The 57,671-nt window shown below is 65.6% G+C and carries 51 protein-coding genes, 1 other RNA gene and 1 pseudogene (1 of these 53 running past the window's edge); 12 read left to right on the top strand and 41 right to left on the bottom strand.

The window, feature by feature from the left end; translation table 11 throughout:
* A partial coding sequence (locus Q8P46_17270; protein MDP2621899.1) for a hypothetical protein occupies positions 1–187 on the top strand: 187 nt, incomplete at its 5' end.
* 4 nt (positions 188–191) lie between these two features.
* On the opposite strand, the gene Q8P46_17275 is transcribed toward Q8P46_17270, so the two are convergent.
* The 3 genes from Q8P46_17275 to dksA form a co-directional block, all read right to left on the bottom strand.
* Positions 192–584 carry a DUF6468 domain-containing protein gene (locus tag Q8P46_17275; protein ID MDP2621900.1) on the bottom strand — a complete coding sequence of 131 codons (393 nt, stop codon included), beginning with the start codon at positions 582–584 and terminating at the stop codon, positions 192–194.
* Positions 585–687: 103 nt separating this feature from the next.
* On the bottom strand, positions 688–1,578 hold the full coding sequence (locus Q8P46_17280) for a class I SAM-dependent methyltransferase (GenBank protein ID MDP2621901.1): 891 nt from the start codon (positions 1,576–1,578) through the stop codon (positions 688–690).
* A 641-nt stretch (positions 1,579–2,219) separates the two neighbouring features.
* Positions 2,220–2,633 carry an RNA polymerase-binding protein DksA gene (gene dksA / locus Q8P46_17285; GenBank protein MDP2621902.1) on the bottom strand — a complete coding sequence of 138 codons (414 nt, stop codon included), beginning with the start codon at positions 2,631–2,633 and terminating at the stop codon, positions 2,220–2,222.
* Positions 2,634–2,848: 215 nt separating this feature from the next.
* On the opposite strand from dksA, the gene Q8P46_17290 reads away from it, so the two are divergent.
* Positions 2,849–3,694, top strand: coding sequence for a MoxR family ATPase (locus Q8P46_17290; GenBank protein MDP2621903.1), 846 nt, complete (start codon positions 2,849–2,851; stop codon positions 3,692–3,694).
* 164 nt (positions 3,695–3,858) lie between these two features.
* On the opposite strand, the gene Q8P46_17295 is transcribed toward Q8P46_17290, so the two are convergent.
* Positions 3,859–5,490 (bottom strand): EAL domain-containing protein, encoded by a 1,632-nt coding sequence (locus tag Q8P46_17295; protein MDP2621904.1) that lies wholly within the window; start codon positions 5,488–5,490, stop codon positions 3,859–3,861.
* Between the two features lie 240 nt (positions 5,491–5,730).
* Positions 5,731–7,053, bottom strand: coding sequence for an FAD-binding oxidoreductase (locus Q8P46_17300; protein MDP2621905.1), 1,323 nt, complete (start codon positions 7,051–7,053; stop codon positions 5,731–5,733).
* Positions 7,054–7,122: 69 nt separating this feature from the next.
* On the opposite strand from Q8P46_17300, the gene Q8P46_17305 reads away from it, so the two are divergent.
* The 7 genes from Q8P46_17305 to Q8P46_17335 all read left to right on the top strand — a co-directional run bounded on the left by Q8P46_17305 (position 7,123) and on the right by Q8P46_17335 (position 13,264).
* Entirely contained in the window at positions 7,123–7,647 is a 525-nt protein-coding gene (locus Q8P46_17305; GenBank protein MDP2621906.1) for a histidine phosphatase family protein, read from the top strand.
* A 59-nt stretch (positions 7,648–7,706) separates the two neighbouring features.
* Positions 7,707–9,173, top strand: a complete 1,467-nt coding sequence (locus Q8P46_17310; protein MDP2621907.1) for a YcjX family protein — start codon at positions 7,707–7,709, stop codon at positions 9,171–9,173.
* 13 nt (positions 9,174–9,186) lie between these two features.
* On the top strand, positions 9,187–10,194 hold the full coding sequence (locus Q8P46_17315; protein ID MDP2621908.1) for a TIGR01620 family protein: 1,008 nt from the start codon (positions 9,187–9,189) through the stop codon (positions 10,192–10,194).
* Positions 10,195–10,388: 194 nt separating this feature from the next.
* On the top strand, positions 10,389–10,523 hold the full coding sequence (locus Q8P46_17320) for a hypothetical protein (GenBank protein ID MDP2621909.1): 135 nt from the start codon (positions 10,389–10,391) through the stop codon (positions 10,521–10,523).
* A 170-nt stretch (positions 10,524–10,693) separates the two neighbouring features.
* Entirely contained in the window at positions 10,694–11,869 is a 1,176-nt protein-coding gene (locus Q8P46_17325) for a VWA domain-containing protein (GenBank protein ID MDP2621910.1), read from the top strand.
* A gap of 270 nt (positions 11,870–12,139) precedes the next feature.
* Positions 12,140–12,286 (top strand): leucine zipper domain-containing protein, encoded by a 147-nt coding sequence (locus Q8P46_17330; GenBank protein ID MDP2621911.1) that lies wholly within the window; start codon positions 12,140–12,142, stop codon positions 12,284–12,286.
* Positions 12,287–12,355: 69 nt separating this feature from the next.
* Positions 12,356–13,264, top strand: coding sequence for a 50S ribosomal protein L11 methyltransferase (locus Q8P46_17335; GenBank protein ID MDP2621912.1), 909 nt, complete (start codon positions 12,356–12,358; stop codon positions 13,262–13,264).
* Here Q8P46_17335 and Q8P46_17340 read toward each other — a convergent pair.
* Positions 13,261–13,485 (bottom strand): hypothetical protein, encoded by a 225-nt coding sequence (locus Q8P46_17340; protein MDP2621913.1) that lies wholly within the window; start codon positions 13,483–13,485, stop codon positions 13,261–13,263. The genes Q8P46_17335 and Q8P46_17340 overlap by 4 nt on opposite strands.
* A 224-nt stretch (positions 13,486–13,709) precedes the next feature.
* Between Q8P46_17340 and Q8P46_17345 the strand changes: the two genes are divergently transcribed.
* Positions 13,710–15,536, top strand: coding sequence for an aminopeptidase P family protein (locus Q8P46_17345; GenBank protein MDP2621914.1), 1,827 nt, complete (start codon positions 13,710–13,712; stop codon positions 15,534–15,536).
* A 6-nt stretch (positions 15,537–15,542) separates the two neighbouring features.
* Here the strand turns inward: Q8P46_17345 and Q8P46_17350 are convergent, their stop codons facing one another.
* From Q8P46_17350 to Q8P46_17495, 30 genes and pseudogenes are all read right to left on the bottom strand, one after another.
* Positions 15,543–15,842 carry an AzlD domain-containing protein gene (locus Q8P46_17350; protein ID MDP2621915.1) on the bottom strand — a complete coding sequence of 100 codons (300 nt, stop codon included), beginning with the start codon at positions 15,840–15,842 and terminating at the stop codon, positions 15,543–15,545.
* A complete protein-coding gene (locus tag Q8P46_17355; protein MDP2621916.1) occupies positions 15,839–16,549 on the bottom strand; it encodes an AzlC family ABC transporter permease in 711 nt (236 codons plus the stop codon). Before Q8P46_17355 ends, Q8P46_17350 begins: the two co-directional genes overlap by 4 nt.
* Positions 16,546–18,669 carry an NAD-dependent DNA ligase LigA gene (ligA, locus tag Q8P46_17360; GenBank protein ID MDP2621917.1) on the bottom strand — a complete coding sequence of 708 codons (2,124 nt, stop codon included), beginning with the start codon at positions 18,667–18,669 and terminating at the stop codon, positions 16,546–16,548. Before ligA ends, Q8P46_17355 begins: the two co-directional genes overlap by 4 nt.
* A 24-nt stretch (positions 18,670–18,693) precedes the next feature.
* Positions 18,694–20,367, bottom strand: coding sequence for a DNA repair protein RecN (gene recN / locus Q8P46_17365; GenBank protein ID MDP2621918.1), 1,674 nt, complete (start codon positions 20,365–20,367; stop codon positions 18,694–18,696).
* Positions 20,368–20,557: 190 nt separating this feature from the next.
* Positions 20,558–21,331, bottom strand: coding sequence for an outer membrane protein assembly factor BamD (locus Q8P46_17370; GenBank protein ID MDP2621919.1), 774 nt, complete (start codon positions 21,329–21,331; stop codon positions 20,558–20,560).
* Between the two features lie 286 nt (positions 21,332–21,617).
* Positions 21,618–22,553, bottom strand: a complete 936-nt coding sequence (gene lpxC / locus Q8P46_17375; protein ID MDP2621920.1) for a UDP-3-O-acyl-N-acetylglucosamine deacetylase — start codon at positions 22,551–22,553, stop codon at positions 21,618–21,620.
* 359 nt (positions 22,554–22,912) lie between these two features.
* Positions 22,913–24,580 carry a cell division protein FtsZ gene (gene ftsZ, locus Q8P46_17380; GenBank protein MDP2621921.1) on the bottom strand — a complete coding sequence of 556 codons (1,668 nt, stop codon included), beginning with the start codon at positions 24,578–24,580 and terminating at the stop codon, positions 22,913–22,915.
* A 118-nt stretch (positions 24,581–24,698) separates the two neighbouring features.
* Positions 24,699–26,015, bottom strand: a complete 1,317-nt coding sequence (gene ftsA, locus Q8P46_17385; protein MDP2621922.1) for a cell division protein FtsA — start codon at positions 26,013–26,015, stop codon at positions 24,699–24,701.
* A gap of 5 nt (positions 26,016–26,020) precedes the next feature.
* On the bottom strand, positions 26,021–26,959 hold the full coding sequence (locus Q8P46_17390) for a cell division protein FtsQ/DivIB (protein ID MDP2621923.1): 939 nt from the start codon (positions 26,957–26,959) through the stop codon (positions 26,021–26,023).
* 11 nt (positions 26,960–26,970) lie between these two features.
* Positions 26,971–27,900, bottom strand: coding sequence for a D-alanine--D-alanine ligase (locus Q8P46_17395; GenBank protein ID MDP2621924.1), 930 nt, complete (start codon positions 27,898–27,900; stop codon positions 26,971–26,973).
* The gene (gene murB, locus Q8P46_17400; GenBank protein MDP2621925.1) at positions 27,897–28,856 is read right to left on the bottom strand and encodes a UDP-N-acetylmuramate dehydrogenase; all 960 of its coding nucleotides are present in this window, start codon (positions 28,854–28,856) and stop codon (positions 27,897–27,899) included. The genes Q8P46_17395 and murB overlap by 4 nt, the downstream gene beginning before the upstream one ends.
* Positions 28,853–30,268, bottom strand: a complete 1,416-nt coding sequence (gene murC, locus Q8P46_17405; protein ID MDP2621926.1) for a UDP-N-acetylmuramate--L-alanine ligase — start codon at positions 30,266–30,268, stop codon at positions 28,853–28,855. The genes murB and murC overlap by 4 nt, the downstream gene beginning before the upstream one ends.
* Complete coding sequence (gene murG / locus Q8P46_17410; GenBank protein ID MDP2621927.1) at positions 30,265–31,419, bottom strand: undecaprenyldiphospho-muramoylpentapeptide beta-N-acetylglucosaminyltransferase; 1,155 nt, start codon at positions 31,417–31,419, stop codon at positions 30,265–30,267. The genes murC and murG overlap by 4 nt, the downstream gene beginning before the upstream one ends.
* A complete protein-coding gene (gene ftsW, locus Q8P46_17415) occupies positions 31,416–32,579 on the bottom strand; it encodes a putative lipid II flippase FtsW (GenBank protein MDP2621928.1) in 1,164 nt (387 codons plus the stop codon). The genes murG and ftsW overlap by 4 nt, the downstream gene beginning before the upstream one ends.
* On the bottom strand, positions 32,573–33,988 hold the full coding sequence (gene murD, locus Q8P46_17420) for a UDP-N-acetylmuramoyl-L-alanine--D-glutamate ligase (protein ID MDP2621929.1): 1,416 nt from the start codon (positions 33,986–33,988) through the stop codon (positions 32,573–32,575). The genes ftsW and murD overlap by 7 nt, the downstream gene beginning before the upstream one ends.
* A 4-nt stretch (positions 33,989–33,992) precedes the next feature.
* Positions 33,993–35,078, bottom strand: a complete 1,086-nt coding sequence (gene mraY / locus Q8P46_17425; protein ID MDP2621930.1) for a phospho-N-acetylmuramoyl-pentapeptide-transferase — start codon at positions 35,076–35,078, stop codon at positions 33,993–33,995.
* Positions 35,079–35,085: 7 nt separating this feature from the next.
* Positions 35,086–36,543 carry a UDP-N-acetylmuramoylalanyl-D-glutamyl-2,6-diaminopimelate--D-alanyl-D-alanine ligase gene (locus tag Q8P46_17430; GenBank protein ID MDP2621931.1) on the bottom strand — a complete coding sequence of 486 codons (1,458 nt, stop codon included), beginning with the start codon at positions 36,541–36,543 and terminating at the stop codon, positions 35,086–35,088.
* On the bottom strand, positions 36,530–37,996 hold the full coding sequence (locus Q8P46_17435) for a UDP-N-acetylmuramoyl-L-alanyl-D-glutamate--2,6-diaminopimelate ligase (GenBank protein MDP2621932.1): 1,467 nt from the start codon (positions 37,994–37,996) through the stop codon (positions 36,530–36,532). The genes Q8P46_17430 and Q8P46_17435 overlap by 14 nt, the downstream gene beginning before the upstream one ends.
* 70 nt (positions 37,997–38,066) lie before the next feature.
* Positions 38,067–39,785, bottom strand: a complete 1,719-nt coding sequence (locus Q8P46_17440) for a penicillin-binding protein 2 (protein MDP2621933.1) — start codon at positions 39,783–39,785, stop codon at positions 38,067–38,069.
* An 18-nt stretch (positions 39,786–39,803) separates the two neighbouring features.
* Complete coding sequence (locus Q8P46_17445; protein MDP2621934.1) at positions 39,804–40,154, bottom strand: hypothetical protein; 351 nt, start codon at positions 40,152–40,154, stop codon at positions 39,804–39,806.
* On the bottom strand, positions 40,151–41,203 hold the full coding sequence (gene rsmH, locus Q8P46_17450) for a 16S rRNA (cytosine(1402)-N(4))-methyltransferase RsmH (protein ID MDP2621935.1): 1,053 nt from the start codon (positions 41,201–41,203) through the stop codon (positions 40,151–40,153). The genes Q8P46_17445 and rsmH overlap by 4 nt, the downstream gene beginning before the upstream one ends.
* Positions 41,200–41,682: a division/cell wall cluster transcriptional repressor MraZ gene (gene mraZ, locus Q8P46_17455; GenBank protein ID MDP2621936.1), complete on the bottom strand. Its 483-nt coding sequence runs from the start codon at positions 41,680–41,682 to the stop codon at positions 41,200–41,202. Before mraZ ends, rsmH begins: the two co-directional genes overlap by 4 nt.
* A gap of 329 nt (positions 41,683–42,011) precedes the next feature.
* Positions 42,012–42,411: RNase P RNA component class A (gene rnpB / locus Q8P46_17460), an RNA gene on the bottom strand.
* 61 nt (positions 42,412–42,472) lie between these two features.
* A pseudogene (locus Q8P46_17465) lies at positions 42,473–42,850 on the bottom strand (transglycosylase SLT domain-containing protein).
* 401 nt (positions 42,851–43,251) lie between these two features.
* The gene (locus tag Q8P46_17470) at positions 43,252–43,962 is read right to left on the bottom strand and encodes an N-acetylmuramoyl-L-alanine amidase (protein ID MDP2621937.1); all 711 of its coding nucleotides are present in this window, start codon (positions 43,960–43,962) and stop codon (positions 43,252–43,254) included.
* 56 nt (positions 43,963–44,018) lie between these two features.
* Positions 44,019–44,726 (bottom strand): DnaJ family molecular chaperone, encoded by a 708-nt coding sequence (locus tag Q8P46_17475; GenBank protein ID MDP2621938.1) that lies wholly within the window; start codon positions 44,724–44,726, stop codon positions 44,019–44,021.
* A 67-nt stretch (positions 44,727–44,793) separates the two neighbouring features.
* The gene (locus tag Q8P46_17480) at positions 44,794–45,348 is read right to left on the bottom strand and encodes a winged helix DNA-binding protein (protein MDP2621939.1); all 555 of its coding nucleotides are present in this window, start codon (positions 45,346–45,348) and stop codon (positions 44,794–44,796) included.
* A gap of 36 nt (positions 45,349–45,384) precedes the next feature.
* A complete protein-coding gene (locus Q8P46_17485) occupies positions 45,385–46,689 on the bottom strand; it encodes a TRAP transporter large permease subunit (protein MDP2621940.1) in 1,305 nt (434 codons plus the stop codon).
* 5 nt (positions 46,690–46,694) lie between these two features.
* Complete coding sequence (locus tag Q8P46_17490) at positions 46,695–47,252, bottom strand: TRAP transporter small permease (GenBank protein ID MDP2621941.1); 558 nt, start codon at positions 47,250–47,252, stop codon at positions 46,695–46,697.
* A gap of 78 nt (positions 47,253–47,330) precedes the next feature.
* Complete coding sequence (locus tag Q8P46_17495; protein ID MDP2621942.1) at positions 47,331–48,308, bottom strand: TRAP transporter substrate-binding protein; 978 nt, start codon at positions 48,306–48,308, stop codon at positions 47,331–47,333.
* Between the two features lie 211 nt (positions 48,309–48,519).
* Between Q8P46_17495 and Q8P46_17500 the strand changes: the two genes are divergently transcribed.
* Positions 48,520–52,278 (top strand): hydantoinase B/oxoprolinase family protein, encoded by a 3,759-nt coding sequence (locus Q8P46_17500; GenBank protein ID MDP2621943.1) that lies wholly within the window; start codon positions 48,520–48,522, stop codon positions 52,276–52,278.
* Between the two features lie 70 nt (positions 52,279–52,348).
* On the opposite strand, the gene Q8P46_17505 is transcribed toward Q8P46_17500, so the two are convergent.
* The 5 genes from Q8P46_17505 to Q8P46_17525 all read right to left on the bottom strand — a co-directional run bounded on the left by Q8P46_17505 (position 52,349) and on the right by Q8P46_17525 (position 56,249).
* Positions 52,349–52,972, bottom strand: a complete 624-nt coding sequence (locus Q8P46_17505) for a DUF922 domain-containing protein (protein ID MDP2621944.1) — start codon at positions 52,970–52,972, stop codon at positions 52,349–52,351.
* 282 nt (positions 52,973–53,254) lie between these two features.
* On the bottom strand, positions 53,255–54,034 hold the full coding sequence (locus Q8P46_17510; protein ID MDP2621945.1) for a DUF1194 domain-containing protein: 780 nt from the start codon (positions 54,032–54,034) through the stop codon (positions 53,255–53,257).
* 102 nt (positions 54,035–54,136) lie between these two features.
* Positions 54,137–54,928: a DUF1194 domain-containing protein gene (locus Q8P46_17515; protein ID MDP2621946.1), complete on the bottom strand. Its 792-nt coding sequence runs from the start codon at positions 54,926–54,928 to the stop codon at positions 54,137–54,139.
* A 77-nt stretch (positions 54,929–55,005) separates the two neighbouring features.
* Positions 55,006–55,569, bottom strand: coding sequence for an extensin family protein (locus Q8P46_17520; protein ID MDP2621947.1), 564 nt, complete (start codon positions 55,567–55,569; stop codon positions 55,006–55,008).
* 161 nt (positions 55,570–55,730) lie between these two features.
* Positions 55,731–56,249, bottom strand: a complete 519-nt coding sequence (locus Q8P46_17525; protein ID MDP2621948.1) for a hypothetical protein — start codon at positions 56,247–56,249, stop codon at positions 55,731–55,733.
* A 654-nt stretch (positions 56,250–56,903) separates the two neighbouring features.
* On the opposite strand from Q8P46_17525, the gene Q8P46_17530 reads away from it, so the two are divergent.
* Positions 56,904–57,671 carry the 5' portion of a 2-dehydropantoate 2-reductase gene (locus tag Q8P46_17530; protein MDP2621949.1) on the top strand. 237 nt of this gene lie beyond the right edge of the window, so only the first 768 of its 1,005 coding nucleotides appear in the window; the start codon lies at positions 56,904–56,906; the stop codon falls past the right edge of the window.

Below are 57,671 nucleotides of genomic sequence, written 5' to 3' on the forward strand. Positions count from 1 at the left end.
GCTCGCCGAAATAGCCGACCGGCTGAAGGCGGCGCTGCGCGAGCCGGCCAACGCCGGGGCGCCACCGCAAGGCGAGCGCAAGCCCACCGCCGGCGCCGCGGCCGGGCCGCCCGAGCGGCCGCAGCGGCCTGCTAGGCCCGAGAAGGAAGCCGCCGTGCCGGTCGGCACGGCGCCGAAATCCGATTGAAGCCTTAGGCCGCCTCCTCCTTGCCCGCAGGCTCCCGGCGCGGCACTGCCGAGCGGGGCGCGTCCGGCCTGACCGCGCGCGAAATCGCGACGATGCGGGTGAGCACCGCCTTGGCTGCCGCCGTGCGATGGTGGAGTTCGCCGATCAGCTGGCCGGCGTCATCGGAGCGGGCCTCGAACGCGTCCTCGGTCTCGTCCGCCAGGCTACGCAGGCCGGCGATCGCAGCTTCCGCGCGCCGGCTTGCCGCGGCGAGATCGGCGATCGTCGCCCGCAGCCTGTGCTCCTCCAGGCGCAGCATGCCGAGGCGCCGATAAAGCGCAACGCAGAAGCTGATGGTGACGAGCAACAGCGCGGCGATCAGACCGTCGACCAGAATGGCTATGGGAATTGCGTTCACGAGACCTCCGCGGCGGATACGATGCGCCGAGGGACCACGCGCACCGCCGCCCATAAGAAAAGTCTTTGGTTAATGAAGGGTTGCGCCCGGCTTTGAACGTGGCTCAGCCGTGCCCGAGGATCTCCGCCAGCGGCATGCGCCGGGCCTCCTCCGCCGGGCGCGACAGAAAGAACTCGGCATAGAGCCAGCCCTCGGCTTCGCGGCCCGCGGCGTCTACGCCGCGCTCCTCGAGCCGCCCCAGCACCTCCGCCTGCTCGACCCCCGAGGCAAAGCGGCGCTGGCGGAACAGCCGCCCCTGCGCCTTCTCGGTGAGGTAGCCGCGCGCCTTGAACAGGTTGCACAGCGGCTCGAACGAGAACATGCGCAGCACGAAATGGGCGAGCCACGGCCGGGTCGCGCGGTTCGCATCGAGAATGCGGGCGAATGTGGGCGCGCCGACATAGCCGATACAGCCGGTCGATATGACGAGGTCGGCGTCGGACAAGGCGTCGCGTTCGCCCGCCTCCGGCTCGTTGGCCTCCAGATCGGCCGCCACGCCGTCGTCGAGGATCCCCGTCTCCACCGCGTAGGCGACGGCCCGTTCCGCCGAATCGAGTCCGACCACGTCCAGCGCCGATGCGCCGGCGTCCGCGGCGAAGAGACGCCGGTCCCGCGCCATCAGCCTGTCGCGCGTCAGCTCCGCGGCGGACCGGTCCGCATAGAGATCATAAAGTTGCGCCAGGTCCATGCGATGCTTCAGCAAGGCCGCGTTGACCCCGTAGGAGCAGCCGACATCGACAAGCTTCGGACGTTTCTTGTTGCGCATGCGCCGGAAGGCGGCAATGACCTCGTCGAACACCGGCTTGGCCAATTGAGGAATCATGTATTGCAGCGGCTTTAATGCGGTAAAATAGCCCCTTGGATCGGGTCTATTGTAGATATCGTCGAGTACGACTTTGCCCGTTTCATCCAGATTTGTAACGTCAACAAGCACGTTCTTCTCAATTCTTGTCAACGAACGTCCCCGAGGCGCGGATGAGAAATCTGCGCCCCAAACGTCCAATTCCTGTGCTGAGCTTGAATGTCATACCAGGAGGCCGCGCTATAATCAACCTTCCCACCCGCCATGCCGCAAGACGCTTGAACCGGCTATCCGGGGATTGCCGCTTCGTCGGCCTCGATAGGGCGCGCCAACGGGCCTAACATTTGTCGATCGGGTTGGGTGCCAAATTTCGGGAGGGGGAAATATGGCTAAGGATTGCGAGCGCGAGCCGCCGCAGGCCGCCGGCAAGGATCTCAAAACCTACGCGAAGCCGACACTGACGAAGGGTCCCATGCTCGGTGACGTGGCGGCGATTGCCGTGTCGCCCGGCCCATCCGACATCCGCCTGAAGCGGGACATCCGTCCCATCGGCCGCACGGAGAGCGGGCTCACGCTTTACCGGTTCCGCTATCTGTGGAGCGACGTCGAGATGGTCGGGGTGATGGCCCAGGAAGTTCTGGAGGTCGCGCCCGAGGCAGTTATCGTCGCGCCGGATGGCTTCTACCGGGTCGACAATGCGCGGCTCGGCCTGCGCTGTACGACCTATGCTGAGTGGGGCGGCACCCGTCGCCGTCGCGGCTTAGGCTCGGCTTCGGTCAGGGCACTCAGGGCACTCAGTCGTCGCGATAGACGCGCTCGCGGCGCTCGTGGCGCTCCTGCGCCTCGATCGACAGGGTCGCGATCGGCCGCGCGTCGAGCCGCTTGAGGCTGATCGGTTCGCCGGTCTCCTCGCAAAAGCCATAGGTTCCCTCGTCGATGCGCTTGAGCGCGGCGTCGATCTTGGCGATCAGCTTGCGCTGGCGGTCGCGCGCCCTGAGCTCGATCGCCCGGTCGGTCTCCGAGGAGGCACGGTCGGCGAGGTCGGGATGGTTCTGGTTCTCGTCCTGGAGGTTCTGCAGCGTCTCGCGCGCCTCGCGCAAGATCTCCTCTCTCCACGCTAACAGCTTGCTGCGAAAATAATCCCGGTGCCGCTCGTTCATGAACGGCTCGTCCTCTGAAGGCTTGTAGTCGTTCAAAACCGTGTTCATTCCTATAGCCATATTCCACGGGCCTCGGCGATTCGGGCGGGAGTATATAGCCGCGTGTTGACGATCTGACAACGCCCTCGCGAATTTGTGACAGCGCTGTGCCGCGGCCCCCCGGAAACGCTGGCCCGCGCCGATTCGACCGGTTGCGGAAACGCCGCAGGACGAATAGTTTGCGCCCGCGGCCGGCAACTGGCGGATGAAGAGATCCAGTGATGATGCGTTTTGAAGGTACGAGCGAGTATGTGGCGAGCGAGGATCTGCGCGTCGCCGTCAACGCGGCCATTGCGCTCGAGCGGCCGCTCTTGGTCAAGGGCGAGCCCGGCACCGGCAAGACGGTGCTGGCCCAGGAGGTGGCCAAGGCGGTCGGCTGCGACCTCATCACCTGGCACATCAAATCGACCACCAAGGCGCAGCAAGGGCTTTACGAATATGACGCGGTCACCCGTCTGCGCGACTCCCAGCTCGGCGAGGAGCGGGTCAAGGACGTGCGCAACTATCTGCGCAAGGGCAAGCTATGGGATGCCTTCGAGGCGAGGCAGAAGGTGGTGCTGCTGATCGACGAAATCGACAAGGCGGACATCGAGTTCCCCAACGATCTTCTGCTCGAGCTCGACCGCATGGAGTTCTTCGTCTACGAGACCGGCGAGACCATCCACGCTCGCCTCCGGCCGATCGTCATCATCACCTCCAACAATGAGAAGGAGCTGCCGGACGCGTTTCTGCGCCGCTGCTTCTTCCACTACATCAAGTTTCCCGATCCCGACACCATGCGCGACATCGTCGAGGTGCATTTCCCGGGCCTCAAGGGGCGGCTGGTCGCCGACGCGCTCAACGTCTTCTACGACGTGCGCGAGGTGCCGGGCATCCGCAAGAAGCCTTCGACCTCCGAGCTGCTCGACTGGATCAAGCTGTTGCTCAATGAGGATGTCGACCCGTCGGTGCTGCGCGAGCGCGACCCGAAAAAGCTGATCCCGCCGCTGCACGGCGCGTTGCTCAAGAACGAGCAGGACGTGCACCTGTTCGAGCGGCTCGCCTTCATGACCAGGCGCGAGCGGCGGTAGAGCATGTTCCGCAAAAGTGCGATCCGGTTTTGCGACAAGAACACGCTCAACCAAATAGATCGGACCGAAATCCGATTCAGATGAGGTGGATTTCGGTCTGGAACGGTTTCCATCCGCCGTCGCGCCGGCAAAGGCTGGAATGATGAATCCGTTGGTCTGACGGCTTAAGCGAACTTGGCCGAGTGCGCCTTGGCCTTCTCCACGCCGGTGTCCTGGGCGGCTACCGCTCTGGCGTCCTCGGCGGTGTCCAGATTGGCTTCCGCGCCGGTGTCCTGGACGGCCTTCTGGATGGTCGCCTCCAGGCCGGGCTTGCAATAGCGCGCATAGGCCACGTCCGCGGTCAACGGCACGGAATAGAGATAGCCCTGGCCGTAGGCGCAGCCGAGATCGGTCAGGATGCGCGCCACCTCCTCGGACTCGACTCCTTCCGCCACCGTCGGCAGGCCGAGGCTCGTCACCAGGCCGAGGATCGCCGAGACGATCTTGGCGCTGCCGATGTCAGTTCTCAGCGAGGTGATGAAGGAGCGGTCGATCTTGATCTTGTCGAGCGGCAGGTCGCGCAGATGGATCAGGCTCGAATAGCCGATTCCGAAATCGTCGAGCGAGATGCGCATGCCGAGATTCTTCAGCGAGTAGAGAATGGCGCGGGCATCGTCGATGTCCTCGACCAGGGAATTCTCGGTAATCTCGACCTCGATCCGCGTCGCCGGAAAGCCGGTTTCGGTGAGCAGCGCCAGCATGCGCTCGGGCAGCCACTGGTCGCGCAGCTGGCTTTGCGAGAAGTTGAAGGTGAGAAACAGCCTGCGGTCCCATTTGAGCGCCTCGATGCAGGCTGCGCGCATGATCTGGAAGGTCACGTCGCCGACGATATGCAGCGCTTCGGCAACGGAAATGAACTCGACCGGCTCCATGATCCCGTGCACGGGATGCTGCCAGCGGGCGAGCGCTTCCATGCCGACGACCCGGCCCGAGCGCAGATCGACGATCGGCTGGAAATAGGGAATGAACTCGTTCCCGCGTAGGCCCCGCCTGATGTCGAAGGCCAGCGAATCGACATTGCGCACGCTGTCTTCCATCTCCTCCGCATAGAGACAGAAGCGGTTGCGGCCTTGCCGCTTGGCGTTGTAGAGCGCCACGTCCGCATGACGGAACAGCGCTTCCGCATCTTCGCCGGCGGACGGATAGAAGGCGATGCCGATGCTGGCGCCCAGGCGCACCGGCTTGCCGCCGAGATCGATCGGCTGCTCGAATTCGCCCAGGATCTTTTCGGCCAGCCCGCTCGCCTCTTCCCGCCCGGATCCCCGCGGCAACAGGATGGCGAACTCGTCGCCGCCGATGCGCGCCACGCAGGATCCATCCATGGCGATGTTGGAAATGCGCTCGCCGACCCGCCTGAGGACCTCGTCTCCGGCGGCATGGCCCAACAGGTCGTTGACCGGCTTGAACCGGTCGAGGTCGAGCAGAAACAGGGCGAAGCCTTCGGCATTGGCGTTGGCGGCCATGATCTCTTCGGCCAGCGTCTCATTGAGGTGGCGCCGGTTGTGCAGGCCGGTCAGCGTATCGCGGCGGGCAAGCGCGCGGGCCCGCCGCTCGCCCTCTCTCTGGCGCACGATCTGGCGGTTGACGTCGCGAAACCGCCGCAACAGGAACATGAACAGGAACACCGCGACGATCGTGAGGCCGACCAGCAGATTGCCGAGATTCTTCGGCGCGTACCGGCCGACCAGGCCGTCGACCCAGCCGAGCGTGTCGTACTGGCTGGCCATGATGCCGAGGGTCGGGGCAAGGATGACCATTTGCAGGGCATCCTCGATGGCGCGGCGCGTTAGCCACGGTTGCCTTTCGTAAGCTGCCTGCAACTTCCTATACGCCTCCATATTGGTCCCCTGCTGGCCACGGACGCTGGAATGCGCAAATAGTCGTCGTGACGGCGAGAGAATTCGCCCCCGATAAGCGTTTGCGGGATATGAAAGCGTCAAACAATCTAAACTGGCGTTAATTGCCTAGTTAATTGCGCCGCTGACATTTTTCTTGGTTTACGCATCGTAACCGGCTTTGGGCGCCTCGCGGCGGCCGGTTCCGCGCCGTGAACGCGCCTCCTCGATACGGTCCGCAAGGCGCAACTTCCAATAGACGAGCTGGGTCGCCGCACGGCCGAGCGCGCCGCCGCCCCAGCGCGCGGTATAGAGGGTAAACAGCCGCCAGCGGTCGTCGCCTTCCGCGATCGCCGCGGCGACAAGCCGGCCGGCCATGGCGCTGGTCGAGAGCCCGTGGCCGCCGAAGGCGGTCGCCGCCCACAGCCCTTCCTCCATCTCGCCGATCAGCGGCATGCGGTGCACCGCATAGCCCATCAGCCCCGACCAGGCGAAGTCGATGCGCACATCCCTGAGCGCCGGATAGACGGCGGCGATTCGGGCCTTCATCCGGCCGGCAAGGCGCCACGGCACAGCGCGCCGCGTGGTGATGCCGCCGCCCCACATCAGCCTTCCGTCGGCGAAGACGCGGTAATAGTCGCTCGCCCGGCGGGTATCGCCGATGGCGGCGTCGGTGCGGATCGTCGCCTCGCGCAAGGGCCCGAGCGGCTCGCTCACCACTACATGGGTTGCGACCGGCAATACGGCGCGGGAAAGCCGCCGGTAGAGCCGGCGCATATAGGCGCTGCCGGCAAGCACCACATGCTGCGCTTCGACCGTGCCGCGGCCGGCGGCAATGCGCCAGCCGCCGTGTGCGCGCGACAGCGCCTCTGCCAGCGAATGCTCGAACAGCCTGGCGCCGGCCGCCTCCGCGAGGCCGGCCAGGCCGAGCGCATAGTTGAGCGGGTGGATATGGAAGGCGTCTGCGTCGTAGAGCGCTTGGTAATAGACAGGCGTGCGCAGCACCTCGCGCACCCGCTCGGTCGGCCAATAATCGACGGCGCGGCCGAAATCCCGCCGCCATCGCTCCGCCCGCCTTTGCGTGCCCTCCGCATCGTCGTAGCGCACCACCTTGATCCAGCCGGGCACCGGGTCGGCACCGGGCAGATCGGTGGCAAGGCCGCGTACCCAGTCGCCAGCCTCGCGCGACATCCCGACCAGCTCGCGCGCGCGGTCGAGCCCGAGCCTAGCCGTGATTCCCTCCAGGCTCTCGGCAAAGCCCGGCGAGACGAAGCCGCCGTTGCGCCCCGAGGCGCCGTAGCCGATCGTTTCCGCCTCCAGCAGCACCACCGACCGGCCGAGGCGCGCCGCCTCGTAAGCCGCCATTAGCCCGGCCAGGCCGCCGCCGACGACGCAGACCTGCGCCTCGATGTGCCCCTCCAGCGCCGGGCGTGGGGGTGCCGCGACCGCGGTTGCGCGGTAATAGATGTCGGATGCCTCGTTCATGGCCGGCGCTCATTGCCTCGCGTGCGGCAATCGGCGACACTTGGCGGCAGATCCTCGGAAGCTTCGCCCATGCTCAACCTCTATCTGCTGCGTCACGCCAAGTCGAGTTGGAGCGGGCTTTTTGTCGCCGATTTCGACCGTCCGCTGAGCGGGCGCGGCCGCCGCGCCGCCCGCCTGATGGCCGATCATATGGCCGAAAAAGGCATTTCCCCCGACCTCGTCCTGTGCTCGCCGGCCCGGCGCACCCGCCAGACCCTGGACGCCCTGTCGAAGGGCCTACCGCAAGGCGCGCGAACCCTGTTCGAGACCGACCTTTATGGCGGCGGGGCGGGCGACTATCTGGCGCTGATCAAGCAGCACGGCGGATCCGCCGGCGCGATTCTGCTGATCGGCCACAACCCGGCCATCGAACAGCTCGCAATGCTGCTCGTCGGCGGCGGCGGCGAGGCGGCCCACGGGCCTTTGGCGACCGCCATGGCCGAGAAATTCCCCACCGCGGCGCTGGCCCACATCGTTTTCGAAGGCGCCGACTGGTCCGATTTGGCGCCGGGTTCGGGCCGCCTGGTTTCCTTCATCAAGCCGCGCGACCTGTAATGAAAGATACCGGACTGCCTCATTGACGCGGGCAGCGCCGATAGAGTGAACTGCGCCCCGTGAATCTGACCCACATCTGGGACCGGACCCGACTGGCGCTCGGCGATGTCGCCGCCGCCGCCGGCGATCTGGTCGAGCCGACGCTCAGGCTCGGCGTCACCGGCCTTTCCGGCGCCGGCAAGACGGTGTTCATCACCGCGCTCATCCGCAATCTGACCGCCGGCGGGCGAATGCCACTGTTCGACCCCGTCGCCGAGGGCCGCCTGACGAACGCCTATCTGCGCCCGCAGCCCGACGACCGGGTGCCGCGCTTCGACTATGAGCGGCACCTTGCCTCGCTCCTCGAGGAACCGCGCGCATGGCCGGATAGCACCAAGAAAATCAGCCAGTTACGGATATGTCTCGAATATGAGCCTGAAGGCTTCTGGGGGCGCCGGCTGCGCCGCGGACGGCTCAATATCGACATCGTCGACTACCCCGGCGAGTGGCTCCTCGATCTGCCGCTCATCGGCTGGAGCTATGCCGACTGGTCGGCGCGCACCATCGCCGCAAGCCGTGCCGGCCCGCGGGCGGAGCTTGCCGCCGACTGGCACAGGCTTCTCGCCGCCCTCGATGCGACGGGGGCGGAGGACGAGGCCGCCGCGCGGCGCGCGGCCGATGCCTTCAGGGCCTATCTTTTGGCCTGCCGCGGCGCGCGCTTCTCCTTGAGCGCCCTTCCCCCCGGCCGTTTCCTGATGCCGGGGGAGCTCGAGGGCTCGCCGGCCTTGACCTTCGCGCCGCTCGACCTGCCGGCGGCAAGGAGCGCGCCGCGCGGTTCGCTGTGGGCGATGATGGCGCGCCGCTACGAGAGCTACAAATCGGCCGTCGTGAAGCCCTTCTTCCGCGATCATTTCGCAAGGCTTGACCGCCAGATCGTGCTCGTCGACGCGCTTGCCGCGCTCAATGCCGGCCCGACCGCCCTTGCCGACCTCGAAACCGCGCTCACCGACATTCTCGCCTGCTTCCGCCCCGGCGCCGGCTCCTGGCTCACCTCGATTCTGTCGCGGCGCATCGACCGCATCCTGTTTGCCGCCACCAAGGCCGACCACCTGCACCGCGAAAGCCATGAGCGGCTGGAGGCGATCCTCGGCCGCCTCGCCCAGCACGCGATTGCCCGCGCCGAATTCGCCGGCGCCCATGTCGAGGTCGCCGCCATCGCCGCCATCCGTGCCACCCGGGAGGCCACCGCCCAGCGCGGCGGCGAGACCCTGCCCTGCATCGTCGGCACGCCGATGGCCGGCGAGCGCCTCGCCGGGCGAAGGTTCGACGGCGAGGAGGAAATCGCGGTCTTTCCCGGCGAACTGCCCGAAGACCCCGACGCGGCGCTCGCCCACGGCCGCGACGCCCCCGACCCGGACGAGGCCGATTGGCGCTTCATCCGCTTCCGCCCGCCGCTGCCGGCGCGCGGCGCCGGCGGCGAGCCGGTGTTTCCGCATATTCGCCTCGACCGGGCGCTCAGTCTGCTCGTCGGCGACAAGCTTTCCTGAGACGGGACCCGCAATGGCCAAGACCAGACCTCACAAGCCCGCGATCTTCTCGCCCGACGATCCGGCACTCAGCATCGAGACCCCGCCGCCGCGGGAGACGCCGGAGGAGGCGGCTTCCGAGGCGGGCCTGCCGGTCCCCATGCCGGCGACCGCGCCCGCACGCTGGCGGCGGGTCATGGGATGGGGCTCGATCCTGGTTTCGACCCTCGCCGCGCTGGTCGCCATCGGCGCCGGCCTTGCCGCCGCTCGGCTCGTCGAAGACCTGTTCGCCCGCTCCGACTGGCTTGGCTGGCTGGCGCTGGGGCTTGCCGGGCTTGCCGGTCTGGCGCTTCTCATGATCGTGCTGCGGGAGATCGCCGGCCTCATCCGGCTCACCCGCATCACCCATCTGCGCCGCGAGGCCGAGCGCGCCCACCGCAACGGGGACATGGACGAGGCGCGGGCCGTCTCCGCCGGCCTGCGGCGGCTTTATGCCGGAAGGCGCGATCTCGACTGGGCGCGCGCCCGGCTTGCCGAGCACGAGCCTCAGATATTCGACGCCGACGATCTGATGCGCCTGATCGAGCGCGAATATCTCAAGAGCCTCGATTCCCGGGCCGCGGCGGAAGTCGCGCGCGCCGCCCGCAGGGTCTCCATCGTCACCGCGGTGAGCCCGGCGGCGATCGTCGACATGGGCTTCGTGCTGATCGCCAATCTCGGCCTGATGCGCCGTCTGGCAAGCCTTTACGGCGGCAGGCCGGGCACGCTTGGCCTGTTGCGGCTGGCGCGCAGCGTCATCGCCCATCTGACGGTCACCGGCGGGCTGGCCCTTTCCGACAGCCTGTTGCAGCAGTTTCTGGGCCACGGCCTGGCGGCACGTCTTTCCGCCCGCCTCGGCGAGGGGGTGCTGAACGGCCTGTTCACCGCCCGCATCGGCCTTGCGGCCATCGCGGTGTGCCGCCCCCTGCCCTTCCTGGCGCTCGAGCCGCCGGCCATCAAGCAGGTGATGAGCGAGGCGATCCAGTCCTCCGGAAAGGACTGACCGGCCTCGATCACGCGCCGCCCGGCCGCATATCACGGCCGATCACGGATTTCTCACTCGCTGTCACATCGCCGCGATTAGCCCTTTCTTTTCAGGCACTTCACCCCATCTTGGCGGACATGCGCAGCACGCTGCTGCACGTGCCGAACCGCCCCACGGGGCATTTGTGACAACGCACAGACTGGAGAAGACCCATGACCAAGATCCTGACCGCACTGACCTTCGCGCTCGCCCTCGGCCTGTCGATGGCTTCCGCTTCCGCCGAGAGCATCGGCGGCACCGTCGCCCAGCAGGACGCGGCGCTCCCGGTTGTCAGCCAGGGCAACTGACCGGGCTTGCCCCCGCGGCCGCCAAGGCCGCGCGAAAAACCTCGAAACGATCCTCCGCGCCCGCGGCCCCCGGCTCCGGGCGCGGAGTTTTTTCGTCCGCGCCGCCCGCACAAGCCCGGTTGACCGCCGCGCCGCGGGGCGTCATCTTCCCTGCCGGCGAGGGTCCGCTCATGTTCGTCACCTTCTTCCACGAGTTGAAAAGCGCCAACGTGCCAGTGACGCTGCGCGAATATCTGACCTTGATGGAGAGCCTCACGCTCGACCTCGCCGGCAAGCGGGTTGAGGATTTCTACTATCTCGCCCGCGCCGCGCTGGTGAAGGACGAGCGCAACCTCGACCGGTTCGACCGCGTCTTCGGCCATGTCTTCAAGGGGCTGGAGCTGATGAGCGAGGCGTTCGACGCGGAGATTCCCGAGGAATGGCTGCGCAAGCTCGCCGAGCGCCACCTCACCGAGGAGGAAAAGCGCCGGATCGAGGCGCTCGGCGGCTGGGACAAGCTGATGGAGACTCTGAAACAGCGCCTTGCCGAGCAGAAGGGCCGCCACCACGGCGGCTCGAAATGGATCGGCACCGCCGGCACCTCGCCCTTCGGCGCTTATGGCTACAACCCCGAAGGGGTTCGTATCAGCCAGGAGGGCAACCGCAACTTTCGCGCCGTCAAGGTGTGGGACAAGCGCGAATATCGGGACCTCGACGACGCGCTTGAGCTCGGCACCCGCAACATCAAGATCGCGCTGCGCCGCCTGCGCAAGTTCGCCCGCGAGGGCGCGGCCGAAGAGCTCGACCTCGACACCACCATCCACGAGACCGCCAATCGCGGCTATCTCGACCTCAAATTCCGCCCCGAGCGGCGCAACGCGGTCAAGGTGCTCTTGTTTTTCGACGTCGGCGGCTCAATGGACGGGCACGTGCGCATCTGCGAGGAGCTGTTCTCGGCCGCCCGCAGCGAGTTCAAGAACATGGAGTATTTCTATTTCCACAACTGCCTTTACGAGGCGGTGTGGAGGGACAATCGCAGGCGCCGCGCGGAGCATATCGACACCCGGGACGTGCTGCACACCTATCCTGCCGACTATAAGGTGATCCTCGTCGGCGACGCCTCGATGAGCCCTTACGAGCTGACGGTCCCCGGCGGCGCGGTGGAGCACGTCAACCCGGAGCCCGGCGCCCTGTGGCTGCAACGCCTCGCCCAGGTCTACCCGCATGCGGTGTGGCTCAACCCGGTGCCGCAGGACTATTGGGGCTACACCCCATCGATCGAATATATCGCGCGGATCTTTTCCGGCCGCATGTATCCCCTGACGCTCGAAGGCCTCGACGCCGCCATGCGCGAGCTGGTGCGCTGAGGACCGAATCGACTTGGGTTTGTAGGGTGGGCATCGGTCTTGCGGCCGCTGCCCACGGGGAGAGGAGCGGCGCCTCCAGCGGTCTCGCGTTCTTTGGTCGGCGCGGCCGCCCGGGGAGGCCGTCCAGGCCGCCCGTCCCGCACGATGGCGGGGCTGCCCGTTTGGGGCTTAAGGCGGCCGGGCTAGCTGCGAGCTTTCAACAGGTTGTCCATCCGGTCCTGACCGAGGAAGCTGGAGTTGTGAAGCTTCAGCGATTCCTGGGAAGACCGGATGAACGTCCATAAGAATGCACGCCTGACGCCGCATAGTCGAGCCGTGTTGGTGCATCGCGTGATGGTCGAAGGGGAGAAGAATAAGGCAAAACCCGAGTCTTGGTGGATTGCGGAAACGGCGAAGCTTGTTCTTTTGGCTCTTTGACAAAGTGACGGCAACGCGGGAGACCTCAAGCTCCAAGGCCCCCTTGCCCCGGCATCGAACGCTCGCCTCATGAGTCCATCCATCGAAATCGCCGAAGCGCGCGCGGACGCCGAAACAGCGGCGCGCCTCTCGGGCCTGATCGCGGAGCTGTTCGCGGAACGCGGCCTCATCGTCGCCACCCGCGAAGGCCGCGACGGATCGTGCCGGATCGAGGTGATCCTTCCGGAGGGCCTGGCGTGGGCCGCCGTCGCGCCGCTTATCGCCGAGCTCCACACGGCTCCCCTGCCTGTTTTCAGGCTGTGCCGCCTTGACCGCGACGCCTGGGCGGCCGCGCCAAAGCCGGCGCTCGACCCGGTCCGCGCCGGGCGCTTTCTCGTCCATGACCGCGGCCACCAGCCGCCGGTCCGCCGCGGCGGCACTGCCGTCGAGATCGAAGCCGGCCTTGCCTTCGGCACCGGCCATCACGCGACGACGGCGGGCTGCCTTCTCGCCCTCGACCGGGCGCTGAAGAGCCGGCGGTTCAATAACGTCCTCGATCTCGGCTGCGGCACCGCCATCCTCGCCATCGCCGCGGCCAAGGCGGCGCGGGCGCCGGTGCTGGCAACCGACATCGACCCGGTCGCCATCGCCGTCGCCCGCAAGAACGCTGCTCGCAACGCCGTCTTGCCGCTCGTCGCCTTCAGACGCGCCGACGGACTGCGCGACCCAGTGATTGCCGCCCGCGCGCCCTTCGATCTCGTCATGGCGAATATCCTTGCAGGCCCCCTCGAGCGCTTCGCTCAGGCGCTCGCGGGCCTCGCGGCGCCCGGCGCAAGCGTCATTCTATCCGGGCTCCTGACCCGGCAGGCGGAGCGCGTCGCCGCCCGCTACCGGGACGCGGGTTTTATGCTGCGGGAGCGGCTGGTGATAAAGGAATGGGCGACCCTGACATTGGAAGTGCCGGGGCCGCCCAGTGGGAGGGAGGATGCTAAAACTTAGAAGTCCGGATAGAACGCCTTCGGCGCCTTTTCGAGCGCCTTGCGGTCGACGCCGATGCGCGTCAGCGTCTCATCGTCCAGCGTCGCCAGATGGGCGTTCACAATGCGCTCGGCCTGCGCCTGCCGGACGGCCACGAACTTGGCGCCAAAGGACTTCACGCCGGCGATCAGGCGGGCCAGAAAGCCACTTTCGCGGAAAGGAGTATAGGTAATGCTTGTCATATCGTTCTCTTTCTTTTCTGGGTGCTCGGCCCGGCACCCGAATTGATGTCTCGGTCACAAGATAGGCGCGGCGGGGTGGCTTGTAACCGGGTGTAGCCGCATGGCAGGGTTGCAAATTTCGCATATGCGAGATGTATGTTGCGGTGCAGCGCGCGGTTGCGGAATGGCACGATAAAGGCGCTGAATGTGTGTTATCCCTCGGACCCGAAAATCGGTGATTCCGCATGTTCCAGAAATTCGACGCCATCGCGGACCCCGCCGCCGGCACAAGGCGGCTCAAGGCCTTGCGCGAGGAGCTTCGGGGCCGCGGGCTGATCGGCTTTTTCGTCCCCCATACCGACGAGCATCAGAACGAATATCTGCCAGCTTGCGCCGAGCGCCTGTTCTGGCTGACCGGCTTTTCCGGCTCGGCCGGCTGCGCCGTCGTCCTCGCGGACAGGGCGGCGATCTTCGTCGATGGGCGCTACACGCTGCAGGTCCGCGCCCAGGTCGACACGGACTGCTTCGCGCCGAAGAATGTCGGCGACGAAACGCCCTATGAGTGGCTGCAGCGGCGGCTTTCCGCCGGCGACCGATTCGGCTACGACCCGAAGCTGCACACGGTTGAAAGCGCGGGCAAGCTTGAAGCGGCCTGCGGCGCGGCCGACGCGAGTCTTGTCGCCTGCGAGACCAACCCGATCGACGCCATCTGGACCGACCGGCCGGCGCCGCCGCTCGGCCCGGTCGTTCTGCATCCCTCAAGCCTTGCCGGTGAGAGCGCCGAGAGCAAGATTTCGCGGCTCAGCAACCGCCTCGGCGAGCTGCGCGCCGACGCCGTGATCCTCACCCGGCCGGATTCGATCGCCTGGCTGTTCAACATCCGCGGCCACGACATCGCCCACACGCCGGTGCCGCTTTCCTTCGCCATCGCCTTCCGCGCCGACGACCGCCCGCCGCGGCTGTTCATCGACGGCCGCAAGCTCGGCAACGAGACGCGCAGCGAAATCTCCGCTCATGCCGATATTTTCGAGCCCGCCGAGCTCGGCACGGCCCTCGCCGAGCTCAAGGGCAATGAGCCGGTGGTGCGGCTCGATCCGGTGACCGTTTCGCAATGGTTCGAGCATGAGCTTTCGGGCGGCGCGGCCCGCATCCAGCACGGGCCCGACCCCTGCATGGCGATGAAGTCGCGCAAGAACGAGGTCGAGATCAACGGCGCCCGGGCGGCGCATCTGCGCGACGGGGTGTCGCTTGCCCGCTTTCTCGCCTGGCTCGACCGCGAAGCCCCTTTAGGCGGCGTCGACGAGATCAAGGCAGTGGAGCGGCTGGAGGCGTTGCGCGCCGAGACCGGCAAGCTCAAGGACATATCCTTCGACACCATATCCGGCACCGGACCGAACGGTGCCGTCGTGCACTACCGCGTGACCCGGGCCAGCAACCGGCGGCTTGAGCCGGACACGCTCTACCTCATCGATTCCGGCGCCCAATACGAAGACGGCACCACCGACGTCACCCGCACCGTCGCCATCGGCCGGCCGTCAGACGAGATGCGCGATCGCTATACCCGCGTGCTCAAGGGTCATATCGCCGTCGCCACGGCGCGCTTTCCCGTAGGCACTACCGGCACCCAGCTCGACCCCTTCGCCCGCCGCGCCCTGTGGGAGGCCGGCGTCGACTATGACCACGGCACCGGCCACGGGGTCGGCAGCTTCCTGTCGGTGCATGAGGGGCCGGCGCGCATCGCCAAGGTCCAGACCGTGGCGCTGGAGCCCGGCATGATCATTTCCAACGAGCCGGGCTACTACAAGTCGGGTGCCTATGGCATCCGCATCGAGAATCTGGTGCTGGTGCGCTCGGCGGTCGAGGTGGAGGGCGGTGAGCGGCCGCTCCTTTCCTTCGAGACCCTGACGCTCGTCCCGATCGACCAGCGGCCGATCGCGCCGGAGTTGCTGACAGTCGAAGAAATTCAATGGCTTAACGCCTATCACGCGGGCGTGCGCGAGGCGCTGTCGCCGCATCTGGGCGCCGACGACAGGGCGTGGCTGGAGCAGGCGACCCGGCCGCTGAAGGGTTAGAGCCGGTCAGATGAGATAGCGCAGCAGCACCACGCAAGCGACCCCGATTGCCATGGTGGCGATGATCGGCAGGCGCTGCGCCACGATGATGGTCACGATGGCGGCAAGGCTCTCCGCAGGTCCCGTCGCCAGCACGCTGGGCGCGACCAGCGCGGTCAGGATCGCCGCCGGCAGGGCTTCGAGCGCCGCCAGCGCCCGCGGCCCCGGTGCAAGGCGCGCGATCATCCACGGCCCCAGCCCGCGCGTCGCATAGGTGACGAGCGCCATGCCGGCGATGGCGAGGAAGGTCGCGATCTCGCCGCTCACGGCTGGCCGCCCTTGCCCAGAAACGCCGCCGCGGTAAGGCCTGCAAGACTGCCGGCGAGGATCGGCAGCGGCCCCGGCGCAACGAGATGGATGAGCGCCGCCGCAACGCCGCTTGCCGCCACCACCGCGAGGCTCGCCCGGTCGCGGGCAAGCGCAACGATGAGGCCGATGAAGATCGCCGTGAACGCGAAGTCGAAGCCGAAGCGCCGCGGCTCCTCGATCGCCGCGCCGGCGAGAGCGCCGATGGCGGTGAAGACGACCCAGACGGAATAGAGCGGCACCATGAGACCGGCATAGTAGGCCGGTGTCAGCGTCTTCTCCCGCGCCCGCCGCTCGGCCAGCGCCCAGGACTCGTCGACCAGAAAGAACAGGCACAAGTGGCGCTTGGCCGGCGAGAATTCCCGCAAGCGCGGCGCCAGCGACGCGCCCATCAGAAGGTGACTCGCATTGACCAGCGCGGTCGCCGCGACGATGAGCAGGATCGGCGCGGGCTCGCTCCACAGGCCGAGCGCCACGAACTGCGAAGCGCCGGCGAAGACCGTGGCGCTCATGGTTATGGTGGCGGTCGTGCCGAGACCCTTCTGCGCCGCCAGAGCGCCGATGAGCAGCGCGAAAGGGATGACGGCGATGACCGCCGGCAGCACATCACGCGCTCCATCGCGAAACTCCGCCGCGAAATCCCTGCCCATTCCGGCGCCCGCGCTCACGCCTCTTCGATGAGCCTGAGCCAGGCCTCCTCGTCGATCACCTCGACGCCGAGCGCCTCCGCATCCCTCAGCTTGGAGCCGGCGCCGGGGCCGGCGACGAGGAGGTCGGTGTTCCTGGAGACGGAGCCGGCGACCTTGGCGCCCAGCGCCGCGGCGCGCGCCTTGGCCTCGGCCCGGGTCATCTTCTCCAGCGTGCCGGTGAACACGACGGTCTTGCCGGATACCGGGCTTGCGCGCACCGTCGCCATGTCGGCGACCCTGACTTCGGCGGTAAGGCGGTCGAGCAATTGCTGATTGTGTGGCTCGGAGAAGAAATCGACGACGGCCGCGGCGACTACCTCGCCGATGCCTTCGATGCCGTCGAGCTCGGCCCGCGCCGCCGCGGCGCCTGCCGCGGCCTCCTCCATCGCCGCCCGGAAGCGGGAAAACGCGCCATAGGCGCGGGCGATGCGCCGGGCGTTGGTCTCTCCGACATGGCGGATGCCGAGCCCATAGAGGAAGCGGTCAAAGCCGATGCGCCGCCGCGCCTCGATGGCATCGAACAGCTTCTTGGCGGACACTTCACCAAAGCCTTCCCATTCGGCGAGGGGCGGCTTGCCCGCATTCCCATCGCGCGCCTGAAGCGTGAAAATATCGGCCGGCTCCTTGATCAGCCCCTCTTCCCAGAACAGCTCGATCTGCTTCTCGCCCAACCCCTCGATGTCGAAGGCGTTGCGCGACACGAAATGCTTTAGGCGCTCGACGATCTGCGCCGGGCAGATCAGCCCGCCGGTGCAGCGGCGCACCGCGTCTTCCTTGCCCGTCTTGGGGTTGACCTCGCGCACCGCGTGGCTGCGGCAGACCGGGCAGATCTCGGGAAATTCGTAGGGCTTGGAGCGACCCTTCCGGTCCGGATCGACGACCCGCAGGATTTGCGGGATGACGTCGCCGGCGCGCTGCACCTCCACCGTATCCCCCTTGCGGACATCCTTGCGCTTGATCTCGTCTTCATTGTGCAGGGTCGCGTTCGACACCACGACCCCGCCGACAGTCACCGGTTCGAGCTTGGCGACCGGCGTCAGCGCGCCGGTGCGTCCCACCTGGATGTCGATGTCGCGCAGAATGGTGAACGCCTTTTCGGCCGGGAATTTGTGGGCAACCGCCCAGCGCGGGCTGCGCGAGACGAAACCGAGCCGCTCCTGCAGGTCGAGCCGGTCAACCTTGTAGACGACGCCGTCGATGTCGAAGCCGAGCGTGGGGCGCTCAAGCTCCAGTTCCCGGTGATAGGCGATCAGCGCGTCCGCCCCGTCGACCCGCTTGACCAGCGTACTGACCGGAAAGCCCCATTTGGCGATGGCCTGCATCACCTCGAACTGGGTTTCCGCGGGAAGCTCGCTCGTCTCGCCCCAGCCCCAGGCGAAGAAGCGCAGCGGCCGCGTGGCGGTGATGCCGGGATCAAGCTGGCGCAGGGAGCCTGCCGCCGCGTTGCGCGGATTGGCGAACACCCTGTCGCCGTCCTTCGCCTGGGCTTCGTTGAGGGCGGCGAAATCGGCGTGGGTCATATAGACCTCGCCGCGCACCTCGAAGATATCAGGCGATTTGGAGCCGGAAACCCGCTCCGGGATGTCGCCGATGGTCCTCAGATTGGCGGTGACGTTCTCGCCCTCGCGTCCATCGCCGCGCGTCGCCCCGGAAACGAAGCGGCCGGCCTCGTAGCGCAGCGAGATCGACAGTCCGTCGATCTTGGGCTCCGCCGTATAGGCGACCGCCTCGCCGTCCTTAAGGTTGAGGAAGCGACGCAGCCGCGCCTCGAACTCGTGCACGTCCTCGGCTTTGAAGGCATTGTTGAGCGACAGCATCGGCACGGCGTGGACGACCTTGCCGAAGGCGGCGACGGGGGCCGCGCCGACACGCTTGCTCGGGCTGTCGGCGCGAACCAGATCGGGAAAGCGCTCCTCGATGGATTCGTTGCGCTGGCGCAGCGCATCATATTCGGCGTCGGAGATGACGGGCGCGGATTGTTGATAGTAGAGCTGATCGTGCCGGGCAATTTCGTCGGCCAGCCGTGCAAGCTCCGCTTTGGCCTCGCCGCGCGTCAGCTTGTCGACGGCACGCTCCTGCGCTTCGGCCTTTCCGATCATGGATGCCGCCCCCGGACAGGGCCTCTATCCGGCGCCGGCTAAGAGGCGCTCGGCCTGGGCGCGCGCTTCCGCGGTGACCTCGGCGCCGGAAAGCATGCGCGCGATCTCCTCCTGCCGGCGCGGCGCGTCGAGCGTGGCAATGCGGGTCACGAGCAGGTTCCTGGCGTGGTCGGGCTCCTCCTTGGTGATGAGGAGGTGGCTGGCAGCGCGCGCCGCGACTTGTGGCGCATGGGTGACCGCGATCACCTGCACCCCCTTGGCGAGGCGCGCGAGGCGCTGGCCGATGGCGTCGGCGACCGCGCCGCCGACCGCGGTGTCGATCTCGTCGAAGATCAGCGTCGGCGCGCTGCCCTTGTCGGCGAGGGCCACTTTCAGGGCAAGGATGAAACGGGCAAGCTCGCCGCCGGATGCGATCTTGCGCAGTGGGCCGGGTGCCGAGCCGGGATTGGTCCTGACCCAGAACTCGACCCGGTCGATGCCGAATTCGCCGCCGCTTTCCGTGTCCGAATCAATGTTGACCATGAACGTGGCGCGGGCAAGCTTCAACGGCGCAAGCTCCCCCGCCACCGCCCCTTCCAGCGCCCGCGCCGCGGCGCGGCGCTTGGCGCTGAGGGTTGCGGCCGAGGCGGCATAAGTCTTTTCGGCCTCGCTCAAACTCTCGCGCAGGCGCTCGAACTCCGCTTCACCGGCATCGATGCCGTCGAGCTTGACCTGTAGTGCCTCGCGCAGCGCCGCCAATTCGTCGACCGGGCAGCCATGCTTGCGCGCCGCAGCGCGCAGGGCGAACAGTCGCTCCTCCGCCTTTTCCAGCTCGTCTGCATCAAAAGCGCAGGACGCCACGGCCCGTTCGAGGCTCGCCAGCGCTTCGGACGTTTCGTTGAGCGCCCGCTCCAGCGCATCGGCGCTCGGCTTGACCAGCTCCGGCGCCCGCTCCGCCTGGCGCTCCAGCCGGCGCAGCACGGAAGCGAGCCGTGCAACCAGCGCCCCGTCGCCGTCGAGTGTGGCCAGCGCTTCCTTCAGATCGTCGGCGACCTTTTCCGCCTGCATCATCAGCTGCCGCTGCGCGGCCAACTTCTCCTCCTCGCCCGGCTGGGGCGCGAGCCGACCAAGTTCCTCCAACGCGTGCACCAGAAAGTCGCGCTCGCGCGCCGCTGCCGTGATATCGGCCTCGTGCGCGTCTAGTGCCCGTCGCGCCTGCCCGCGGCGCGCCCAGTCCGCCCGCACCGCGCCGACCTCCGCTCCGAGATCGCCGAAGGCATCGAGCAGGCCCCGGTGCACCGCCGGATCGATCAAGGCGCGGTCGTCGTGCTGGCCGTGGATCTCGACCATCAGGGCGCCAACCTGCTTCAGAAGCTGGGCGCTGACCGGACGGTCGTTGATGAAGGCGCGGGTGCGCCCATCGGCGGACTGCACGCGGCGCAGGATCAGACTGTCCTCGCGCGAAATCCCGTTTTCCTCAAGCAGCGCCCAGACCGGGTGATTGCGGTTCGGCTCGAATACCGCCACCACCTCGCCGCTCGCCGCCCCCTGGCGCACCAGCGAGGAGTCGCCGCGCGCACCGAGCGAAAGCGCCAGCGAATCGAGCAGGATCGACTTGCCCGTCCCTGTCTCTCCGGTGAGCACGCTCAAACCCTGCCCGAAGCCGATATTCAGGCGTTCCATCAAGACGATGTCGCGGATGGTGAGCGCCGCGAGCATGGGACTAGAGCGCTATCCGGCCATCAGGATTGGCGGGTGAACCGATTTGACCCATCAAATTGATCCCATATCGCCGGATCGTGCTCTAGCAGGCTGTTGAAAAAGGGAACGATGTTCGCGCTATGATTCCGGTCTGTTCATGCTCGGATTCTATGACGTTTCGTGAACAAACGACTTTTTCAACAGCCTGCTAGGTGCCGGTTGCCGTCTTCCACACCGAGCTCAGCCATGAGCCCTTGTCCTCGCGCGGCTCCAGGCCGCCACTCTGCAACAGCGCAAAGGCGTCCTTGTACCAGGGGCTCGTCGGATAGTTGTGGCCGAGAATGGCGGTCGCGGTTTGCGCCTCGCTGGTGATTCCCATCGCCATATAGGCCTCGGTCAGGCGCATCAGCGCCTCCTCGATCTGCGAACTGGTCTGGTAGTTCTTGACCACCGTCTTGAAGCGGTTGAGGGCGGCGACATAGTCATTGTGCCTGAGATAGTAGCGACCGATCTCCATCTCCTTGCCGGCGAGCTGGTCACTGGCCTGTTGCAGCTTCTTGCGGGCGTCGCGGGCATAGTCGGTTTCCGGGTAGCGCCGCACAACCTCGCGCAGACCTTCCATCGCGCTCTCGGTTCGCTGCTGGTCGCGGGTCACGTCGGGGATCTGGTCATAATAGGATTGGGCGATCAGGAACTGGGCGTAGGCTGCGTCCTCGCCGCCGGGATGCAGCGTGACGTAGCGTTTGGCCGCCTGGATCGCCTCTTCGTAACTGCGGCTCTGATAGTAAGCGAAAGCCGCCATGACGATAGCCTTGCGCGCCCATTCCGAATAGGGATGCTGGCGCTCGACATCCTCGAACTTGGCCGCCGCCGAGCGGTAGTTTTCCTCGGCGAGAAGACTGAGCGCCTCGTTGTAAAGCTTGCCGACCGGCTCGTCCTGGAAGGCCAGCTGCGAATCCTCGTCGGAGGAGCAGGCGGACATGCCGATGGCGGCGAAGCCGAGCAACATGGCGCAGAATAGCACACGCCTGAGGGATGGCGCTCCCCCGCCGCGCCTTCCGCCCATACCGCTGTGCGATTGCAGCATCTTCACTCGTTCGTTGTTAAGGCAGCCCCATGCATCTCAGCCGCGCAAACGCGTTGAGCGACGCCGACCGTCATAGCGCAAACGCCCCCCCGGTGCCAGCATCCGAGGAGGAAAATGCGGTTGTTTTATGGCCGCCGCCGGCGGCAACAGGCCGCCGGCGACAGGTCCCGGGAAAGGGAGGTTAGGAGAGGTCGGGACCGAAAGCAGGAAGGGCGACGCCGGCGGCAAGCTCGGCATGACCCCCGGTGCGCCGGGTGCGGCCTTCGACCCATGTCCATGCGTCGCGATCGGCCGCAAGCCCGCGCAAAACTTGGTAGTTGAGGTGATGGCCGCCACGCACCGAGCGGTAGCGGCCAAGGATTGGCGCGCCGGCCAGAGCCAGGTCGCCGATGGCGTCGAGCGCCTTGTGGCGGACGAACTCGTCGGCCCAGCGCAAGCCTTCCGGGTTCATGATCTGGCCTGCGTCGAGAACCACCGTATTGTCGAGCGAGGCGCCCATGGCGTAACCGGAGGCCCAAAGCCGCTCAACCTCGTTGACGAAGCCGAAGGTCCGCGCGCGCGCCAATTCGGCAATGAAACTCGCCGGCGTCACGTCCAGCGCGATTCGCTGGGTTCCGATCAACGGCGAATCGAATTCGATGGTCACGTCGATGGCAAAACCGTCATACGGCATCAACTCGCCGACGCTTCGTCCCGATTCGACCCGGATCGGTTTGACGATCTTGACGAACCGGCGCGGTGCATTCTGGGTGCGGATACCGGATTGCCGGATCGCCTCGACAAACGGCGCCGCGCTGCCATCCAGGATCGGCACTTCCGCCCCGTCGATCTCGATCAGGGCGTTGTCGATGCCAAGGCCTCCCAGGGCCGCGATCAGATGCTCGACCGTGGACACTGCCGCCCCCGACGGATCGCCGAGCGCGGTGCACATCTCGGTCGCGCAAACCGAGCGCAGAAGCGCCGGAATCTCGACCTCCTCATCGACATCGCCGCGAACGAACACCACCCCGGTGTCGACCTCGGCGGGAAAGATTGTTAACGATGCTTCAGCGCCACTGTGAACGCCTACGCCGCTAAACTCGATTGACTCTGCAATCGTTGATTGCCTCAAAGGCATAAGTCGTCCCATGTGCCCCACACTCTCGCCCTATTCGAATGCTACTCTGTCGACTTCCCCCGAGGTCGTATCACGTCACAGAGTCCCCCCGCGACATTACGTGGACCCATGGTGGTCCGACGAGTGAGCAACTCAACATAACGACCAGTTAGGTCAGGAGAATACCGACTGTGGCGGACGACGCCAAATCACGGTTTCTTACCTTCTGTTACGAACTTTTCCTCCCCATTGCCAAGCCAAAAAAGCCCGGATTTCCGCAATATCCGCCCAGCGCGCCCGCGGCTGAGACCGTCCACAGATTATCCCCAACAGCTCACGACGATCTGCGCAAGGGAACCGACCCGAACGGCTGCGGCACCTCAATTCGCCTGGCGCCGCAGGAAGGCGGGGATCTCCAAATGATCGTCGTCGCCGGGCGTCGGCGCCGGCGCGCCAGCAGTCTTCTCCGTGTGCACCGCCGCCTCGCGCCGCGGCCCCTGACGGTTAGTCTGCTCGCGCGTGAGGCTGCGGCGGGTGTGGCCTTCGCGGACAGGCGCCTTGCCCAAGCTCGGCTCGATCGCCCGACCGTCATCTACCTCCTCACCCTCGAGCATACCCAATCCGGCGCTCGCCAAGCGTTTGAAAAAATTTGACTTTTTCTTGTGCGCCTCAATCCCCATCTGGGACTCCTGGCCACCGGCGGCACGCGCCTCATTTTGTGCCGGCAACGGGAATTCGTCGATCCGCGGCATGCGCGGTCGGTCGCGCTCGGGTCGCTCGGCGGCAGGGGGAATGAACGGCGCATCGCCGTCCTCTTCCACTTCAGCCTGCGCGTCCGGGGCGCTCACCGGCGCAGCCTTCGGCTTCAGCGGGCGCAGCCGCACGCCGTCTTCCGTCAGCGTCTCTCCGGCACCGTCAGAACCCTCCGCATCGCCGTCGCCGGCGTCCTGCTCCTCCTGCGCCAATTTGTCGCTCTGAGCCAATTGTGAACGCACCAGATGCAGCCGCGCCTCGGCCGCGGCCTGAGTGCGCGCGGACATGTCGGCGATCATGGCCTCGCCGCTCTGACGCGCCACCAGATCGGCACCGTCGATGCCGGTGGAAACGACCGATACGCGGATCACCCCCTCCAGCGAATCATCGAACGTGGCGCCGACGATGATATTGGCGTCGGGGTCAACCTCCTCGCGAATGCGGGTGGCCGCCTCGTCGACCTCGTAGAGCGTCAGGTCGTGGCCGCCGGTAATCGAGATCAGGAGGCCGCGGGCGCCCCGCATCGAGACGTCGTCGAGCAGCGGATTGGAGATCGCCGCTTCCGCCGCTTCCACCGCGCGCTTCTCGCCGGAGGCCTCGCCGGTGCCCATCATCGCCTTACCCATCTCGCTCATCACCGCGCGCACGTCGGCGAAGTCGAGGTTGATCAGCCCCTCCTTGACGATCAGGTCGGTGATGCAGGCCACGCCCGAATAGAGCACCTGGTCGGCCATGGCAAAAGCGTCCGCGAAGGTCGTTTTCTCATTGGCGACGCGGAACAGGTTCTGGTTCGGAATGATGATCAGCGTGTCGACATGGCCTTGCATCTCGACAATGCCGGCGTCGGCGGTGCGCATTCGCCGGACGCCTTCGAACTGGAACGGCTTGGTCACCACGCCAACGGTGAGGATGCCCTGCTCCCGCGCCGCGCGCGCGATCACGGGGGCCGCGCCGGTGCCGGTGCCGCCGCCCATGCCGGCGGTTACGAACACCATATGCGCGCCGGAGAGCTGATCACGGATTTCGTCGATCGCCTCCTCGGCCGCGGCATTGCCGATCTCCGGATGGGAACCGGCGCCGAGCCCCTCGGTCAGCTCGGTACCCATCTGGATGCGCCGCTCCGCGCAGGATGCGGCCAGCGCCTGGGCGTCGGTATTGGCAACGACGAAATCGACACCCTGCAGACCCGACTGGATCATGTTGTTGACCGCATTGCCGCCGGCTCCGCCAACGCCGAAGACGGTGATGCGTGGTTTGAGTTCCTTCACGTTCGGAACCTTCAGATTGATCGTCATGAGACCCCCTTGCAGGCACGTCCTCCGGACAGGCCGCTCCGGAAACCGGCCGTATTGGTTGTTTCGCACCCGGGTTCGACGCCGAAACGATGGAGCCAATTCTTGCGCTGCGCGTCCATCAGAAGCTCTCCCTGATCCATTGCCCCATGCGCGCCAGAACACCGGCTGCGTCTAATCTTCGGGGGCTTAAGTCTTGAAAATCGATCACTTCGCTGTCCTTGACCTGCGGATAGACCAGCAGGCCGACGGCCGTGGCGAAGGCCGGCCCGCGCACCGCCTCGGGCAGTCCGGTGATGCCGAGAGGACGGCCGATGCGCACCTGCTTGTCGAGAATGCGCTGGGCGAGCTCACGCGCGCCGGTCATATTGCTGGCGCCGCCGACGAGGACCGCATGCTTGCCCGCATAGCGGGAAAAGCCGTTGGCCTGGAGACGATCGCGGACGAGCTCCAGGGTCTCCTCGAGCCGCGGCCTGATGATGCCGGTGAGCATCGATTTCGGGATCTGATTGCCGGCATCGTCGCCATCGTCTCCGACCAGCGGCACGGTCATCACCTCGCGCTCGTCGGATTGGCTCGGCAGGGCGCTGCCATAAAGGGTCTTGATGCGCTCGGCCTCGTTGATGCCGGTCGACAGGCCGCGCGCAATGTCGGTGGTGATGTGGTTGCCGCCGAGCCCCACGACGTCGGCATAGACGAAATTTCCGTCGCGGAAGATCGCCGAGCCGGTGGTGCCGCCGCCCATGTCGACAACGAGCACGCCGAGATCGGCCTCATCTTCGATCAGGCAGGACAGGCCCGAGGCGTAGGGCGTGGCGGCAAAGCCGTCGATCTCCAAATGGCAGCGGCGGATGCACAGGCTGAGATTGCGCAGCGGCGCCAATTCGGCGGAGACGACATGGATATCCACGCCCAGCGTGTCGCCGAGCATGCCGCGCGGGTCGCGGATGCTGCGATTGCCGTCCAGCGTGTAGCCGATGGGGATCGAATGGATGACGCTGCGCGCCCGGTGGGTGGAATGCTGCCGCCCGGCCCGCAGCACGCGCTGGATGACCGGCTCTTCAACCTCGCGCCCATCGATGCCCACGCTGGCCGAGAAGGCTTCTGAATGAATGTGCCCGCAGGAGACGTTCACGGTGACCGAATCGACGGTGATGCCGGCCATGCGCTCGGCCCCGTCGACGGCCGCGCGAACTGCCTGCTCGGCCGCCTCCATGTCGACGATCGCCCCCGACTTGACGCCGCGCGCGAGCTGGTGGCCGATGCCGAGAAACTCGATATCGTGGCTGCGGCGCGGCAGGTTGGAAGGGCGCAGCGTCGGTTTCAGCTTGGCGATCAGGCAGCAGATCTTGCTGCTCCCGATGTCGAGCACGGCGCGGATGCTCGCTCGGTTCTGAGGCACGGACGGCGTGCGGGCGCCGTGCGGATGATCGTTCATCGCGTTCACGTGTCGGCCCCCTTTTTCTTGCCCAGCGCCTTTTCGCGCTCCTTGATCGCGGCCTGGCGCCGCGTCGCCGCCTCATCGGTAAGGCGGATCGTGAGCCGATCGGCAAGACGCAGATCGATGCCGGCGATGTCGCGCTGCAGCAGTCCGTAAGCCTCGTCGATGGCGGCAAGCTCGTCGATGGCCGCCGCGACGTTCTTCTCGGGCAGGCGGATATCGAGACCGTTGAGAAGACGAATGTTCCAGCGCCGGTCGGCGACGCGCACGCTTGCGCGCATCCGCGCGACAAGGCTCGGCCAGCGTTGCAACAGGGCGAAAAACGGCCGCGCCTCGACATTGGCGCCGAAGCCGACAACGAGCGGCAAGGTGGCGTAGTCGGCACCGCTAGCGTCGGAAATGACCCGGCCTTCCTCGTCGATGACCGACAAGGCCCCGCCTCGCTGCCACACCGCATAGGGTCGGCGCTCCTCGATCGACACCTTGACCACATCCGGCAGCAGCCGCAGCACCGTCGCCTGCTTGACCCAGCGCAGGGTCTCGATGCGGGCCCGCGCCCGATGGGTATCGAACCAAAGGATCGACTGGCCCGGCTCAACCCCGAGGGCCGCCATCACCTCGTCCCGGCGCCCGCTCTTCACGCCGTCAACCTCAATTCTGCCGATGGTCAGATGCGTGACGCCGGCAAGGCTGCGATAGGCCGTGCCAGCGAAGGCAGCGGAGCTGTCGAAGGCGCCGTTCAGAACGGCCGTGTAAAGGCCTGTCAGGCCGTAGAAGACGAAACAAGCGAGGAGTGCCGCCCGGCGTAACCCAGCACCTGTGAGCCCGCCGGAAAAACGAGCGAATTTGCGGGCGGTCCGATCGGAAAGGAAGACAAACCGGGCGAGAAAGGGCTTGCGCACCGCGCGCCGACTCCCGGCCACGCCGCGGCGCGGGACCATTCTTCTTCCCCTCACCTGTTGCACGACGCGTCCTCCACCATCCAACGCACCAGTTCGCCGAACGAGTGTCCGGCATGGGCGGCAAGTTCGGGAACCAGAGAGGTTTCCGTCATGCCGGGCTGGGTATTGACCTCCAGGCACACCATTTCCCCGGCGTCCGCGTACCGATCGTCAAAACGGAAGTCGGCTCGGCTGACGCCGCGGCACCCCAATGCCTGATGCGCCTCTAGTGTTAATCTCTGTACCAATTGGTAAAGATTTGGTGAAATTTCTGCCGGGAGGATATGTTTTGAGCCGCCCGGCGCGTATTTCGCCTCATAGTCGTAAAAACGCGTGGCGGGCACGATCTCGATGACCCCCAGCGCCACATCGCCCATCACCGCGCAGGTCAGCTCGCGGCCCGGCACGTAGCGCTCCACCAGCACCTCCTCGCCGAGCGCCCAATCGGCCGAATAGAGCTCCTGAGGTGGGTGTTCCTGATCCTCCGGCACGATGAAGACGCCGACGCTCGAGCCCTCGCACACCGGCTTGATGACATAGGGCGGCTTCATGACGTGGCGCCGCGCCGCTTCGAGCCGCGGCACCACCTTGCCTTCCGCGACCGGGATGCGGGCGGCCTTGAACAGGGCCCTGGCACACGGCTTGTGCATCGCCAGCGCCGAGGCGAGCACACCGGAATGGGTATAGGGAATGGCCAGAATCTCGAGGATGCCCTGGATGCAGCCATCCTCGCCGAAACGGCCATGCAGCGCATTGAAGGCAACATCGGGCCTGAGCTTGTCGAGGACGCCCGCGATGTCGCGCTTGACGTCGATCCGCGTGACCCTGAATCCCTCCTCTTCGAGCGCCCTGGCGCAGGCTTCGCCGGACTTGAGGCTTACCTCGCGCTCGGCCGACCAGCCGCCCATCAGGACCGCGACATGATTTCTGTAGCCGGTCACGGGCGGGCTCCTTCTTCGCCGGTCTCGGCGAGCTCCAGGAACTTGCCGACGCGCTCGATCTCCCATTCCAGCTCAACGCCGCAGCGCTCATGCACTTGCCGGCGCACGGTTTCGCCAAGCGTCTCCAGATCGGCGGCGCTCGCCGTCCCCGTGTTGATGAGGAAGTTGCAGTGCTTTTCGGAGACCTGGGCACCGCCAAGGCGCAAACCCCGGCAGCCGGCGCGCTCGATTAGCGCCCAGGCCTGCTCGCCCGGCGGGTTCTTGAAGGTCGAGCCTCCGGTGCGGGTGTCGACCGGCTGGGTGTCGCCGCGTTCCGCGGTGATCCGGTCCATCTCGGCCCGGATCGCCGCCCGTTCGCCGGCCTCGCCCTGGAACAGCGCCTCGGTGAAGATGAACTCCTCGGGTACCGCCGAACGGCGGTAGACAAAGCCCATCTCGTCTGCACCCAGCGTCTTCTCCTCGCCGTCGCGGCCGAAGGCGCGCGCCGAAACGAAGATATCCTTTATCTCGCGGCCATAGGCGCCGGCATTCATGCGCAAGGCGCCGCCAACGGCACCGGGGATGCCGCGCAGGAAGGCAAGGCCGGATATGCCGGCATCGGCCGCCGCGCGGGCGACCTTGACATCCAGGGCGCCGGCGCCGGCGCGGATCCGGTAGCCCGTCTCGACCTTGATGGCCGCAAGGCCGCGGCCAAGGCGGATCACGACCCCGGCCACGCCGCCGTCGCGCACCAGCAGGTTGGAGCAGGCGCCGATCGCAAGCAGCGGCACGTCGCGCGGGAGATGCTTGAGAAAAAGCCCGAGATCGTCGGCGTCCGCCGGCTCGAACAGGACCTCCGCCGGTCCGCCGACGCGAAACCAAGTGATGTCCTTTAGCGGCACACGGCCGTCGAGACGCCCGCGCAGGCCGGGCATGTCTTGGCGCAATCTTTCGGCAAGCGAGGGTCGGCCGGTCACTGGGCCGCCCCCGCCCGGTCGCGCAGCGCGCCGGGAAGCGCATTCGCCCATTGGGTGATCGAACCGGCGCCAAGACAGATGACGAAGTCATCCTTGCGGGCGATTTCGGCGACCAGCCCCGGCAGAGCCTCGGGCCCCTTGAGTGGCATCACGCGGCGGTGGCCGCGGGCAATGATGCCTTGTACCAGGGCGTCGCGGTGAACGCCCTCGATCGGCGCCTCGCCGGCCGGATATACATCGGCGACCACCACCATGTCGGCATCGTTGAAACAGGCGCAAAAGTCGCCGAACAGGTCGCGCAGGCGCGTGTAGCGGTGCGGCTGGACGACGGCGATGACGCGGCCACGGGCAGCCGAACGGGCAGCCCTGAGGACAGCTGCGATCTCCACCGGATGGTGGGCATAGTCGTCGAATATGGTGACGTCGTTCCATTCGCCGATGCGGGTGAAACGTCGCTTGACCCCGGCGAAGCGGGCGAGCCCGGCGCGGATCGTCTCCGCGTCGATGCCGAGCTCGCGCGCCACCACGACCGCCGCGAGCGCGTTCATGGCGTTGTGCAGCCCGATCATCGGCAGCTTCAGGTCGGCGATGGTCGCACTCTCGCCGCTGACTGCATCACGCAGCACTGCGTCGAAGCGGGTCCCTGCCGGGCCGGAGTCGAAATTGACGAGCTGCGCGTCAGCCTGCGGGTTGCGCCCATAGGTGATGATGCGCCGGTCCTCGATGCGCCCGACCAGCGCCTGCACCTCCGGATGGTCGAGGCACATGACGCCGAAGCCATAGAAGGGGATGTTCTCGACGAAGGCGCGGAAGGCGCGCCGCGCGGCGTCGAAGTTGCCGTAATGGTCAAGATGCTCCGGATCTATATTGGTGACGACGGCGATCTCGGCCGGGAGCTTGACGAAGGTGCCGTCGGATTCGTCGGCCTCGACGACCATCCATTCGCCGGCGCCGAGCCGGGCGTTGGTGCCGTAGGCGTTAATGATGCCGCCATTGATGACGGTCGGGTCGAGCCCCCCGGCCTCCAGCAGCGCCGCGATCAGCGAGGTGGTTGTCGTTTTGCCGTGGGTGCCGCCGACGGCGATACAGCTTTTCAGCCGCATCAATTCGGCCAGCATCTCGGCCCGGCGCACCACCGGCAGGTGGCGTGCCCGCGCCGCGGCAAGCTCCGGATTGTCGCGCTTCACCGCCGAGGAGATGACCACCACCTTGGCCTCGCCCAGATGCGCCGGGTCGTGACCGACGGAAACCGGAATGCCCATCTCGCGCAGGCGCTTGACGTTCGCGTTATCGGCAAGGTCGCTGCCCTGCACGGCATAGCCGAGAATGTGCATGACTTCGGCGATGCCGCTCATGCCGATGCCGCCAATGCCGACGAAATGGGTGGCGCCGATATCCAGCGGCATTTTCATGAAGACGTTTCCTCTTGCGGCGCCGCCATCGCCCGACGTCCCTTTGCCAGCGCATCGACGAGATCGGCGAGGCGGGCAACCGCGTCGGGCCGGCCGAGCGCCCGCGCAGCAGCCGCGACATGCCACAACTGCTCCGGATTGCCCATCAGCCGCTCAAGCTCTTGTGCCAGAAATTCCGGTGTGAACGCCGATTGCGGCATAAGCCAGGCGGCTTCGCGGTGCTCCAGCGCGGTCGCGTTCATGAGCTGGTCATTGTCGATGGCCCCCGGCAGCGGCACCAGAATGGCCGGCCGGCCGATCACGGTCAGCTCCGTCGCGGTGCTGGCGCCGGAGCGTGAAATCACGAGATGCGCAGCGGCGATGCGGGCCGGCAGGTCGGCGAAGAAGGGCGCGACCTCGGCCTTGACGCCGAGCCCGTCATAGGCTTGCGATACCCGCTCCATGTCCTCAGGGCGCGCCTGCTGCACCATCTCAAGCCTCCCGCGCGCCTCCTCGCTCAAGCCGGCGACCGCCTCCGGCACAACGTCGGCGAAGACGCGCGCTCCCTGGCTGCCGCCGAAGACGAGCAAGCGGAACTCCCCACGCGCATCAGGCTTGTCGTAGCGCCTGGCGGCCGCGGCGACCACTGCGGCGCGCACCGGAACGCCGGTGTGGGTAACCTTCCAGCGGTCGCGACGGCTCACCAGCGCGGTATCGGGGAATCCGACCGCGATCGCGGTCACGAAGCGCTTGAGCAACCGGTTGGCGCGCCCCATGATCGCGTTCTGCTCGTGCACACAGGTCTCAACCCGCCGCGCCCAGGCCGCCAGGATCGGCGGTACGGTCGGATAGCCGCCAAAGCCGACGGCGACGGACGGCTTGATGCGGCCGATCAACGACCAAGCGGCAAAAAACCCTGCCATGAGGGTCCATGCCGTCTTCGCCAGCGCCAAGGGGCTGCGCGCGCCGACGGTCGCCGCCGGCAGCACGTGGACGGCCTCGGCCGGGAAGCTGTCGCGGAAGCGGCCGCCGCGCGCATCGGTGGCGAGATGCACGTGCCAGCCGCGCTGCCCGAGCTCCTCGGCCAGTGCCTGGGCGGGAAACAGATGCCCGCCGGTGCCGCCCGCGGCCAGCAACGCCAGACGCCCGTCGCCTGCGCGGACCCCGCTCACGGCCCCGAGCCTCTCCCGCCGGCCAACAGCCTCGCGTCGATGACCGACTCCTCGGTGACGCGCCGTCGCGTCAGGCCGAGCACCATGCCGAGCGCGTAGCACATGGACAGCGTCGACGAGCCGCCGGCAGAAATCAGCGGCAGGGTCATGCCCTTGGCCGGCAACAGAGCCAGGTTGACGCCCATATTGATCGCAGCCTGCAGGCCGAACATGACGATAAGGCCGCCGACCGCAAACCGCATGAACGGATCGGTCTCGCGAAACGCGCCCAAGAGCACGCGCAGGACGATGAAGGCGAACAGTGCCAGCAGCGTCAGGCAGACGATGATGCCGTACTCTTCCGCCGTAACCGCGAATACGAAGTCGGTGTGTGAATCCGGCAACAGCCGCTTAACCGTGCCCTCGCCGGGGCCACGCCCGAACCAGCCGCCGCGGATGAAGGATTCCAGCGCCGTGTCGATCTGGTAGGTGTCGCCCGAGGCGGGGTCGAGAAAGCGGTCGACCCGTGCCGTCACGTGCGGCACCAACGTGTAGGCGGCGAACAGCCCGGCCATGCCGAGGCCGCCGAGCATGATGATCCACGGCCAGGCCATACCGGCCATGAAGAACAGAGCACCCCAGACGAGGGCTGTAAGCAGCGCCTGGCCGACATCTGGCTGCAGCAGCAGCAGCGCCACGAAGACGATGAGCAGGCCGGTGGCGAGCGACGCGCCGGGAATATCGGGCCGCCTTCCGCCTTCCGCGAACAGCCAGGCGGCGAGGAGCACGAAAGCCGGCTTGACGAACTCCGAGGGCTGCAGCGAAAAGCCGGCGATTTCGATCCAACGCCGCGCCCCCTTGATCTCGGGGCCCTGAAACAGGGCAATGACCATTAACACCAGTCCGCCTGCGAACAGCACTAAGGCCACGCGGCGCATCTGCCGCGCCGTCAGGAGCGAGGTCATCAGCATGGCGCCGAGGCCGATGCTCAAGAACGCTGCCTGACGCTTGACGAAATGAAACTGGTCGAGGCCGAGCTTGAGCGCCACCGGGGGGCTCGCCGCCATGGTGAAGACGATGCCGAACACGGCCAGGCACAGGATCGCGGCGACCAGCACACGGTCGACGGTCCACCACCATTCGGCAAGCGCAGAACGGTCAGCCCGGCCTAGGCTCAACATGCGCTCATCCCCTCTTTCCTCGCCCCGCCGCCAAGCTGCGCCACCGCCATGCGGAATGCCTCGCCACGCGCCTCGAAATTGGCGAACTGGTCGAAAGAGGCGCAGGCCGGCGCCAACAGGACCACCGGTTGCGCGGCTCGGCTTTGCGCCGCATCGGCGGCAGCCTGGCGCACCGCGCTCTCAACATCGCCGTTTATGGTAAACGCCACCTTTCCGGCGAGCGTCTTGGCAAATGCGTCCGCCGCCTCGCCAATCAGATAGGCGTGGGCGATCTTGGGGAAATATTCGCCAAGCGACGAGATGCCGCCCGATTTGGGCCTGCCGCCGGCGATCCAGTAGATGGTATCGAAACAATCCAGAGCGCGGGCCGCCGCGTCGGCATTGGTCGCCTTGGAATCGTTGACGAACAGGACCGCGCCAATGCGGCCGATCTCCTCCATGCGGTGGGCAAGACCTGGAAAGGAGTGAAGCGCCCGCACGATTTGATCCGCAGCCACCCCGAGCACGCGGGCAGCCGCGAAGGCCGCCGCAGCGTTCTGCCAATTGTGGGCGCCGCGCAGACTGCCCGCGCGTGAGATGTCGGCGACCTCCTGGACGCTGTCGCCGAGACTCTGATAAAGGCGCCCGCCGCGCGCGAAGACACCGCGCGTGACCGCGTCGCGATTGGAAATGCGTATCAGCCGGCCGCCGCCTTTTTCAATGGCATCGGCAATTGCCCGGCATTCCGCATCATCAGCGCCGACGATTGCCATGCCCTTGCGCGCCGCCGCCTCGGCCAGCCGTGCCTTGATCGCCGCATAGCCGGCAAAGCTGCCGTGGCGGTCGAGATGGTCCTCAGCGAGGTTCAAGAGCACGCCGACATCCGGCGCAAGGCTCGGCGTCAGGTCGATCTGATAGGAGGAATATTCAATGACGTAGATGGTCGCATCGCTCACCTCGTCGAGTGCCAGCACCGGCACGCCGATATTGCCGCCAAGCCCGACCGACCGACGTGCCGTCTTTATTATATGGGCGATAAGGGCGGCGGTGGTCGACTTGCCATTGGTGCCGGTAACGGCGACGAGGCGGGATTTTGGCGCCCGCGCCGCCCGCTCGCGCTCGAAGAGCTCGGTGTCGCCGATCACTTCCGCCTTCGCCTGGCGGGCGAGCCGCACCGACCAGTGCGGCTCGGGATGCGTGAGCGGCACGCCGGGGCTAAGCACCAACGCCGAAATGGCCGACCAATCGGCAGCCTTCAGATCGGCAATCGCGATGCCCTCGGCCTCGGCCGCCGCACGGTGCCCACCGTCGTCGTCGAAGGCCAGCACCTTGGCACCGCCGGCGACCAGCGCCCGCGCCGACGCAATTCCGCTCAGGCCGAGCCCGAACACCGCGACCACGCGCCCGGCGAATGAGGTGACCGGCACCATGGTGTTACCGCAGTTTCAGGGACGACAGGCCGATCAGCGCGAGAACGACGGCAATGATCCAGAAGCGCACCACGATCGTCGATTCCGCCCAACCCTTTTGCTCGAAATGGTGATGCAGCGGGGCCATGCGGAACACCCGCTTGCCGGTCATCTTGAAGGAAACGACCTGGACGATGACCGACACCGCCTCAAGCACGAACAACCCGCCGATGAGGGCCAGCACCAGCTCATGTTTGGTGGCGACGCTGATGGTACCAAGCGCGCCGCCTAGCGCCAGCGAGCCGGTATCGCCCATGAAGATCATCGCAGGCGGAGCGTTGAACCACAAAAAGCCGAGGCCGGCGCCGATCAGCGCCCCGCACAGCACCGCGAGCTCGCCGGTGCCGGAAACGAAAGTGACCTGGAGATATTCGGAAAACACTGCGTTGCCGACCAGGTAGGCGATGAACCCGAAGCTCGCCGTAGCGATCATGACCGGGACGATGGCCAGCCCGTCGAGCCCATCGGTGAGGTTCACCGAATTGCCGGCCCCGACGATGACGAAGACGGCGAAGGCGACGAAAAACCAGCCAAGGTCGATGAACAGCCCTTTGAAGAAGGGCAGCGCCAAGGACATGGCGTAAGGCTCCTCGACCACCGAGATGATGGCCAAGGTGGCGAGCGCGGCGATGACGACCTCGGCGGTAAGTTTGGCCCTGGCCGGAAAGCCGCGCGCCGAGGCACGGGAGACCTTCAGATAGTCGTCGTATAGCCCGATAGTGCCGTAGCAGAGCGTGACGAACAAAACGACCCACACATAGGGGTTGGACAGGTTGGCCCACAGCAGCGTCGACACGGTGACCCCCGTTAGGATCATCAGGCCGCCCATGGTCGGCGTCCCCTGCTTGGAGAGGAGGTGGTTCTGCGGGCCGTCGTCGCGGATCGGCTGGCCCTTGCCCTGGCGCACGCGCAGCATGGAGATGATGCCGGGGCCGAACAGAAACACGAACAGCAGCGCGGTGACGATGGCGCCGCCGGTGCGAAAAGTGATATAGCGAAACAGATTGAAGAGCTGAAACTGATCGCTCAGTTGCCCGAGTAGATAAAGCATCCTGTCCTCAATTCGCGGCCCCCCCGGCAAATGTTCTAGCTTCGTACCTGACCACGAGATGGCGCTCAAGAGCGGCAACCAATGGCGCCATGCAGCTGCCGAGCGAGCCCTTTATCATCACCACGTCGCCGGGACGGACATCACGCTCCAACAGCTCAGCCAGACCGTCCGCCTGTTTCGCGTGCCCGGCCCTGAGCGCCGGCGGCAACGCCTCGCGCAGGGCGGCCATCATCGGCCCGGCCGTATAGACCAGATCGACACCGGCGTCGGCCAGAGCATCGGCGAGCTCGGCATGCAGGCGTGGGGCGGCCTCTCCCAACTCCAACATGTCGCCGAGCACGGCAATACGGCGGCCGTTGCCGCTCGGCTGAGCCTGGCCGAGGGTGGCGATGGCCGCGCGCATCGAAGCGGGATTGGCATTGTAACTCTCATCGATGAGGCTCACCGGACCGAGCCGGGTCGAAAAGTCGAGGCGCCGTCCGCGCCCGTCTGGCGCTCGCCAGGCGCCGAGCGCCAGAGCCCCGCGGGCAAGGTTGCCGCCGACAAGTTGCACAGCCGCCAGCACGGCGAGCGAATTGAGAATGAGATGCTTGCCGGGCGCGCCGATTTTGTAGGTTGCGCGAGTGCCCAAAATGTCGGCGCTGACCGCCGAACACTCGGCGTGCAGCGACAATTTGGCGGCGCGCGCGTCGGCGCGCTCATCCTCGCCGAAACCGACGACCCGGCCGGCGCCGGCGGTGCGGGCGCGTTCGGTGAGAAAATCGAAATAGGCATTGTCGCGATTGAGGATTGCCGCACCGCCCGGTTCCAGTCCGACGAATATTTCCGCCTTCGCTGCTGCGATGTCGTCGAGCGCGGCGAAAAATTCCAGATGCACGGGCTCAACCGCTGTAACGATGGCGATATGCGGCCGGATCATGCGGGCAAGCGGAAGGATCTCTCCGGGATGGTTCATGCCGACCTCGAATATCGCGAAGTGGGCCGTCGGCGGCAACAGCGCCAGCGACAAAGGCACCCCCCACTGATTATTGTAGGAGGCAGCCGACGCGTGGGTCTCACCGCTCGGTGAGAGCGCCACGCGCAGCATCTCCTTCGTGCTGGTCTTGCCGACGCTTCCCGTTACCGCAATCACCTGCGCCGGGCTGCGCGCCCGCGCCGCGCGGCCGAGATTTTCGAGCGCTTCCAGCGGATCGGGGACCACCAGCAGCGGCGCCCCGGCGATCTCGGCGGCCTTGTCCTCGGCCACGACGGCGAGCGCCGCGCCCTTGTCGAGCGCGGTGGCGGCAAAGGCATGGCCGTCGCGCTCCGACCCGCGAATGGCGAAAAAGGCTTCACCCGGACCAATCGTGCGGCTGTCGATCGAAATGCCGAAAATACCTTGCGGCGGATTTCCGGTCAGCCGTCCGCCGGTTGCCGCAATGATATCGGTGAGCGACCAGAGCTCGTCGCGCTCAGGCACGAGCATCCACCTGCTCGAGGGCTGCCAAGACCGCCTCGTGATCGGAGAATGGGATGACCTCATCGCCAACGATCTGACCGGCCTCGTGGCCCTTTCCGGCAACCAGCAGAACGTCGCCGGCGCGCAGCATCCGCACGCCGGCGGCCACCGCCGTACGCCGATCGCCGATCTCGATCGCCTCCGGCGCCGTCGCCAGAATCTCGGCGCGGATCGCGGCGGCGTCCTCGCCGCGCGGATTGTCGTCGGTAACGATGGCGATATCGGCAAGGGCGGCGGCGACCTTGCCCATCATCGGCCGCTTGCCCTTGTCACGGTCGCCGCCAGCGCCGAACACCACGATCAGGCGGCGCCTGGTGTAGGGCCGCAAGGTCCGTAGCACCGTCTTCAAGGCGTCGGGCGTGTGCGCATAGTCGACAAAGACGGCGGCGCCTTCCGGCGTCTCGGCAATCTTTTCGAGCCGCCCCTTGGCGCCTTCGAGCGTGCCGAACGCGGCCAACGCCTCACCTACCGGAATCCCAGTGGCCATCGCAAGACCGGCTGCGACAAGCGCATTCGCGGTCTGGAAATCGCCGACCAGCGGAAGCATCACTCGATGTTCCTCATCGTCCCCGTCGACGACCGTCAGAGCCTGGCCGAGGTCGGCACGCGCATGGGCGACAAGCTTGAGCGCCTCGCCGCGCTCGCCGACCGTTAGACAGGAAATGCGGCGCCTGCGAGCAGCCTCGACCACAGCCGAAGCATGGCTGCTGTCGGCGTTCACCACTGCTGTGGCGCCGCCGGCCAGAACCTCGGTGAACAGACGCAGCTTCTGTGCCAAATAGTCATTGAAGGTTTCGTGATAATCGAGATGGTCGCGGCTGATATTGGTGAAGCCGGCCGCGGCAAACTGCACCCCGTCGATACGGTATTGGGCAAGTCCGTGGCTGGAGGCTTCCATTGCCGCGTGGGTAATGCCCTCATCGGCGAGATCGCGCAACAGCCGGTGCAGCGCCACCGGGTCGGGCGTCGTGTGCTGCAACGCTTGCATCGCGCCGTCGACCACAACGCCGACCGTGCCGATGCTTGCCGCCGCGTGGCCTGCGCGCCGCCAGATCTGGCGCAAGAAGGACGTTACCGACGTCTTGCCGTTGGTTCCGGTGACGGCGGCCATGATATCGGGCTGGCGGCCATAGAAGCGGGCCGCAGCCACGGCCAGCGCTCGGCGCGGATTGTCGACCCTGATCATCGGCACGCCGAGGGTCGCCGCGCCGGTGACCTGTGGCCCGACGAGCACGGCCGCCGCGCCGCGCCGGCAGGCATCGGGGATGAAGCGCGCGCCGTCGGCCCGCGCGCCGGCGATCGCCGCGAACAGATGTCCGGGCGCCACCTCGCGGCTGTCCGCCGTCAAGCCCGTGATCTCAATTTTTCGCCAGGCGGAGGATACCCTCCGGCTGTCTTCGACAAGCGCTCCCAAGTTCATATTTTGGCCGTTCTTCGGTCATGTGCGTAGCCAGTCCTCCCGCCGGCAGACCCCCTCCGCCGACAGGAACTCAGTAAGACACCTGTATCGCCCGCGTGGCACCACCCTCCGGGCGATCGAAGCGCGGCGCAACGCCTAGCATCGGCGCGATCCGCCCGACGATGCGCGCGGTGGTCGGCGCCGCGTTCCACCCGGCAGTCGCATAGCCCCTGGTTTCCGCCGTTCCATGCGGTTCGTCAAGCACAACGAGCACGACAAATTCCGGATCGTCGCTCGGAAAGACGCCGACGAACGAGGTCAAGAGCTTGTTGCGTGCATACGTGCCATTCACAATCTTCTCGGCCGTGCCAGTCTTACCGCCCAGGCGAAAGCCCTCGATGTCGGCCTTTGTCGCGGTTCCGGCCTCCACGTTGAGGCGCATGAGATAGCGCATCGCCCGGCTGGTGCGTTCCTTGACCACGGGCACGGCCTGCGCCCGTGCCTCGCTACGGCTGCGGGGCAGCAAGGTCGGGGACACGAGATAACCCCCATTGACCAGCGCTGCGACGCCGCTTGCCACCTGCAGTGGCGTCACGGAGATGCCGTGGCCGAAGGCTGCCGTCATCGTGGTGATCTCGCTCCATTTGGCGGGCACTAGCGGCGCTGCCGTTTCGGGCAGCTCACTCTCGAGCCGGCCGATGAGGCCGAGGCGGCGCAAGAACGCCTGGTGGCGCTCGACGCCGACGTCGAGCGCCATCCGCGCCGCGCCGATATTGGACGAATAGATGAAGATTTCCGGAACGCTAAGCCAGCGATGCTTGCCGTGATAATCGTCGATCGTAAAGGAGGCGATGCGGATCGGTTTGCTGGCGTCATAGGAATCGTTCAGCGTTGCCGTGCCCTCGTCGAGTGCCATGGCGACAGTGAACACCTTCAGCGTCGAGCCCAATTCGAAGACGCCGCCGGTGACCCGGTTGAGCCGGTCGGGATCGAGCGCGCTGGCGCCGTCATTGGGGTCGTAGTCGGGCAGCGAAGCCAGGGCAACGATCTCGCCGGTGTGGGCGTTGAGCACGACGCCGCTCGCCGCCTTGGCCTGGAACCTGTCCTGCGCTGCAACAAGCTCGGTTCGTAGCGCATACTGAACCCGGAGATCGATTGAAAGGCTGAGCGGCCGTTGTTCGTGGCCGGTTGCCAAACCCGCCTGTTGAAGCGCCGCAAGACCATGTGAATCGATATACCTCTCGATACCGGCAAGCCCCACATTGTCGATGCTGACATGGCCGAGAATATGGCTTGCCGTCGGGCCTGCGGGATAGATGCGTCGGCTTTCCTCAACGAAGCCGAGGCCCGGGATGCCCAATTCATGCACTGCCGCCTGTTGCGCCGGAGTCATCTCGCGGCGCACGAACACGAAGGCGCGGTCCGACTTGAGGTCCGCGCGCAGCTGGTTGCCGTCGAGATCGGGCAGCAGCGCGGTGAGCTGATCGACGGCATCGTCGACGTCGACGATTTGGCGCGGGTCGGCGTAAAGGGATGGCGTCTTGATGTCGGTGGCCAGAATCTCGCCGTTGCGGTCGAGGATGTCGGGACGGCTGGCGTTTAGCGCCTGCTCGGCGCTGTAACCCTGCGCCTCGGCCGTTTGCGGCGCGGCCGTCAACAGGATTAGCCGCAATGCAACCGCCGCATAGCAACAGATGAAGAAGCCCATGGTCAGAACGACCCGGGCCTTGCCCCCTTCCCTCTCGCCCCGGTTCGCGGCCCCCCGCCTCGGATCCTTGCGTTCCACCACTCCTATTTCCCCCTTACTCATGGTTACTTCCGTCTCCCGTCAGCGGACCATCGTCGTGCCGCCGCCGGCAAAGCCGCCAAGCGACCGCGCGTCGCCATAGGGGTCCGGTTCGCTCGGCCGCTGAGGCAGGTCCTGCAAGGTGATGATCTGGTGCACGTCGACGGGCTTGAGATCGAGATAGCGGTCCGAAAGCCCCTGCAGACGTCCCGGCTGGTTGAGGTGGCTCCATTCCGCATTGAGAACCGCGATCGTATCCTCTTCGGCGGCAATCTCCGCGCGCAGCGCGGCCACTTTCTTGGCATCGCTGACGGCTTCGTATTTGACGCGGTAGAGTGCAAAGGAGCTCAGGATGACCGCCATGATGGCGACGAGGTTGACGATGCGGATCATTGCGAATGTACTCCCTCATACTGCGGCAGCGGCGCCAGCTCGGGAAGACCGAGCCCTTCGAGCCGGATCGGCCGCGCCGGCGCCGCGGTGCGGCTTGCGGCGCGCAGGCGGGCAGAGCGGGCGCGCGGATTGGCGGTTATCTCCTCGGGCGTTGGCGTCTTGGCGCCGCGGAAAAGCGCCTTGAAGGTCGCCGCGGTCGGCGCTGCTTTTTTCGGAACGTGACGCGAGACGGACTCGCCACGGCCCGATGCCAAGGCGAAGAAGCGCTTGACGATACGGTCTTCCAGCGAATGAAAGGCGACGACGGCAAGCCGCCCGCCCTCGCCAAGCACCGCTTCGGCCGCAAACAGGCCGCCGGCAAGTTCCTCCAATTCGCGATTTACGTAGACGCGCAGAGCCTGAAAGGTGCGTGTTGCCGGATGGATACGCTGGCCGGCCCGCCCGCCGACCACCCGCGATACAAGTCTCGCCAACGCGGCCGTGCGGACGATCGGCTGAGTTTCGCGTTCCTCCACGATCGCCCTGGCAATCGCCCTGGCGCGCTTCTCTTCCCCCAGAACGCGGATGATCCTCGCGAGATCCGCTTCCGCCAGGCCATTGACCACATCGGCCGCAGTCGCGCCCGTCTCCCCCATGCGCATGTCGAGCGGCCCGTCCTGGAGAAAGGAGAATCCGCGTTCAGGCGTTTCGAGCTGCATCGAGGAGACGCCGATGTCGAAGGCCACTCCATCGACGCTGCCGAGACCCGCCGCGGCGACATGGATGCCAAGGTCGGAAAAGCACCCCTCGCGCAGGATCAGCCGATCCGGATAGGCCCGCGCAAGAGCGGCCCCCGCTCTCGTGGCCTGCGGGTCGCGGTCGAGCGCCAGCACGGTGCAGATGGCGGCATCGAGAAAGGCGCGCGTATAGCCGCCGGCGCCAAAGGTGGCATCGACATAGATGCCGCCGTCCCTGGGCGCGATGGCCTCGATCACCTCGCTTAATAATACGGGAACGTGGCGGGCCGGTCCGCCAGCGACACCCCATTTCGTGCCGCGGCCCGCCATCATTCCCGTCCTCCTGTTGGACCGGCGCCGGAGCGCCTTGCCGCACCAAGAAGCTGCTTGAGCTCACGGAGCCGGTCGCGTCCCTCGGCCAGATACGCCTCGAAACGGCCAGGCTCCCAAATCTGAAATTTGTATCCGAGACCGACGAAGGTGACGGCATCGGCAATCCCGGCATGGACCTTCAGCCGTTCGGACAGGATCACCCGCCCGTCGGCATCGAGCCTCAGCATCTCGCTGACACCGAACAGGGCGGTTGCCAGATGATCGCGCTCGTCCGAATAGGGATTGAGATTGTCGAGCAGGCTGTGGATGGTCTCGATCAACCGGTTGCCTCCGGCGTCGAGCGCCTCCTCGTCCAGCGCCGGGTAGCAGAACACGCCCTCGCACGATTCCTTGGCGAGGATGTTGCGGAAGGACGCAGGGACAGACACGCGGCCCTTGGCATCGATCCGGTTGGTGTGTGTGGACACGAAATGGTCCATCGCCCCCTCAACGCTACTGGCCTTCCCTTGTTCCGCTGGGCCTGTTCCCCCCAACGTCAAGGCTGCGGATTTGCGCCGTGCAGTCGCAAATGGCGCGCGACTTAGCCCAGACCGCCGCGCAACGCTCCATCACGGCTGACGGGATACTATGGGATATCATGGGATTCTGTGGGCGTCAATAAATCGACGCCCCAGTGGGCTGAAACGCGTTACTTATCATCAATGGATGGTAAAGGTGGTTCGTTAACGACCCGTAACGGCACGTGAGCCAGGCGAAAATGGCGGCGCCCCCGCTCGTTTCCGGGCGGGGGCGCCATTCGCATTTTCTGAGCGTCAGCCAGCCTGTAAGCCGGGTTCTGTATGCGGGCGAGCCCGCATGGCGGCCATTCATCTGGGACGCCCGTTGCCGGACGCCTCAAGCAACCAACCCGGACGGCGGCCCGAAACCAGCCTGGAACGCGAACGTCCCGTGCCATCCCTATTCGGTTTTGCTCCCGGTGGGGTTTGCCGTGCCACCCCTGTCGCCAGGGGCGCGGTGCGCTCTTACCGCACCCTTTCACCCTTGCCGCGCATCCCGCAATGGGGGGCGCGGCGGTTTACTTTCTGTGGCACTTTCCCTGGAGTTGCCCCCGCCGGGCGTTACCCGGCACCGTGTTTCCGTGGAGCCCGGACTTTCCTCTCCGCCGGCAATTACGCGCCAACTTACAGAGCGGCCGCCCGGCCAACTGACACTTATCAATATGAACCCATATCCGGCAACGTCAAGAGGCCGGGCCTGGCGGCAAATGCCCTAGGATGCCTCGGCGCCAGCGCTGCCGCGGCCCATGAGAGCCTGGACCCTGCTGCAATACAGCCGGCTGGTCCTGGTCATGCGCTTAGCATAGTGGCCGGCATTGTAACGCAGGATCGTGCCGCACACGCTGCCGCCCGCGAGCTTGTAGGCGGTTCCGAGATAGCTCATGCCCCAGCGCAGATTGGTGTCCGGATCGTAAAGTGCTCGCGCGCTGCCCGTGAAGCCGATGCCGCGCGCGGTCTGAGGCTTGATCTGCATCAGGCCGATCTCGCCGGCCCGCCCACGGGCGCGTGGATTGTAGTTGCTTTCCAGCCGTACCACCGCGCGAGCCAACGCCACTGGAACGCCGTGGCGGCGGGCGTGGTTGGCGACCAGTGCGCGGAGATGCGCCGAGGATCCCTCAATACCCGACATTGGCGAAGTCTCGTCAGCGCCGAACGGTGAAGCCGCGCCGACCGGCGCCGATGGATCGCCCCGAAATCCTTTTGCCGCGACCGCTGGCGGAAAGGCCAGCAGCACAGCCGCCATGACGGCGCCAATACCGAGGTTACGCACATACCCTATTTGCATCCGGATCTCCTTTTGTTGAAGTGCGATGGCCGCACGACGTAAGCGGTGATCTGGGTGCAATATTGTGGTAAATAAGGCATTAATGTGACCATTTCATGGAATCGATTGCCAAAATACTTAACGTTTTTACTGTTCAAATCGAATACATAATTTGTAACTGAGATATTTTCGGCGTGATGTTGCAAAAAGATGCCTAAAAGCTATTCTCAATTTGAATCAATTTCACCAAAAACTTGCCGAAGCAACGACCGCAATGTCTCAATTGTCGAAGAGTCAGCCCGCCCGTCGACTTTTACCTGGCGGAAATGCCGCTGGAAGGCGGCCACCACGTCGCCCGTCGCTTCGTCGAAGACGGCGTTGACCGTCAGCGCGTAGCCGAAGCGGACGAGATCGCGCTGCAGCCCGGCGATGACAGGACCGGCATCGCCAGGCCCAAGATCGTCACCGGTCAGGATCGGCGCAGGCTCGATCCACAGCCCGACGCCGGCGCGCGCAAGCCGCGCCCAATCGAACTTCTCGCCCGGATCGCTCTTGCGCCGGGGCGCCACGTCGGAATGGGCCAGCACCCGTTGCGGCGCAATGGCGCGGCGTTCCACGATATCGCGGCACAGCGCTTCCACCGCCTGCATCTGCGCCTCGGGAAAGTCCGGGTAGCCACCGTCATGGCCGGGATTGGCGATCTCAACGCCGATGGAGCAGGAATTGATGTCCTGTTCGCCGGCCCAGGCAGCGATGCCCGCGTGCCAGGCGCGGCGTGCCTCGGCGACGAGCTGGACGATGCCCCCGTCCTCGAAGACGAAATAATGGCAGCTCACTTCGGAAGCCGGGTCGCACAGCCATTCGAGCGCGCCGAGCGCGTCCGGCATGCCGGTATAGTGCAGAAGCAGCATGTCGGGCTCGGCCCCGCCGCGGCGCATATTGTGGTTCGGCGAAGGCCGGACCTCGTCTGCAAGCCGCGTATCGGCCGCAAGGCTCAAAGCCTGCGCTCCTTGGCGATGCGTTCATAGGCTTCGTTGATCGCCGCCAAACGGTCGTTGGCAATGCTCACGAATTCCACCGGCACGCCGCGGGCGATCAGCCGGTCGGGATGGTGTTCGGCCACAAGCTTCCGATAATGGCGCTTGATCTCGGCGCCACTGGCCTCGCGCGAGATGCCGAGTACGAGATAGGGGTCGCGATCCCGAGCGCGTACATGGCGCGCGGCGATCTGCTCGAAGCAGGTCTCGTCGATGCCGAAAATCTCCGCCACCCGGGAAAGAAAGCCAAGCTCGCGCTCATGCACGATGCCGTCGGCCTTGGCGATCTGGAACAGCCCGTCAATGATATCCTCGAGGATTTCCTCACCGTCCGGATAGAGATCGCGAATGCGCTTTGCATAGATCTCGAAACCGGCAATGTCTTGCTTGGCGAGATCGAACAGGCGCTTGACATTCGCCTCCTCGCCCTCGGGCACCGCGAACAGGTCACGGAAGGCGTCCACCTCCGAGCTGGCGACGACGCCATCCGCCTTGGCCATCTTTGCAGCGAGCGCGATCATGGCGACAGAGAAGGCGACGCGCCGGCGCCCATCGGCGGAGCCGTAGTTCGAGACCGTCTCGATCAACCGGTCGACGAGCGGGCCCAAACCGGTGCCCTGCGCCACGCGGCTGGCGATCTCACCAATGCGTCCCCAGGTGGTCATGGCGGCCAACTTACGTGACTCGGCGCAAAACTGGCGAGGGGTATGTATTCACGCTTTGCCTTTCGCTTCAAAGCGAGGTCGCGGCCCGCGCGGCCTGGTCGTAGTGGCCGGACAGCGCACGCAGGAAGCTGCCGAGCTGGCGCAGCATCTCCTCGTCAGGGCCTGTCGACTTCACCGCTGCGACCAGCAGTTGCTCGCGCACCCTCGCATATCGGGTGCAGGCCTCGCCGCCGGACTGCGTAACCTCCACGACCTTTTCCTTGCCTTCGCGCCGGCTTCGTACAAGCCGCATCCGTTCGAGCTTCTTGATCGAATAGGCAACCGTGTGCGTGTCCTCGACGGAAAGCACATGGCAGATGTCGGCAAGCTTCTTCGGCCGTCCGCGATGAGCGACATTATGCAGAACCAGCACGTCCAGCGGTGCGAGTCCTGACACTCCGGCCGCCGCCATCGCGCGCACCATCCAGCGGCCGAAGGCGAATTGCGCCAGGATGAGCCCAAACTCCACCTCGCTCAGGCCCGGCGAGGCCCCGGCGGCGAGATGTGTCGACGACACGATGGGCCCGATCTCAGCTGACGCCGTTGCCCGCTCCGTGTTGTTCTCGTCTTGCATGGCATGCATGGCATCCTCCCATTAATCGGCGCGCGAACCGCGCGCCTATCTCTCAAGCATGGTGCGGGGCAACCAGAGGGCCAGATCGGGCACCGCCACGAGCAATGCGACCGCCACGATCAGCAACAGAAAGAACGGCAGGGCCGCAACCGCGACCTGCAGAATGTTGCGCCCCGTCAGCCCCTGCAGCACGAACAGATTGAACCCGACCGGCGGCGTGATCTGGCTCATCTCCACAACGAGCACCAGATAGATGCCGAACCAGATAGGGTCGATGCCGGCGGCCTCGATCATCGGCAGGATGACCGCGGTGGTCAGGACGACGATGGAAATGCCATCGAGAAAACATCCCAGGATAATGAAGAACGCGGTCAGTGCCGCGATCAGCGCAAAGGGGCTCAGGTTGAACGACCCGATCCAGGCGGCCAGGGCGCGCGGCAGCCCCGCATAGCCCATCGAAACCGAGAGAAAGGCCGCGCCTGCCAGAATGAAAGCGATCATACACGACGTCATGGTGGCGCCAGTCAGCCCGGCGAGGAAGTTCTTGGCGCTGAGATCGCCGTGGGTCCAGGCCAGAAACAACGCTAGCGCCACGCCGACCGCCGCCGCATCGGTGGGGCTTGCCAGCCCCGTATAGATCGACCCGATCACGCCGGCTATAAGCAGGGCGACCGGGATCAGGCGACGCGAGGCCCACGCCCGCTCCACGAAACCGACGCGCGGCTCCGGCTCCGGAAACCGTTCACGGTTGAGGCCGGACCAGACCATCACATAGGCCATGTAAAGTGCGATCACGACCGCGCCGGGCACCACGCCGGCAATGAACAGTCGGGCAATCGATTCCTCGGTCGCCACGCCGTAGACAATCAGGATGATCGAGGGGGGGATCAGCAGGCCGAGCGTGCCCGAGCCGGCGATCGTCCCGATCACCATCTTCTCGTCATAGCCGCGCCGCATGAGTTCGGGGATGGAGACCTTGCCGACGGTGGCGCAGGTCGCCGCCGAAGAGCCCGATACGGCCGCGAACAGGGCGCAGCCGAGGATATTGACATGCAGCAACCGACCCGGCAGCCGGCCAAGCCACGGCGCCAGACCCGAAAACAAATCGCCTGAGAGCCGCGAGCGGAACAAGATCTCGCCCATCCAGATGAACAGCGGCAGGGCCGCCAGCGACCATTCCGCAGACACGCTCCAGACCGACGTGGCCAGCACCTTTCCGACTGGCGCGGTGGAGAATAGCAGCAACGCCGCAAACCCCGCCGCAAACAGCGAGAAGGCCACCCAGACGCCACTGGCGAGCAGCGCGAAGAGCAGGACGATGAGGCCGAGCGCTAAGCCGATGTCCCCCATCCGCCCTACTCCTCCATCAGCTGGCGAAACTCCGCCTCGGTTTCCGTGTAGGGCGGCTTGCCCCCCTTGAGCAAGGTGACCAGTGAATCTCCGGTTGCGACTGCCAGAGCTGCCAGCCCCAGGGTCATCGCAAGCTGCGGAACCCAGATCGGAATGGCAACGAGCCCGGAAGAGAGGTCACCGAACCGCCGGGATTCGGCGGTCAACCGGGCGGCAAAGACGAGAAAATAGATGACAAAGGCAAAGGCAAAGCCGGCGCTGAATATCTCGCAGGCACGCCGCGCCCCGTCAGGCAACCGGGTAAGGAAGAGACTGACCCGGATATGGGCGCCGCTGCGGAAGCTCCCGGCGAGAGCGAAAAACGTCCCCGTCGCCAGGAAATAGCCGGCGAAGTCGGCATAGGAGGGAATGAGCAATCCGATCGCGTTGCCGCTCGCGAACTCGACGGCCGCATCGAGCACATTCAACCCGACCTGCGCCAGAACCGTCACCAGTATCAGCGCCAGAAACAGCGCCGCGAGCCCGCGGCTCAGCGCGTAAAGCGTCTCCAGGGCGTGCCGCATGGCCGCGACCTCTCACTGCAACTCCGATTCTCCGGGCAGGCTTGCCGGCCCGCCCGGATCCATTCGGTAGAGCGGAGACTACATGGCCTTGTAGCCGTCGATAACGGCCTCGCCGTCCGCGCCGGCGTTCTTGAGCCATTCCTGCGTCATGGTCTCGCCGATTTCGCGCATCGACGCGGCGAGCGCCTCCGACGGCTTGGCGACGTTGAGCCCATTGTCGGCCAGCGTCTTTGTCTGGGTCGCAGTCTCCTGCTTGGAGGCCTTCCAGCCGCGCGTCTCCGCTGCCTTGGCCGCATCGAGCAGGGCGTTGCGCGTCGCCCCGTCGAGCGAGGCGAAGGCATCCTTGTTCACGACCACGATGTTCTTCGGTAGCCATGCCTGCGTATCGTAGTAGTGCGACAGGAAATCCCACACTTTCGAGTTCACGCCGGTCGAGGGCGAAGTAATCATGGCATCGACCCGGCCCGTGGCGAAGCCCTGGGGAATGTCAGGCACCTCGATCTGCGTCGGCACCGCGCCGGCAAGTTGCGCCAAGCGCTCCGTCGCCGCGTTGTAGGCCCGGAACTTAACCCCCTTCAGGTCCTGAATGGTGTTGAGTTCCTTCTTGGCATAGACGCCCTGTGGCGGCCACGGCACGGCAAACAGGATCGTCAAACCCTGCTTCGCCAACGCATCCTCGGTCCTTTCACGCGACGCGTTCCACAGCTTGGCCGCGGCATCGTAGCTGTTGGCCAGAAATGGCACTGAATCGATACCGAAGACAGGGTTCTCGTTGGCCAGCGTGGATAACAGAAATTCACCGATCGCCACCTGCCCGGAGCGGACCGCGTTCTTGATTTCGGGATGCTTGATCAGCGAACCCCCGGAATGAACCGCTATCGTAAGCTCGCCGTTGGTCGCCGCCTTCACGTCCTCGGCAAACTTGATGATATTCTGCGTATGGAAGTTTGTTTCGCCGTAAGGCGTCGGCATGTCCCACTTGGTTTGGGAGAATGCCGGAAAAGACAGGCCGAGCGTAAGCGCCCCGGCGGTGGCCCAACGTATCATCCTGTTCATGATGTCCTCCCTGAATTGACCTTCCTGATGGATCAGTGGAGCCGCACGAAATTAACGATTAGAAATTATCTATAATTCGTTGACGAAATGCAAGCATTGTGATTTTCCTTGTGCATTGGCGCCCCGCGCCGAGGAGGAACGCCCTGGCAAGGGAGTCAAGCGCTTCGCGACGCTCCTGTAAAGGCGGAGACTCGACGGAAACGAGGGACTGATGTCGGCCAAGTGGGATTTCTGGATCGACCGCGGCGGCACCTTTACCGACATCGTCGGGCGCGCGGGCGACGGCGCCATCCGCACCGAAAAGCTGCTGTCGGAGAATCCGGAAAAATACAGCGACGCCGCGGTCGAAGGCATCCGCAGGATCCTTGGCGTCGCGCCAGACGCGGCCGTGCCGGGCGAACTCCTCGGCGTGGTGAAGATGGGCACCACCGTCGCCACCAACGCGCTTCTCGAGCGCAAGGGCGACCGGACCGTGCTGGTGACGACACGCGGTTTTCGCGACGCGCTGAGGATCGGCTATCAGGCGCGGCCGAAGATCTTCGCCCGCGCCATCGTCAAGCCGCAGATGCTGTACGAGCGGGCGGTCGAGGTCGAAGAGCGCGTTCGCGCCGACGGGACCATTGAGACGCCGCTCAATCTTGCTGCCGCGCGGAAGGATCTGCAGGCGGCGTTCGACGCTGGCATCCGTGCCGCGGCCATCGTCTTCATGCACGCCTACCACCATCCCGAGCACGAGCGGAAGGTGGCCGAGCTTGCCCGCGAAATCGGCTTCACCCAGGTCTCGTCGAGCCACCAGGTCATCCCGCTCATCAAGCTCGTCGGCCGCGGCGACACCACCGTGGTCGACGCATATCTCTCGCCGATCCTGCGCCGCTATGTTCGCCAGGTGGCCGAGGATTTGGGGGCGGAGACAAGAGGCGAGGAGTGTCCCCACGAGTCCGGCCGGAGGCCAGCCCGAGGAGAGGCTTCGGACGCGACCGGAACGAAACAACAGGAGGAAAACAAGCCGGAAGACGCACGTCCGCGGCTCATGTTCATGCAGTCGTCGGGCGGGCTGACCGACGCCAATCTGTTTCAAGGAAAGGACGCTATCCTTTCCGGCCCCGCAGGCGGGGTGGTCGGCATGGTCGAGACGGCGCGGCTTGCCGGTTTCGAAAAGGTCATCGGCTTCGACATGGGCGGCACCTCGACCGATGTCTCGCATTTTTCCGGCGAATATGAGCGCACCTTCGAGACCGAGGTCGCCGGCGTCAGAATGCGCGCGCCGATGATGCTGATCCACACGGTGGCGGCCGGCGGCGGCTCGGTGCTGCATTTCGACGGCGCCCGCTTCCGGGTCGGGCCGGATTCCGCCGGCGCCGATCCGGGTCCCGCCTGCTACCGGCGCGGCGGCCCGCTCGCCGTCACCGACGCCAACCTCATGATGGGCAAGCTGATGCCGGAGTTCTTCCCGAAGATCTTCGGCCCCGACGCCGATAAGCCGCTCGACGCGGAGATCGTCCGTGATCGCTTCGCCGCGCTGGCCGAACGGATCGGCGACGGCCGCAGCGCGGAGGAGGTCGCCGACGGCTTCCTCAAGATCGCGGTGGAGAATATGGCCAACGCCATAAAGAAAATCTCGGTCGAGCGCGGTTACGACGTCACGTCCTATGTGTTGAACTGCTTCGGCGGCGCGGGTGGCCAGCACGCCTGCCTGGCCGCCGACGCGCTTTCGATTCCCCGCGTACTGCTCCATCCGCTTTCCGGCGTGCTGTCGGCCTACGGCATGGGCCTGGCGCAGATTCGCGCCGCCCGCCAGCAGGCGGTCGAGGAGCCGTTCGCCCAAGCCGCGCTGGCCTCGCTCGCCGAGACCGCCGGCCGGCTCGGCGCCGAGGCGTGCGCAGAGGTCGTCGGTCAGGGGGTGCCGGAGAGCGACGTCACCGTGCATGTGCGCGCGCATATCCGTTACGCCGGCACCGATGCCGCCCTGGTCGTGAGCGCGGGCGAGTCTACGCCACCCGATGACGCTTTCCTCTCCTCTTCAAAGGGGAAGCCGAAAATTGTTAGCCTCGCCGAGATGCGGTCTTTCTTCGAAACTGCGCACAAGGCGCGCTTCGGCTTCATCGACGAGACCAAGCAGCTCGTCGTCGAGGCGGTGTCGGTCGAGGCGGTTGGCGGCACCGGGACATTCACCGAGCCGGTCCTGGAGGCGACCGTCGCGCCGCTGCCCGCGCCGGCGGCCAAGACGCGCTTCTTCTCGGCCGGCGGCTGGCACGAGGCGAAGGTCTATCTGCGCGCCGACATCGCGCCCGGCCACCGCATTGCCGGGCCGGCCCTGATCATCGAGCCGCACCAGACCATCGTCGTCGAGCCGGGCTGGGAAGCGGAGGTAACGCGCTACGACCATATCGTGCTGACCCGTGCGGTGGCGCTGCCGAAGCGCGTCGCCATCGGCACCGAGGCCGATCCGGTGATGCTCGAAGTGTTCAACAATCTGTTCATGTCGATCGCCGAACAGATGGGCGTGACGCTGCAGAACACCGCATATTCGGTCAACATCAAGGAGCGGCTGGATTTCTCCTGCGCCGTGTTCGACGAGACCGGCTCGCTGATCGCCAACGCGCCGCACATGCCGGTGCATCTCGGCTCCATGGACAAGAGCGTCGAAACCGTCAGCCGCCTCAACAAGGGGCGTATTGAGCCAGGCGACGTATTCGTCCTCAACGCACCTTATAATGGCGGGACCCACTTGCCCGACATCACGGTGTGTACCCCGGTCTTTGACACCGCGGGCCAACAGATCCTTTTCTGGGTCGCCTCGCGCGGCCACCATGCCGATGTCGGAGGGGTCACGCCGGGCTCGATGAGCCCGCGCGCCACCCATGTCGACGAGGAAGGCGTGCTGATCGACAATTTCAAGCTCGTCGACCGCGGCCGGTTCCGCGAGGGGGCGCTGGTCGACCTCCTCACCGACCATCCCTTTCCGTGCCGCAACGTCATCCAGAATGTCGCCGATTTGAAGGCACAGGTCGCCGCCAACAAGAAGGGCGTGCAGGAGCTCGGCAAGATGGTCGCCCAGTTCGGGCTTGCCGTGGTGCGCGCCTATATGGGCCACGTCCAGGACAATGCCGAAGAGAGCGTGCGGCGGGTCATCGGGGCGCTCAAGGATTCGGCGTTCCGATACGAGATGGACCAGGGCGCGGTCATCAAGGTGAAGATTACGGTGGACCGGGAAAAGCGCGAGGCAACCGTCGATTTCACCGGCACCAGCCCCCAGCAGCCGACCAATTTCAATGCGCCGTTGCCGGTCACCCGCGCCGCCGTGCTCTACGTTTTCCGCGTCATGGTCGACGACAATATCCCGATGAATGCGGGCTGCCTGAGGCCGATCCGGCTGATCGTGCCGGAAGGCTCGATGCTGGCGCCCGCCTACCCTGCCGCCGTCGTCGCCGGCAATGTCGAGACGAGCCAGGCTGTGACCGACACGCTGTTCGGCGCGCTCGGCGCCATGGCCGCGGCACAGGGAACGATGAACAACCTCACTTTCGGCAATGACAAATACCAATATTACGAGACCATCTGCTCCGGCTCGTCCGCCGGCCCCGGCTTTAGCGGCGCCGACGCGGTGCACACCCATATGACCAATTCCAGGCTCACCGACCCGGAGATCCTCGAGCTGCGCTATCCCGTGCTGCTCGAGGATTTTCACATCCGCGAGGCCTCCGGTGGGAAAGGGAAATGGAATGCCGGCAACGGCACCCAGCGCACCATCCGGTTCCTGGAAAAGTTGCAGTGCGCCATTCTCTCCGGCCACCGCCGGTTACGACCTTTCGGCCTGGCGGGAGGCGAACCGGGCGAGCTCGGCGAGAACTGGGTGCGCCGCAACAACGGCACCATGGAGCGGCTCGAAGGCTGCGACGAGACGGTGCTCGAGGCCGGCGAAGCGATCATCGTCAAGACGCCGACGGGCGGCGGCTACGGGAAACGCTGAGCGCCTTTGGCCCCGCCCGCTGCGATGAAAATCGCCGGTGACAAGCGGTCCAATTCCCACAACTAAGGCTTTAGTCTCGCCCGTTAACGTCTGCGACGACCTCGTCGACAGCCCGCCGCGCGTGCAATCTTGCCCCGTGCAGCCAGCCCGCGGTTTTTGCCTTGGCCTTCGGGTCGTTAATCTCTTGCAGCGCTTGGCGCACGAGCGGCATCTTTTCTGTCAGCGCGTCTTCGCTCTTGTCGAATGCCGCGTGGCGTGCGCTGCATGTCGGAGCCCACTTGTCGACAGTGCGCCTGATCGTCGCCAAATATGCCCTGCAATCGGCGACTTTGCGCACCACCAGGATGTGTTTGCGCAGGCCGGAAAAACAGCTCACTTGTATCGCTCGGTGCTTCTCCTCGTGACGCTTCAAGTTGTTACGGAAAGCGACGACCTGTTTGCGAAAGGCGGGGCTCAGATTTTTTTCGTTGTGATGCCGCGGCAGCGTCATGACATGCTTCAGCTCGAAGGTCAGGCTCTTGATGTGGCAGGAATCCGCGCTTGCCGGGCGCACCATCCAATTCGATCGTGTGCTCAGCGTGGAAAACGCCTGATCATTGTCGATGGTGGGTCCGTACCAAAGAATCGAACGCAGCATTTCCAAATATATGCCGCCGGAAAAATCGTAATATTTGTAGGTGACGGTGCTGGTCACGGGACCGGCGCTGACCGGCAAGCTCACCAGCGTTAGCAGCGCTGCAGCGCCAACGAGCGCCGGCGGTGCTGCTGCGAAATATCCGTTATGCAGCATAATTCTAGATTCCCCCACTGATGACCGCTGAAACTATTGTCTAGGCGCCCCGCTCGGTCAAACAATACTTTCCGGTTGCACCAAGTTTTCCCTCGGTTACTCCCAGACCTTATAGCACTGCAGCCACAACTTTCCGCCGATCAGGCAGTCGATGCGCGCCGGGCGGCAGGTGGCCTGTTCCGTCCGCTAATTGTCCCAATACTGGTAGCGCTGCATCCAGATCTTCTCGCCGATCAGGCAATCGACCCTTGGAACGCGCTGGCTGAATTGAGCCGGGACGACTCGCGGCGGTGCACCGGCAATCTCCAGCACCAGCTTGCGCCGCACGGCGTCGGCAAAGCCGGTCAGCGTGCGCACCGGCACGATGAAGGCGCCGAAGCCGCCGATGACGCAGTCCTCGTAATAGATGTCGAGGTCGGCGATGTCGAAGAAACCGCTCGGGTTTCTGGTCTTGAGGATCACCGGCAGGCCGTTGATCGTGATCCCCTCCGAGACGATACGATCGCGCACCACGGTCACAGGCACGCCCTGATTGTTGGCGCCGTCGCCGGAGACGTCGATGACCCGGCGCATGCCGCTGAAACCGTTGCCGTCGAACAGCGTACCGGAAAAGGCGAGCGCGCCGCTGATCGAGGTGCGCCGGGCCCGCAGCAAGGTCTCGGCTGCAAGCTTTGTGGCAAATCCGTCGGCGGCGTCCTGGCCGTCGATCAGCGTCCAAGGCAGAACCGTGCGCGCCGATGCGGTGCCGGCCCACTCGACATAGGTTACCGCAATGCGGCCATAGGCGCCGGAGCGAATCGCCTGGATCACCTCCGGATGCCGCAGAGCGGCGACATAGCCGTCGCGCTGCAGCTCCAGCTCGTCCGGGTCCATGGAATAGGAGATGTCGACGGCGAGCACGAGCTCAAGATCGACGGGCTCATCGGCGGCGCTCGCCGACAGGGTCCATAACGCGGCGGCGAGCATCGTGACGACGAAACCGAGCCGAAATCCCTTTTGCGCCATGGCCAAAGACCTCTTCATATGCGCAGCAGCGAATCGAGACGGGAACCAGTTCTCCCTTACTGTCTAATTATCCCAATCCAAGATACGCCTGCGCCACAATTTTTCGCCGATCAAGCAGTCCATGCGCGCAGCACGCTCGGTGTACTGCGCCAGAATCGGCCGCGGCGTCAGGCCGGCGATTTCCAGCACCAGCTTGCGCCGCACCGCCGACGCAAACTCGTTCAGGGCGCGCACCGGCACGATGAACGCGCCAAAGCCGCCGATGACGCAGTCCTCATAGTAAGTGTCGAGCATGGATACGTCGAATGCCCCCGAGCGGTGGTTGGGCTTCAGCATCACCGGCAGGCCATTGATGGTAATGCCCTTCGACACGACGAGGTCGCGGACCACCGTCACCGGCGCGCCTTGCTTGTTCGGCCCATCGCCGGAAATGTCGATGACCCGCCGCACGCCGTCAAAACCGTTGCCGTCGAAAAGGCCGCCGGAAAAGGCGAGCGCGCCACTGATCGAGGTGTCGTGGGCCGTTCGCAGCGGCGCTGCGGCGAGTTGCGCCGCAAACCGGCCGGCCGTCGCATCGTCGTCGATCGGCATCCACGGCACGACGACGCGCACCGAATGATTGCCGGCCCATTCCACATAGGTCACGGCGATGCGGCCATAGCTACTGGATCGGATCGCCTGGATCACCTCCGGGTGGCGCAGCGCGCCGAGATAGCCTTCGCGTTGCAGTTCCTGCTCGTCCGGGTCCATGGAGCCGGAAATGTCGACGGCGAGCACCAGCTCCAGATCGACGCTCTCCTCGGCTGCGGCGGCGCCGCAGACGCAGAGTGCCAAAGCCGCTGCAACGCGTCGCAATAAGAATGGAGACCTCCTCATGGGCGCGATCATTGCACGGCGTCAAGGCGGTGAAAAGCCGCGGCGAGCCGCAGCTTCTACTTGCAGTAGCGGTAGTTGCCGTCGCGCGCGTGGCGGGCGAGATCAAGATGCAGATGGTCATGGTGGAAGGAATCGGCGTCCGGGCTTAGCACCGTGTAGAAGCGTTTGCAGGCACCCGCATGGATTTCGCGCCAGAAGGCGCGTTCGGCGCCCCTGCCCCGCCAACCGGACTCGACCGCGGTCCAGTGCCCGCCTGCAAGCATGAACGAGGCGATGTCGATAGCGTTGCCGAAGGCATGCTCGGAGATGCGCGCGCCCGGCTGACTGTTGCGAGTGCGGCAGGAATAGGACCCGAGCACCTTGGCACCGATGACCGGCACGCCGAAGTGGCGTTGGGCGGCCGGCTGCACGACTTCCGCCAGCCATTGATCGAGCGCCGCCGTCATGCTGCAGTCGAGCGTCGCGCCAGGGTCGAGCCACACATCGCCGGCAAGCGATGCCCGGACCCGAAACGGCCGGCCGATGCCGCAAGCGCCGTTACCGTCGATCGGCGACAGCAGCTGTACGAAAGCGTTGGCGCTGGCGCTCCCGTTCGCGAGGCAGCGCTTTTCCGCCTGCACGCGCCATCCATGTTCCTCATCGCCGAAAAACGAAAATATCCCGCAGCCACCCGCCAATAGAAGGAGCAGCAACGCAACAAGCTGCCGGCACACTCGCCATCCCATGGCGGCAGAGTGATCCGCTCTTGGCAAAATTTGCGTTAAGAAACATGGTTACCGCTCTAAGGCCGTGGCGGGCGCTGATAGCCTGGCCCGACTGTCAGCGGACCTTCCGGCATGACCTCTTGGCCAACCTCGGAGACATAGCTCTTTTCATAGCGTGCGAGAATTTCCGTGCCGTCGCGGGAAATCAGCTGCACCGTCACATGATAAGCGCGGCCTGCGAGGACACCCTCAACCGGCGGCGAGATCAGGCTGTAGCGGAGCTTTTCCGTGCCTATTCGCACGCGCATCATGAGGGGCTCTCCGCCCGCCGGATCTTCAAATTCTGCCTTGATGATAGTTCCCACGGGCAGCGGCCGGACGACCCGTGCCGTAAAGCCGTAGGTGACCTCGCCGATACGGTAATTGAAGATGAATCCGCCGCCGAGAAAGCTCAGATAGGGCTTCTCGGCAGGGTCCGGCCGGTTGGCGAGCACATAGGCGAGCGCCAGCGCGGCGGCCGCCGCTGCGATGACGGCAATCGCCATCCGGGCGTGGCGGTGGCGCAAGCCGTCTTGCCGCATTCCAGAATCGGGCATCGCCCCTTCCCCGAGCGCTACGAGGTGCAACGCCTTCACTTATCGCCGCGCAGCGGCATATCGGCAAGACGGGTCACTGCAAAAATAGGCAAAAAGCTCATCTATTCCTTCGGCGCTCTTAAACAAGTACATGATTTCTCGGAACAATAGTGAGCGATATGTTCCCTGGTGCGTGGATTTTGCGGTGCCCCATTATGGTGCGGTGCATCATGAATTTGTCTTCTTTGGAACGCAATTGCTGGTTAGAATTCAGTTCAAATAATCCAACGACTAATCCAATGACGGGAGGCCCGCCATGGATATCACCACACGTTTGAACGTCGCCATTTTGTTCGCCGCTCTATTGTTCATCGGCGCCATCGTGATCGGCGTCCTCTAGAGTTCGAAAACGCCAAACGAATTTCACAGATGGAGTTCAACTTTGCAGCCCGGGGTTCAGCGCCTCGGGTCTTTCATTTGTGGAGAGAGTATTTGTCACTGCGTCGTCATTCTGCGAGCCGGAACAGGCAGTTAATTATCTGTTTGACTGCATTTGGGACGGTTTGACAACGGACGCGCGAACGGATTGGCAGACTCTCGAACAACTTCGTGCAGTGAGCGCCCTTCAGTGACCACCCGGGGCTGCCAAGACTTTGTGCCGAGGAGGTTTTGGCAATGAAAATCTGCATTGTCGGCGCCGGTGCGATCGGCGGGATGATGGCGGTCAAGCTGGCGAATGCCGGCAATGACGTCACCGTTATCGACCAGGGCGCGCACCTGGCCGCGATCCAGGAAAACGGACTGAAGCTCATCTGGGACGACAGCACGGAACTGACCGCCAGGGTGAAGGCCGTCGCCGCGGCGGCGGAGGCCGAGCCGCAGGATCTGGTCATTTTGGCGCTCAAGGCGCACTTCCTCGACAAGGTGGCGCGCGACATTCACCGGTTGCTTGGCGACGACACCATGATCGTGACCGTCCAGAACGGCATTCCCTGGTGGTATTTCGAGCGCCATGGCGGCCCCTATGACAGCGCGCGCCTGAATAGCCTCGATCCCAGCGGTCTGTTGACGCGCAACATTCCGGCAAAGCGCATCATCGGCTGCGTCGTCTATCCGGCGGCCTACGTCGCCGAGCCCGGCGTGATCCAGCACGTCGAAGGCGACCGCTTTTCCGTCGGCGAGTTGGACGGCAGGACGACGCCGCGTGTGCAAAAGCTGCATGACCTATTGGTTGCCTCGGGCCTGCGCTCGCGCATTCTCGGTAACATCCGCTCGGAGATCTGGCTCAAGGCCTGGGGAAACCTTTCCTTCAACCCGATCTCGGCGCTCACCCACGCCACGCTGGTCGACATTTGCGAATTCCCCGAGACCCGCGATCTCGCCGCAGCCATGATGACCGAGGCCAAGGAGATCGCCGAAAAGCTCGGCGTCACCGTTCGCCAC

This window comes from Hyphomicrobiales bacterium (assembly GCA_030688605.1).
Lineage (GTDB): Bacteria > Pseudomonadota > Alphaproteobacteria > Rhizobiales > NORP267 > JAUYJB01.

Coding starts and splice junctions, on each gene's coding strand:
- ligA (MDP2621917.1), bottom strand. CDS start 18,669: ATGATCGGAAAGGCCGAAGCGCAGGAGCGTGCCGTCGACAAGCTGACG.
- Q8P46_17500 (MDP2621943.1), top strand. CDS start 48,520: ATGTCGGCCAAGTGGGATTTCTGGATCGACCGCGGCGGCACCTTTACC.
- mraY (MDP2621930.1), bottom strand. CDS start 35,078: ATGCTTTATCTACTCGGGCAACTGAGCGATCAGTTTCAGCTCTTCAAT.
- Q8P46_17435 (MDP2621932.1), bottom strand. CDS start 37,996: ATGAACTTGGGAGCGCTTGTCGAAGACAGCCGGAGGGTATCCTCCGCC.
- Q8P46_17370 (MDP2621919.1), bottom strand. CDS start 21,331: ATGTCCGCCTGCTCCTCCGACGAGGATTCGCAGCTGGCCTTCCAGGAC.
- Q8P46_17445 (MDP2621934.1), bottom strand. CDS start 40,154: ATGATCCGCATCGTCAACCTCGTCGCCATCATGGCGGTCATCCTGAGC.
- Q8P46_17305 (MDP2621906.1), top strand. CDS start 7,123: ATGCTCAACCTCTATCTGCTGCGTCACGCCAAGTCGAGTTGGAGCGGG.
- mraZ (MDP2621936.1), bottom strand. CDS start 41,682: ATGGACCATTTCGTGTCCACACACACCAACCGGATCGATGCCAAGGGC.
- Q8P46_17480 (MDP2621939.1), bottom strand. CDS start 45,348: ATGCATGCCATGCAAGACGAGAACAACACGGAGCGGGCAACGGCGTCA.
- Q8P46_17485 (MDP2621940.1), bottom strand. CDS start 46,689: ATGGGGGACATCGGCTTAGCGCTCGGCCTCATCGTCCTGCTCTTCGCG.
- Q8P46_17525 (MDP2621948.1), bottom strand. CDS start 56,249: ATGCCCGATTCTGGAATGCGGCAAGACGGCTTGCGCCACCGCCACGCC.
- Q8P46_17320 (MDP2621909.1), top strand. CDS start 10,389: ATGACCAAGATCCTGACCGCACTGACCTTCGCGCTCGCCCTCGGCCTG.
- ftsA (MDP2621922.1), bottom strand. CDS start 26,015: ATGAACGATCATCCGCACGGCGCCCGCACGCCGTCCGTGCCTCAGAAC.
- Q8P46_17475 (MDP2621938.1), bottom strand. CDS start 44,726: ATGACCACCTGGGGACGCATTGGTGAGATCGCCAGCCGCGTGGCGCAG.
- Q8P46_17325 (MDP2621910.1), top strand. CDS start 10,694: ATGTTCGTCACCTTCTTCCACGAGTTGAAAAGCGCCAACGTGCCAGTG.
- Q8P46_17335 (MDP2621912.1), top strand. CDS start 12,356: ATGAGTCCATCCATCGAAATCGCCGAAGCGCGCGCGGACGCCGAAACA.
- Q8P46_17345 (MDP2621914.1), top strand. CDS start 13,710: ATGTTCCAGAAATTCGACGCCATCGCGGACCCCGCCGCCGGCACAAGG.
- Q8P46_17495 (MDP2621942.1), bottom strand. CDS start 48,308: ATGAACAGGATGATACGTTGGGCCACCGCCGGGGCGCTTACGCTCGGC.
- Q8P46_17430 (MDP2621931.1), bottom strand. CDS start 36,543: ATGCTCGTGCCTGAGCGCGACGAGCTCTGGTCGCTCACCGATATCATT.
- Q8P46_17470 (MDP2621937.1), bottom strand. CDS start 43,962: ATGCGCCGCGGCGGGGCCGAGCCCGACATGCTGCTTCTGCACTATACC.
- lpxC (MDP2621920.1), bottom strand. CDS start 22,553: ATGCCTTTGAGGCAATCAACGATTGCAGAGTCAATCGAGTTTAGCGGC.
- Q8P46_17290 (MDP2621903.1), top strand. CDS start 2,849: ATGCGTTTTGAAGGTACGAGCGAGTATGTGGCGAGCGAGGATCTGCGC.
- Q8P46_17390 (MDP2621923.1), bottom strand. CDS start 26,959: ATGGTCCCGCGCCGCGGCGTGGCCGGGAGTCGGCGCGCGGTGCGCAAG.
- Q8P46_17330 (MDP2621911.1), top strand. CDS start 12,140: ATGAACGTCCATAAGAATGCACGCCTGACGCCGCATAGTCGAGCCGTG.
- dksA (MDP2621902.1), bottom strand. CDS start 2,633: ATGAACACGGTTTTGAACGACTACAAGCCTTCAGAGGACGAGCCGTTC.
- rsmH (MDP2621935.1), bottom strand. CDS start 41,203: ATGATGGCGGGCCGCGGCACGAAATGGGGTGTCGCTGGCGGACCGGCC.
- Q8P46_17510 (MDP2621945.1), bottom strand. CDS start 54,034: ATGCTCGCCGCCGCGTTATGGACCCTGTCGGCGAGCGCCGCCGATGAG.
- murD (MDP2621929.1), bottom strand. CDS start 33,988: ATGGTGCCGGTCACCTCATTCGCCGGGCGCGTGGTCGCGGTGTTCGGG.
- Q8P46_17340 (MDP2621913.1), bottom strand. CDS start 13,485: ATGACAAGCATTACCTATACTCCTTTCCGCGAAAGTGGCTTTCTGGCC.
- murC (MDP2621926.1), bottom strand. CDS start 30,268: ATGAAAATGCCGCTGGATATCGGCGCCACCCATTTCGTCGGCATTGGC.
- recN (MDP2621918.1), bottom strand. CDS start 20,367: ATGCTCGCGGCGCTCACCATCCGCGACATCGTCTTGATGGAACGCCTG.
- Q8P46_17490 (MDP2621941.1), bottom strand. CDS start 47,252: ATGCGGCACGCCCTGGAGACGCTTTACGCGCTGAGCCGCGGGCTCGCG.
- Q8P46_17295 (MDP2621904.1), bottom strand. CDS start 5,490: ATGGTCATCCTTGCCCCGACCCTCGGCATCATGGCCAGCCAGTACGAC.
- ftsZ (MDP2621921.1), bottom strand. CDS start 24,580: ATGACGATCAATCTGAAGGTTCCGAACGTGAAGGAACTCAAACCACGC.
- ftsW (MDP2621928.1), bottom strand. CDS start 32,579: ATGTTGAGCCTAGGCCGGGCTGACCGTTCTGCGCTTGCCGAATGGTGG.
- Q8P46_17440 (MDP2621933.1), bottom strand. CDS start 39,785: ATGAGTAAGGGGGAAATAGGAGTGGTGGAACGCAAGGATCCGAGGCGG.
- Q8P46_17300 (MDP2621905.1), bottom strand. CDS start 7,053: ATGAACGAGGCATCCGACATCTATTACCGCGCAACCGCGGTCGCGGCA.
- Q8P46_17315 (MDP2621908.1), top strand. CDS start 9,187: ATGGCCAAGACCAGACCTCACAAGCCCGCGATCTTCTCGCCCGACGAT.